This is a genomic window from Halomonas sp. YLB-10 (genome assembly GCF_003856855.1).
In the GTDB taxonomy this organism is placed as follows: domain Bacteria; phylum Pseudomonadota; class Gammaproteobacteria; order Pseudomonadales; family Halomonadaceae; genus Halomonas; species Halomonas litopenaei.
This window is the reverse complement of the sequence record NZ_RRCU01000003.1, coordinates 396795-451797: the sequence shown is the minus strand read 5'-3', so window position 1 is coordinate 451797 and position 55003 is coordinate 396795. Positions and strand designations below refer to the sequence as shown.

At 63.7% G+C, this 55003-nt stretch carries 58 protein-coding genes and 1 pseudogene (2 of these 59 only partly in view); 24 read left to right on the top strand and 35 right to left on the bottom strand.

Features of this window, described 5'->3' with window-relative positions:
- Both EBB56_RS09525 and aat read right to left on the bottom strand, forming a co-directional pair.
- On the bottom strand, nt 1-151 hold the 5' portion of the coding sequence (locus EBB56_RS09525) for an arginyltransferase (RefSeq protein WP_045992908.1). It extends 596 nt beyond the left edge of the window; only the first 151 of its 747 coding nucleotides appear in the window; it begins with the start codon at nt 149-151; its stop codon lies off the left edge, out of view.
- 98 nt (nt 152-249) lie between these two features.
- Nucleotides 250-966: a leucyl/phenylalanyl-tRNA--protein transferase gene (gene aat / locus EBB56_RS09520; protein WP_124804129.1), complete on the bottom strand. Its 717-nt coding sequence runs from the start codon at nt 964-966 to the stop codon at nt 250-252.
- 181 nt (nt 967-1147) lie between these two features.
- Here aat and EBB56_RS09515 point away from each other — a divergent pair, with 181 nt between their 5' ends.
- From EBB56_RS09515 to EBB56_RS09490, 6 genes are all read left to right on the top strand, one after another.
- Nucleotides 1148-4579: a DNA translocase FtsK gene (locus EBB56_RS09515; protein ID WP_124804247.1), complete on the top strand. Its 3432-nt coding sequence runs from the start codon at nt 1148-1150 to the stop codon at nt 4577-4579.
- A 188-nt stretch (nt 4580-4767) separates the two neighbouring features.
- Nucleotides 4768-5406, top strand: a complete 639-nt coding sequence (gene lolA, locus EBB56_RS09510; protein ID WP_045992906.1) for an outer membrane lipoprotein chaperone LolA — start codon at nt 4768-4770, stop codon at nt 5404-5406.
- A gap of 212 nt (nt 5407-5618) precedes the next feature.
- The gene (locus tag EBB56_RS09505) at nt 5619-7406 is read left to right on the top strand and encodes an acyl-CoA dehydrogenase (protein ID WP_124804127.1); all 1788 of its coding nucleotides are present in this window, start codon (nt 5619-5621) and stop codon (nt 7404-7406) included.
- Nucleotides 7407-7530: 124 nt separating this feature from the next.
- Entirely contained in the window at nt 7531-9159 is a 1629-nt protein-coding gene (locus EBB56_RS09500; protein WP_045992904.1) for an acyl-CoA synthetase, read from the top strand.
- Nucleotides 9160-9302: 143 nt separating this feature from the next.
- Nucleotides 9303-10154, top strand: a complete 852-nt coding sequence (locus tag EBB56_RS09495) for a 3-hydroxybutyryl-CoA dehydrogenase (protein ID WP_108449072.1) — start codon at nt 9303-9305, stop codon at nt 10152-10154.
- Between the two features lie 141 nt (nt 10155-10295).
- A complete protein-coding gene (locus EBB56_RS09490) occupies nt 10296-11069 on the top strand; it encodes an enoyl-CoA hydratase-related protein (RefSeq protein WP_045992902.1) in 774 nt (257 codons plus the stop codon).
- Nucleotides 11070-11303: 234 nt separating this feature from the next.
- Here EBB56_RS09490 and EBB56_RS09485 read toward each other — a convergent pair whose 3' ends face one another.
- On the bottom strand, nt 11304-12200 hold the full coding sequence (locus tag EBB56_RS09485; RefSeq protein WP_108449074.1) for a DMT family transporter: 897 nt from the start codon (nt 12198-12200) through the stop codon (nt 11304-11306).
- Nucleotides 12201-12389: 189 nt separating this feature from the next.
- Between EBB56_RS09485 and EBB56_RS09480 the strand changes: the two genes are divergently transcribed.
- Both EBB56_RS09480 and EBB56_RS09475 read left to right on the top strand, forming a co-directional pair.
- Entirely contained in the window at nt 12390-13079 is a 690-nt protein-coding gene (locus EBB56_RS09480) for an aspartate/glutamate racemase family protein (protein ID WP_124804125.1), read from the top strand.
- An 87-nt stretch (nt 13080-13166) separates the two neighbouring features.
- A complete protein-coding gene (locus EBB56_RS09475; RefSeq protein WP_124804123.1) occupies nt 13167-14051 on the top strand; it encodes an MOSC domain-containing protein in 885 nt (294 codons plus the stop codon).
- A 99-nt stretch (nt 14052-14150) separates the two neighbouring features.
- Here EBB56_RS09475 and EBB56_RS09470 read toward each other — a convergent pair whose 3' ends face one another.
- Complete coding sequence (locus EBB56_RS09470) at nt 14151-14624, bottom strand: nucleoside deaminase (protein ID WP_124804121.1); 474 nt, start codon at nt 14622-14624, stop codon at nt 14151-14153.
- Nucleotides 14625-14893: 269 nt separating this feature from the next.
- Between EBB56_RS09470 and EBB56_RS09465 the strand changes: the two genes are divergently transcribed.
- Complete coding sequence (locus EBB56_RS09465) at nt 14894-15451, top strand: DUF6624 domain-containing protein (protein ID WP_124804119.1); 558 nt, start codon at nt 14894-14896, stop codon at nt 15449-15451.
- An 83-nt stretch (nt 15452-15534) separates the two neighbouring features.
- Here the strand turns inward: EBB56_RS09465 and EBB56_RS09460 are convergent, their stop codons facing one another.
- The 4 genes from EBB56_RS09460 to EBB56_RS09445 form a co-directional block, all read right to left on the bottom strand.
- Nucleotides 15535-16206 carry a response regulator transcription factor gene (locus EBB56_RS09460; RefSeq protein WP_124804117.1) on the bottom strand — a complete coding sequence of 224 codons (672 nt, stop codon included), beginning with the start codon at nt 16204-16206 and terminating at the stop codon, nt 15535-15537.
- A 193-nt stretch (nt 16207-16399) separates the two neighbouring features.
- Nucleotides 16400-17971 carry a PAS domain S-box protein gene (locus tag EBB56_RS09455; RefSeq protein WP_260425323.1) on the bottom strand — a complete coding sequence of 524 codons (1572 nt, stop codon included), beginning with the start codon at nt 17969-17971 and terminating at the stop codon, nt 16400-16402.
- Nucleotides 17972-18046: 75 nt separating this feature from the next.
- A complete protein-coding gene (locus EBB56_RS09450; protein WP_108449077.1) occupies nt 18047-18706 on the bottom strand; it encodes a 2OG-Fe(II) oxygenase in 660 nt (219 codons plus the stop codon).
- 40 nt (nt 18707-18746) lie between these two features.
- The gene (locus EBB56_RS09445; protein ID WP_108133273.1) at nt 18747-19379 is read right to left on the bottom strand and encodes a CoA pyrophosphatase; all 633 of its coding nucleotides are present in this window, start codon (nt 19377-19379) and stop codon (nt 18747-18749) included.
- Nucleotides 19380-19480: 101 nt separating this feature from the next.
- On the opposite strand from EBB56_RS09445, the gene EBB56_RS09440 reads away from it, so the two are divergent.
- Nucleotides 19481-20038, top strand: a complete 558-nt coding sequence (locus EBB56_RS09440) for an NUDIX hydrolase (protein ID WP_045992893.1) — start codon at nt 19481-19483, stop codon at nt 20036-20038.
- Nucleotides 20039-20140: 102 nt separating this feature from the next.
- On the opposite strand, the gene EBB56_RS09435 is transcribed toward EBB56_RS09440, so the two are convergent.
- Complete coding sequence (locus EBB56_RS09435) at nt 20141-20452, bottom strand: YqfO family protein (RefSeq protein ID WP_108133275.1); 312 nt, start codon at nt 20450-20452, stop codon at nt 20141-20143.
- Between the two features lie 108 nt (nt 20453-20560).
- On the opposite strand from EBB56_RS09435, the gene EBB56_RS09430 reads away from it, so the two are divergent.
- On the top strand, nt 20561-21406 hold the full coding sequence (locus EBB56_RS09430) for a fructosamine kinase family protein (protein ID WP_124804113.1): 846 nt from the start codon (nt 20561-20563) through the stop codon (nt 21404-21406).
- A gap of 12 nt (nt 21407-21418) precedes the next feature.
- Here EBB56_RS09430 and EBB56_RS09425 read toward each other — a convergent pair whose 3' ends face one another.
- Nucleotides 21419-22333: an alpha/beta fold hydrolase gene (locus tag EBB56_RS09425; RefSeq protein ID WP_045992890.1), complete on the bottom strand. Its 915-nt coding sequence runs from the start codon at nt 22331-22333 to the stop codon at nt 21419-21421.
- A 348-nt stretch (nt 22334-22681) separates the two neighbouring features.
- On the opposite strand from EBB56_RS09425, the gene EBB56_RS09420 reads away from it, so the two are divergent.
- The 4 genes from EBB56_RS09420 to EBB56_RS09405 all read left to right on the top strand — a co-directional run bounded on the left by EBB56_RS09420 (nt 22682) and on the right by EBB56_RS09405 (nt 29875).
- The gene (locus EBB56_RS09420) at nt 22682-24145 is read left to right on the top strand and encodes a TolC family outer membrane protein (protein WP_124804111.1); all 1464 of its coding nucleotides are present in this window, start codon (nt 22682-22684) and stop codon (nt 24143-24145) included.
- 92 nt (nt 24146-24237) lie between these two features.
- The gene (locus EBB56_RS09415) at nt 24238-25632 is read left to right on the top strand and encodes an efflux RND transporter periplasmic adaptor subunit (protein WP_124804109.1); all 1395 of its coding nucleotides are present in this window, start codon (nt 24238-24240) and stop codon (nt 25630-25632) included.
- Nucleotides 25629-28823: an efflux RND transporter permease subunit gene (locus EBB56_RS09410; protein WP_124804107.1), complete on the top strand. Its 3195-nt coding sequence runs from the start codon at nt 25629-25631 to the stop codon at nt 28821-28823. Before EBB56_RS09415 ends, EBB56_RS09410 begins: the two co-directional genes overlap by 4 nt.
- Nucleotides 28824-29128: 305 nt before the next feature.
- Nucleotides 29129-29875 (top strand): hypothetical protein, encoded by a 747-nt coding sequence (locus EBB56_RS09405; protein ID WP_260425322.1) that lies wholly within the window; start codon nt 29129-29131, stop codon nt 29873-29875.
- A gap of 51 nt (nt 29876-29926) precedes the next feature.
- Here the strand turns inward: EBB56_RS09405 and EBB56_RS09400 are convergent, their stop codons facing one another.
- Entirely contained in the window at nt 29927-30541 is a 615-nt protein-coding gene (locus EBB56_RS09400) for a TetR family transcriptional regulator (protein ID WP_124804105.1), read from the bottom strand.
- 182 nt (nt 30542-30723) lie between these two features.
- Between EBB56_RS09400 and EBB56_RS09395 the strand changes: the two genes are divergently transcribed.
- Nucleotides 30724-31758 (top strand): succinylglutamate desuccinylase/aspartoacylase family protein, encoded by a 1035-nt coding sequence (locus EBB56_RS09395; RefSeq protein ID WP_045992886.1) that lies wholly within the window; start codon nt 30724-30726, stop codon nt 31756-31758.
- Between the two features lie 272 nt (nt 31759-32030).
- On the opposite strand, the gene dusA is transcribed toward EBB56_RS09395, so the two are convergent.
- Nucleotides 32031-33032 carry a tRNA dihydrouridine(20/20a) synthase DusA gene (gene dusA, locus EBB56_RS09390; protein WP_124804103.1) on the bottom strand — a complete coding sequence of 334 codons (1002 nt, stop codon included), beginning with the start codon at nt 33030-33032 and terminating at the stop codon, nt 32031-32033.
- Between the two features lie 139 nt (nt 33033-33171).
- Here dusA and EBB56_RS09385 point away from each other — a divergent pair, with 139 nt between their 5' ends.
- Nucleotides 33172-34194: a site-specific integrase gene (locus EBB56_RS09385; RefSeq protein ID WP_124804101.1), complete on the top strand. Its 1023-nt coding sequence runs from the start codon at nt 33172-33174 to the stop codon at nt 34192-34194.
- On the opposite strand, the gene EBB56_RS09380 is transcribed toward EBB56_RS09385, so the two are convergent.
- Genes EBB56_RS09380 through EBB56_RS09320 form a run of 13 tightly spaced genes read right to left on the bottom strand, consistent with a single transcriptional unit; the run spans nt 34191 to nt 40433 of the window.
- A complete protein-coding gene (locus tag EBB56_RS09380) occupies nt 34191-34409 on the bottom strand; it encodes a pyocin activator PrtN family protein (protein ID WP_124804099.1) in 219 nt (72 codons plus the stop codon). The two genes, EBB56_RS09385 and EBB56_RS09380, sit on opposite strands and share 4 nt — an antisense overlap.
- The gene (locus EBB56_RS09375) at nt 34406-34693 is read right to left on the bottom strand and encodes a hypothetical protein (RefSeq protein ID WP_124804097.1); all 288 of its coding nucleotides are present in this window, start codon (nt 34691-34693) and stop codon (nt 34406-34408) included. The genes EBB56_RS09380 and EBB56_RS09375 overlap by 4 nt, the downstream gene beginning before the upstream one ends.
- A 26-nt stretch (nt 34694-34719) precedes the next feature.
- On the bottom strand, nt 34720-35112 hold the full coding sequence (locus EBB56_RS09370) for a hypothetical protein (protein WP_124804095.1): 393 nt from the start codon (nt 35110-35112) through the stop codon (nt 34720-34722).
- Nucleotides 35109-35330 carry a hypothetical protein gene (locus EBB56_RS09365; RefSeq protein ID WP_124804093.1) on the bottom strand — a complete coding sequence of 74 codons (222 nt, stop codon included), beginning with the start codon at nt 35328-35330 and terminating at the stop codon, nt 35109-35111. The genes EBB56_RS09370 and EBB56_RS09365 overlap by 4 nt, the downstream gene beginning before the upstream one ends.
- Nucleotides 35320-35541, bottom strand: coding sequence for a TraR/DksA family transcriptional regulator (locus EBB56_RS09360; protein WP_124804091.1), 222 nt, complete (start codon nt 35539-35541; stop codon nt 35320-35322). Before EBB56_RS09360 ends, EBB56_RS09365 begins: the two co-directional genes overlap by 11 nt.
- Before the next feature lie 3 nt (nt 35542-35544).
- Nucleotides 35545-35943, bottom strand: coding sequence for a hypothetical protein (locus EBB56_RS09355; protein ID WP_124804089.1), 399 nt, complete (start codon nt 35941-35943; stop codon nt 35545-35547).
- Nucleotides 35940-36266, bottom strand: a complete 327-nt coding sequence (locus EBB56_RS09350) for a helix-turn-helix domain-containing protein (protein ID WP_124804087.1) — start codon at nt 36264-36266, stop codon at nt 35940-35942. The genes EBB56_RS09355 and EBB56_RS09350 overlap by 4 nt, the downstream gene beginning before the upstream one ends.
- Before the next feature lie 22 nt (nt 36267-36288).
- Nucleotides 36289-38970, bottom strand: a complete 2682-nt coding sequence (locus tag EBB56_RS09345; RefSeq protein WP_124804085.1) for a toprim domain-containing protein — start codon at nt 38968-38970, stop codon at nt 36289-36291.
- Nucleotides 38971-39028: 58 nt separating this feature from the next.
- A complete protein-coding gene (locus EBB56_RS09340; RefSeq protein WP_124804083.1) occupies nt 39029-39412 on the bottom strand; it encodes a hypothetical protein in 384 nt (127 codons plus the stop codon).
- Between the two features lie 38 nt (nt 39413-39450).
- The gene (locus tag EBB56_RS09335; protein WP_185696410.1) at nt 39451-39720 is read right to left on the bottom strand and encodes an ogr/Delta-like zinc finger family protein; all 270 of its coding nucleotides are present in this window, start codon (nt 39718-39720) and stop codon (nt 39451-39453) included.
- 2 nt (nt 39721-39722) lie between these two features.
- A complete protein-coding gene (locus EBB56_RS09330; protein WP_124804079.1) occupies nt 39723-39923 on the bottom strand; it encodes a hypothetical protein in 201 nt (66 codons plus the stop codon).
- Between the two features lie 39 nt (nt 39924-39962).
- On the bottom strand, nt 39963-40166 hold the full coding sequence (locus tag EBB56_RS09325; RefSeq protein ID WP_124804077.1) for a hypothetical protein: 204 nt from the start codon (nt 40164-40166) through the stop codon (nt 39963-39965).
- 39 nt (nt 40167-40205) lie between these two features.
- The gene (locus EBB56_RS09320; RefSeq protein ID WP_124804075.1) at nt 40206-40433 is read right to left on the bottom strand and encodes a DNA-binding protein; all 228 of its coding nucleotides are present in this window, start codon (nt 40431-40433) and stop codon (nt 40206-40208) included.
- 36 nt (nt 40434-40469) lie between these two features.
- On the opposite strand from EBB56_RS09320, the pseudogene EBB56_RS22335 reads away from it, so the two are divergent.
- The 6 genes and pseudogenes from EBB56_RS22335 to EBB56_RS09295 all read left to right on the top strand — a co-directional run.
- Nucleotides 40470-40664 (top strand): annotated as a pseudogene (locus EBB56_RS22335) (helix-turn-helix domain-containing protein); the annotation flags it as partial.
- A gap of 108 nt (nt 40665-40772) precedes the next feature.
- Complete coding sequence (locus tag EBB56_RS22140) at nt 40773-41216, top strand: S24 family peptidase (protein ID WP_260425321.1); 444 nt, start codon at nt 40773-40775, stop codon at nt 41214-41216.
- Nucleotides 41217-41350: 134 nt separating this feature from the next.
- Nucleotides 41351-41641, top strand: a complete 291-nt coding sequence (locus tag EBB56_RS09310; RefSeq protein WP_124804071.1) for a hypothetical protein — start codon at nt 41351-41353, stop codon at nt 41639-41641.
- Nucleotides 41642-41648: 7 nt separating this feature from the next.
- On the top strand, nt 41649-41999 hold the full coding sequence (locus EBB56_RS09305) for a S24 family peptidase (RefSeq protein WP_124804069.1): 351 nt from the start codon (nt 41649-41651) through the stop codon (nt 41997-41999).
- Between the two features lie 68 nt (nt 42000-42067).
- On the top strand, nt 42068-43201 hold the full coding sequence (locus EBB56_RS09300; protein WP_185696409.1) for a nucleoid-associated protein: 1134 nt from the start codon (nt 42068-42070) through the stop codon (nt 43199-43201).
- 6 nt (nt 43202-43207) lie between these two features.
- Complete coding sequence (locus EBB56_RS09295; RefSeq protein WP_124804065.1) at nt 43208-44440, top strand: hypothetical protein; 1233 nt, start codon at nt 43208-43210, stop codon at nt 44438-44440.
- A gap of 949 nt (nt 44441-45389) precedes the next feature.
- Here EBB56_RS09295 and EBB56_RS09290 read toward each other — a convergent pair.
- The 7 genes from EBB56_RS09290 to EBB56_RS09260 form a co-directional block, all read right to left on the bottom strand.
- A complete protein-coding gene (locus tag EBB56_RS09290; RefSeq protein WP_124804063.1) occupies nt 45390-46418 on the bottom strand; it encodes a phage late control D family protein in 1029 nt (342 codons plus the stop codon).
- On the bottom strand, nt 46415-46858 hold the full coding sequence (locus EBB56_RS09285; protein WP_124804061.1) for a phage tail protein: 444 nt from the start codon (nt 46856-46858) through the stop codon (nt 46415-46417). Before EBB56_RS09285 ends, EBB56_RS09290 begins: the two co-directional genes overlap by 4 nt.
- Nucleotides 46859-46881: 23 nt before the next feature.
- Entirely contained in the window at nt 46882-49512 is a 2631-nt protein-coding gene (locus EBB56_RS09280; protein ID WP_124804059.1) for a phage tail tape measure protein, read from the bottom strand.
- A gap of 12 nt (nt 49513-49524) precedes the next feature.
- Nucleotides 49525-49644, bottom strand: coding sequence for a GpE family phage tail protein (locus EBB56_RS09275; RefSeq protein WP_124804057.1), 120 nt, complete (start codon nt 49642-49644; stop codon nt 49525-49527).
- 26 nt (nt 49645-49670) lie between these two features.
- Nucleotides 49671-49979, bottom strand: coding sequence for a phage tail assembly protein (locus EBB56_RS09270; protein WP_124804055.1), 309 nt, complete (start codon nt 49977-49979; stop codon nt 49671-49673).
- An 89-nt stretch (nt 49980-50068) separates the two neighbouring features.
- On the bottom strand, nt 50069-50578 hold the full coding sequence (locus EBB56_RS09265; RefSeq protein ID WP_124804053.1) for a phage major tail tube protein: 510 nt from the start codon (nt 50576-50578) through the stop codon (nt 50069-50071).
- Nucleotides 50579-50618: 40 nt separating this feature from the next.
- On the bottom strand, nt 50619-51794 hold the full coding sequence (locus tag EBB56_RS09260) for a phage tail sheath protein (protein WP_124804051.1): 1176 nt from the start codon (nt 51792-51794) through the stop codon (nt 50619-50621).
- 164 nt (nt 51795-51958) lie between these two features.
- On the opposite strand from EBB56_RS09260, the gene EBB56_RS09255 reads away from it, so the two are divergent.
- Nucleotides 51959-52591: a hypothetical protein gene (locus EBB56_RS09255; protein ID WP_124804049.1), complete on the top strand. Its 633-nt coding sequence runs from the start codon at nt 51959-51961 to the stop codon at nt 52589-52591.
- Between the two features lie 16 nt (nt 52592-52607).
- Here the strand turns inward: EBB56_RS09255 and EBB56_RS09250 are convergent, their stop codons facing one another.
- The 3 genes in view from EBB56_RS09250 to EBB56_RS09240 are tightly spaced (at most 15 nt apart) and all read right to left on the bottom strand, a layout consistent with a single transcriptional unit that may run on beyond the window.
- Nucleotides 52608-53264: a hypothetical protein gene (locus tag EBB56_RS09250; RefSeq protein WP_124804047.1), complete on the bottom strand. Its 657-nt coding sequence runs from the start codon at nt 53262-53264 to the stop codon at nt 52608-52610.
- Nucleotides 53265-53273: 9 nt separating this feature from the next.
- Nucleotides 53274-54800, bottom strand: coding sequence for a phage tail protein (locus EBB56_RS09245; protein WP_124804045.1), 1527 nt, complete (start codon nt 54798-54800; stop codon nt 53274-53276).
- A 15-nt stretch (nt 54801-54815) separates the two neighbouring features.
- Nucleotides 54816-55003 carry the 3' portion of a phage tail protein I gene (locus EBB56_RS09240; protein WP_124804043.1) on the bottom strand. It continues 442 nt past the right edge of the window, so only the last 188 of its 630 coding nucleotides appear in the window; the start codon falls outside the window, past its right edge; the stop codon is at nt 54816-54818.

Below are 55003 nucleotides of genomic sequence, written 5' to 3'. Positions count from 1 at the left end.
TAAGCGCGTCATATACGCCCTGTCCCGGGGATTCCTTGGGATCCAGGAACAGGGTGGTCGCTTCCTTGCCCGGCAGATAGCTGCAGGCGTGCGGCACAGTAAGAAAGAACCGCAGGTCGCGTACGGGTTGACGCGGTGTATTGCTGCTCAAGGCTGCCGTCTCCCTGTCGGATGGCATCGAGTGATGGATCAGGCGTTGGTATGGGTCGTGTCAATGGTGGTCGTCATACATGGCCTTCTGATACCAGGTCATTCACCGATGCCGGTGAATGACCATGCCGGCGTCGTCAGGCTGTCTCTGTCCAGATCATCCAGCCACCTCTCAAGATAGCCGATGAAGGCTGATCGAGCGATACCTCGAGCGCCGAGGCTGGCTAGGTGGGGCGTGTGCATCTGGCAGTCGATCAGACGCCCGCCGCCGGCCGCCATGGCGCGGGCCAGATGCACCAGGGCGATCTTGGAGGCATCGGCCTCGCGGCTGAACATCGATTCGCCGAAAAACACCGGTCCCAGGGCGACACCGTAGAGCCCGCCGACCAGCCGGTCGTCACGCCAGATTTCCACCGAGTGAGCGACCCCCTCCCGGTGCAGGTCGCAGTAGGCGTCACGCATTTCATCGGTGATCCAGGTGCCTGACGAATGACCATCGTTGCGCGGTGCAGCACAGGCGTCAACGACGGCGTCGAACGCCTGGTCGGCGGTGGCGCGAAAGCCCCCGTTGCGTAGCCGCTTGGCGAGGCTTCGGCGCACGCGTAGCTCTTCGGGGTGCAACACCATACGCGGATCGGGGCTCCACCAGAGAATCGGCTGGTCGTCGCTGTACCAGGGGAAGATTCCGCGGCGGTAGGCCTCTATCAGCCATTCGGGAGATAGCCCGCCGCCAGCGGCCAGCAGGCCGTCCGGGTCGTCGAGGGCAATATCGACCGAAGGAAAGGTCACAGGATGTTCGTTGAGCCAGGGCAGCATAGGGCTCCCTTCGCAATACCGGGTGGAAGATGGGGCAGTGTGCCCCCAGCCCGCGCTTCGCTCAAGGTATGCTGGGCCTATTCGCTCACCGGCTGGCTCGGTATCATGACCTCCAGTCAGAAGGATGGAAGACGCCGTTATGGCGCAAGGGGAAGGCCGTTTGAGTGCCAACAAGAAGTCCATGTCGTCACGCGCGACGGCGGCAGCCGCCAAGGAGACCGCCCGCAAGGTCGGGTTGCGTCTGCATGGCTCTGCCAGGGAAGGTGTGATCATCGTACTGCTGGCTGCCTGCGTATTCCTGCTGCTGGCACTGTTCAGCTTCGAGCCGGCGGACCCCGGCTGGTCGAGCAGTGGCCCCGAGACCGCGGTGGCCAACTGGATGGGCCCCATCGGGGCCTGGCTCGCCGACGTGCTGTATTCGTTGTTTGGCATCAGCGCCCTGTGGTGGCCAGGCATGCTGGCGTTTGCCGCCTGGTACCTGATCCGTTCCCGTCGAGTGGAGTTCGAGTGGGATGCGACCGCCCTGGCCGTGCGCTGCGGCGGGCTGATTCTGCTGCTGCTGGGCTGCACCACCCTGGGGGCGCTCTACTTCCATCAGCCCGACAGCGTGTTGCCATACTCCACCGGTGGCATCCTCGGGGTCGGGCTGGTCGGCGCCCTGCGGCCACTGGTAGGCGTCGGCGGAACAGGTCTGCTCGCCGTTGTCGCTATCCTGGGCGGAATGCCGCTGTTTACCGGGTTGTCCTGGCTCAATGTCATGGACGAGGCGGGCCACCGTTGTCTGTTGCTGGGACGCTGGCTCAAGTCCCGCTTCGCGTCGTCTAAAGACGAGGACGACGCAGGGCAGAGCGCCGACCAGCACAGTGCACCTGAGCCCAGGGCCAAGGCGTCATCGCCGATCGACAGCGAAGATGGCGAGGAAGGCGATACAACGCCCCGGCCCTCCTTGTGGCAGCGCCTGCGCGGCAAGGGGACTCCGACCTACCTGGATGAGGCCGCGGGGTCGTCCATGGGCGACGACGGCAACACCGATATTCCCTGGGACGTGGCGGAATCCACTCCGTCGGCCAAGCAGCCTGGCGCTGCCTATACCGAACGCTTTGCCGAGGCCGCGCCTCGCCGCCGCCATGAAGGTAGCGTTCAGGACGGCACCACAACGCCGCGGGACACCCGTCCCACCGAACCTGAGGGTGGTCGGCGAGAGCCGACCCTGGCCCCGGAGTCCACGGCTTCCAGAGAGCGGCGAGAGCCGACCCTGGGCGGCAGTTTTGCGGCAGAGGCACCTTTGGCGGCAAGGGCAGAAGAGCCGATGTCGCTGCGTGCTGAGAGGGATGCGCCGGTGCCTTCGCCTGAACGTGCAAGCGAGCCGAGCTCTTTAGAGGCCCCCGAAGCCGGGCCTACTGCTCAGGCGCGCTCTCCACAGGCGCCCGGGGCCGCGCCCGGCTCTTCACAGGCGCGCTCTCCGCAGGCGCCCGAAACTGCGCCCGAAGCCGCGCCCGCCGCGCCTAGCTCTTCTCAGGAGTCCGAGGCTGCGCCGTCCGCGTCGGCGACTGGCGCTCCACAGGAGCCGCGTCGGGAAGAGCCCGCTCGCGGGGAGGAGCCGTCGAGCCAGGAGGGGCTCTCGAGCGGGGAGGAGCCGTCGAGCCACCAGACGCAGCCTCGTCGAGAGGAGCGTCGTGCCGAAGAAATCCCCGAGCCGGTGCTGCCTGATGATGGTGGTGCCCTGGCTGGCGGCGCCATCGCTGCAGGGGCGGGTGCCGGTCTGTTGGCGGCCACCCATGAGGCGCCGCGTAGTGTCTCGAGTCAGGCCCCCAGTTCTTCTCCCCGTCCGTCTTCTGCTGAGGACGCTGGTCAGGATGCTGGTCAGCGCGTGCAGCAGGAAGCGGAGCGCAGCGACGCCGGCACGCCGGCCGAGCCTCCCCGCGCTGAGCCAGGTCACGACGCCGCGGGCGCGAATGTTGCCGGAGGCCACGACAGCGTGGGCGAAGGACGTGTGGCTACCGCAGAGCAAGCCCGTGAGGCCGCCGACAATGACGGCCCGACGCTGTGGACGGTAGAGCACCTGCAAAGCCAGCGTCCCGGTTTCGATGACCTGCCGGAACCCGACGGCGAGCTGCCAAGCCTCAGGCTATTGACCCCGCCGGAGCCGCATCAGCCCAACTACACCGAGCAGCAACTGGCCGACATGGCGGAGTTGCTCGAGATGCGCCTGCGCGAATACGGCGTCAAGGCCGAGGTTGTCGATACCTGGCCGGGCCCGGTCATCACCCGCTTCGAGATCAAGCCGGCGGCGGGGGTGAAGGTCTCCAAGATCAGCAACCTGGCCAAGGACCTGGCGCGTTCGCTGATGGTCAAGAGCGTACGCGTGGTGGAGGTGATACCCGGGCGTCCCACCGTGGGTATCGAGATCCCCAACCCCAATCGCGCGATGATCCGCCTGCGTGAGGTGATCGACTCGGACCGCTACCAGCACGAGGCCTCCGGTCTCACCATGGCGCTGGGTCAGGACATCGGCGGCGCCGCGGTGGTGGCCAACCTGGGTAAGATGCCCCACGTGCTGGTCGCCGGTACCACCGGCTCGGGCAAGTCGGTCGGGGTCAACGCCATGCTGATCTCGATGCTGCTCAAGGCGACCCCCGACGAGCTTCGGCTGATCATGGTCGACCCCAAGATGCTGGAGCTGTCGGTCTATGACGGTATCCCGCACCTGCTGGCGCCGGTGGTCACCGACATGAAGGAGGCCGCCAACGCCCTGCGCTGGTGCGTGGCCGAAATGGAGCGTCGCTACAAGCTGATGGCCGCCATGGGAGTGCGCAACATCGCCGGCTTCAACAGTAAGCTCGATGAGGCCGAGCGGGCCGGTGCCCAGGTTGCCGATCCGTTATGGGAGCCCCAGCCCTGGGAGATGCACCAGACCCCGCCGGTGCTGGAAAAGCTGCCCTACATCGTGGTGGTGATCGACGAATTTGCCGACATGTTCATGATCGTCGGCAAGAAGGTCGAGGAGCTGATCGCCCGACTGGCGCAGAAGGCCCGCGCCGCCGGTATCCATCTGGTGTTGGCGACCCAGCGTCCCTCGGTGGACGTGGTCACCGGCCTGATCAAGGCCAACATCCCCACCCGCATGGCCTTCCAGGTGTCGTCGCGGGTCGACTCCCGCACCATCCTCGATCAGGGCGGCGCCGAGAACCTGCTGGGCCATGGTGACATGCTCTACTTGCCGGCGGGCTCGGGTCAGCCGACCCGCGTGCACGGCGCCTTCGTCGATGACGATGAGGTGCACCGGGTGGTGGAAGACTGGAAGCGGCGCGGCGAGCCCGAGTACATCGACGAGATCCTCTCCGGTGGTGTTTCCGCCGATGCCCTGACCGGGCTCGAGGCCGAAGGCACCGGCGATGACAGCGACGCCGAGCAGGACGCCCTCTATGACGAGGCCGTGGCCTTCGTCACCGAGACGCGCCGAGCCTCGATCTCGGCGGTCCAGCGGCGCTTCAAGATCGGCTACAACCGCGCCGCACGCCTGGTCGAGGCCATGGAGATGGCCGGGGTGGTATCGTCCATGGGCAGCAACGGCGGGCGAGAGGTGCTGGCACCGCCGCCCACCGCAGGCTAACCCGATCGGCGCGACACTGTCTCCATTTGGGGACAGTGTCGCGTCAGGATGTAATCACCATGCAAGAGGGTGTCACGACCGGGTTCAGCGGCAACTTGCCAGGCATACTGGACTCAAACGGACATCCTCCCGGCGCCGGAGCCGCTCCGGCGCGACAAGGATTTCGACGATTTCGACGGAGAGACGCTATGCCCGCACGCCTTACCTTGAGTTCCGGTCTTGCCACGCTGGCCCTGGCGCTGGCGATCCCCGCCACCGCCCTGGCCGACGGCGCTGAGCGCCTGACCCGCATGCTGGAGCCGTTGAACACCTATTCCGCCGACTTCGAGCAGCAGATCCTCGACGGCAGTGGCCAGCGCCTGCAGCAGACCGAAGGGCACATGTGGCTGTCGCGCCCCGGCAAGTTCCGCTGGGAGGTCAAGGCACCTTACGAGCAGATCGTGGTGTCGGACGGCGACGAGGTCACCCTCTATGACCCCGATCTCGAGCAGGCCACCATCCAGCCGCTGGATGAGCGCATCACCCACACCCCGGCTCTGCTGCTGTCCGGCAGCGCCAATGAGCTCACCGACAGCTACGAGGTCAAGAGCTCGCAGCAAGGCACCGCCGAGACCTTCACCCTGGAGCCCAAGGCTTCGGACACCCTGTTCGAAAGCCTGCGCCTGACCTTCTACAGCGAGCAGCTGGCGGCGCTGGAGATGACCGACAGCACCGGTCAGCGTACCGCCATCGCCTTCGATAACGCCGAGCAGAACGGCAACATCGATGACCAGCGCTACCGCTTCGAGGTGCCTGAGGGTACCGACGTGATTCGCCAGACCCGCTGATCACACCTGCCGCCGCCGATCACGCTCGGCGGCGGCCTCCCTTCCGCACCTTTTCCACGGCCTCCCATTTTCTGTCCGTTCCCTCCTTACCGTGCGCTATCGAGCACGCCGCTTGTCCCCGATCAACCCTGAAGTCTACTGCGACCTTGGCCCAATAGTGTGAGCCGACTAGGGAAACTACTATCCCGGGTATCGTTTTCACGAGGTGCCCCATGTATCCCTACGCCGCTCCCCTGCGAGACCTGTCCTTCGTGCTGTCGGAAATGCTCGAGCACGAGTCCTTGAACCTGGCCCCCTTTGCCGAGGTTGGCCCCGAGCTGGTCGACGCTGTGCTCGAGGAGGCCGCCAAGCTCGCCTCTGATGTCTGGGCGCCGCTCAATGCCAGTGGTGATCGCCAGGGCTGCAGCCGGCTGGAAGACGGCAGCGTGACACTGCCCGACGGCTTCGCCGAGGCCTACCAGGCCTACGCCGAGGGCGGCTGGAACGGGATCGGTGTGTCCGAGGAGCGTGGCGGTCAGGGGCTGCCCGAGGTGGTGGCCAGCAGCGTGCAGGAGATGCTGCATGGCGCCAACATGGCGCTGGGCCTGTGTCCGATGCTGACCGCGGGTGCCATCGAGGCGCTGGCTCACCATGGCAGCGACGAACTCCAGCAGCTTTACCTGGCGCGTCTGGTAGAAGGCAGCTGGACCGGCACCATGAACCTGACCGAGCCTCAGGCCGGCTCGGACCTGTCTCGGGTGCGCACCCGCGCGGTGCCGGAAGGCGATCACTACCGGCTGTTCGGCCAGAAGATCTTCATCACCTGGGGCGAACACGAGGCCGCCGAGAACATCATCCACCTGGTGCTGGCGCGCACCCCCGACGCCCCCGAGGGCAACAAGGGCATCTCGCTGTTTCTGGTGCCCAAGTTCCTGGTCAATGAGGACGGCTCGCTTGGCGAGCGCAACGACGTGGTATGTGCCTCCATCGAACACAAGATGGGCATCCACGGCAGCCCCACCTGCACCCTCAGCTTCGGCGAGAAGGACGGCGCCGTCGGCTATCTGGTGGGGGAGGCCGGGCGCGGCCTCAACCACATGTTCACGATGATGAACGAGGCTCGCCACAAGGTCGGTATCCAGGGTATCGGTGTCGCCGAGCGTGCCTGCCAGCACGCCCTGGCCTACGCCAACGATCGCTCCCAGGGACGCACACCACCGTCCCGCGGAGGCGAGCCATGCACCATCGGCGAGCACCTGGACGTGCGCCGCATGCTGCTGTCGATGCGGGCGCGCACCGACGCCCTGAGGGCGCTGGCGCTGCTGTGCGCTCAGCAACTCGACGTGGCTCGTCACCATGAGGACGAACCGCGCCGTCGCGAGGCCCAGGCGCGGGCCGAGGTGCTGATCCCGGTGGTCAAGGGCTTCTCCACCGACCAGGCGGTGGACATCGCCTCGTTGGGTGTTCAGGTCCACGGCGGCATGGGCTTCATCGAGGAGACCGGCGCCGCGCAACTGTTGCGGGACGTGCGTATCGCACCGATCTACGAGGGCACCAACGGCATCCAGGCGCTCGATCTGGCGGGGCGCAAGCTCCAGCGCGATGGCGGCGCGGCCTTGTCACTGCTGATCGACGAAGTGCAGGCCACCGCCGAAGCGCTGTCAGCCCATTCTTCTCTTGCTCCGCTGGGGGCAGAGCTTGCCGCCGGTGCCGAGGATCTGCGTGCCTGTGCGGCCCTGGTGCTGGAGGCGGGGGCAGACGCCGAACGCGGCGCCGACGCCATCCAGGCCTACGCCACACCGCTTCTGTCGCTGACCGGCCACGTACTGTGCGCCTGGCAGATGGGGCGCGCGGCGATCATCGCCCGGGCCGCGCTGGACGCCGGCAGCGACGACGACTTCTACCGGCGCAAGCTGGCCTGTGCCGACTTCGCCGTGCGCCAGTGGCTCCCCGAGGGGTGCGCCCAGCGTCGCGTCATCGAGGCTGGCTTCGACGAACTGCTTGGCGTATCGCTTGGCTGAACCGATTGGCCGTCGGTGTCCACCGGCGGCTATCTTCTGTTCAGGATCGGCCATCGTCATTTCCCTCGTAGCGAGGCGCAGGCCGCCAGTGGCTACGCATGCGACCTTCAATCAGGAGTGTCTAATGAGCAACATCTACGACCAGGGCATGCCGCGCAACGCGGCCAACCACGTGGCGATCTCGCCGTTGACCTTCATCGAACGCGCGGCCAGCGTCTATCCGGACCTGCCGGCGGTGGTCCACGGCCAGACGCGCCGCGACTGGGCCACCACCTGGCAGCGCTGCCGGCGACTGGCCTCGGCGCTGGAGCGTCGTGGGCTCGGCAAGGGGGATACGGTGTCGGTGATGCTGCCCAATGTGCCGGCGATGTTCGAGGCTCACTTTGGCGTGCCCCTGGCCGGTTGCGTACTCAACACTCTGAATATCCGTCTCGATGCCTCGGCGATTGCCTACATGCTGGAACACGCCGAGACCCGGGCGATCCTGGTGGACCCGGAGTTTGTCGAGGTGGTACGTGAGGCGATCAAGGGCCTCGATAAACCGCCTCTGATCATCGACGTGCTGGATCCCGAGTTCGAGGGCCAGGCCGAGCGCCTGGGCGAGATCGAGTACGAGGACCTGCTGGCCGAAGGTGACGCCGACTACCCCTATCGCCTGCCCGAAGACGAGTGGGACGCCATCTCGCTGAACTACACCTCCGGTACCACCGGCAAGCCCAAGGGCGTGGTCTATCACCATCGCGGCGCCTACCTCAACGCCGTCAGCAACATCCTCGAGTGGGCGATGCCGCATCACCCGGTGTACCTGTGGACGCTGCCGATGTTCCACTGCAACGGCTGGTGTTTCCCCTGGACCATCGCCGCCAACGCCGGGGTCAACGTCTGCCTGCGCAAGGTCGACCCGAAGAAGATCATGGAACTGATCGCCGACGAGAAGGTGACCCACTTCAGCGGCGCGCCGATCGTGCTCAACGGACTGGTCAATCTGGACGAGTCCCAGCGTCGTGCCATCGACCACCCGGTCAAGGCCACCACCGCCGGGGCGGCGCCGCCTGCTGCGGTGATCGCCGGGGTGGAGTCGCTCGGCATCGATGTGACCCACGTCTATGGTCTGACCGAGGTCTATGGTCCGGTGACGGTGTGCGCCTGGCGCGAGGCCTGGGACGAGCTGCCGCTGGAGGAGCGTGCCCGCATCAAGGCCCGCCAGGGCGTGCGTGGGCACATGCTGGAGGCGCTTTGCGTGGCCGACCCGGTGACCCTGGAGCCATTGCCCAAGGACGGCGAGAGCATCGGCGAGATCATGATGCGTGGCAACAATGTGATGAAGGGCTACCTGAAGAACGAGGCCGCCACCCGGGAAGCGCTGGATGGTGGCTGGTACCACACCGGCGACCTGGCAGTGTGGCACGCCGATGGCTACATCGAGATCAAGGATCGCTCCAAGGACATCATCATCTCCGGCGGCGAGAACATCTCCACCATCGAACTCGAGGATGCGCTCTACGCCCACCCGGCGGTGGAAGAGGCCGCGGTGGTGGCCCAGCCTGACGAGAAGTGGGGCGAAAGCCCCTGCGCCTTCGTCAAGCTCAAGGCCACCAGCGGTGAGGTGACCGAAGAGGACATCATCGAGCACTGTCGGGGCAAGCTTGCGCGCTTCAAGGTGCCCAAGCGCGTCGTCTTCACCGAACTGCCGAAGACCTCGACCGGCAAGATCCAGAAGTTCGTGCTGCGTCAGCAGGCCAAGGAGAGCTGATCGCCGCCTGCCATCCGCTGATGGCAGGGTAAGCCCGCCAGAGACAGAGCGGGGAGCAGATCATCAGACGCCGCCTTCGGGGTGACCGGGGGCGGCGTGGTTGTGTCATGATCGAGGGAAATATCCATCAAGGGAGAAAGCAAGTGAGCGAGACGCGGATCGGTGTGGTCGGTGGTGGAACCATGGGTCAGGGCATCGCCCAGGTGCTGGTGCAAAGCGGCTTCGAGGTGAGCCTTTATGATGTTGCCGAGGCCGCCCTGGAGCGGGCCAGCGCGGCGATCGACAAGGGCCTTGCCAGGCTGGTGGAAAAGCAGCGGCTGAGTGCCGAACAGCGGGACGAGGCCCGCGCGCGCCTGACCACGGTCAACTCGCTTCAGGCCCTGGCCGACTGCGGGGTGATCATCGAGGCGGCGCCGGAAGCGCCGGAGCTCAAGGAACGCCTGTTCCGGGAGCTCGATGAGCTCAACCCCGAGGCGGTGCTGGCCTCCAACACCTCCTCGCTGTCGCTGACCCGTCTGGCGGCGGTGTGCCAGCGGCCAGAGCGAGTCGTCGGCATGCACTTCTTCAACCCGGTGCCGGTACTCAAGCTGGTCGAGGTCATCCGCGCCGAGCAGACCAGCGACGCGACCGTGGCCCGTGTCGAAGCCCTGGCCGAGTCCATGGGCAAGACCGCCGTGGCGATCGGCGACGCCCCAGGCTTCGCGGTCAACCGCCTGCTGGTGCCGATGATCAACGAGGCCGCCTTCCTGGTGCAGGAAGGGGTGGCCAGCGCCGAAGACATCGACACCGCCATGAAGCTTGGCGCCGCCCACCCGATGGGCCCGCTGGCGCTGGCCGACCTGATCGGCCTGGACGTCTGCCTGGCGATCATGAACGTACTGGCCGATGGCTTCGGCGATCCCAAGTATCGCCCCTGTCCGCTGCTCAAGCGGATGGTCGACGCCGGCTATCTGGGACGCAAGAGTGGCCGCGGCTTTCACGACTACAGCGGTTGAGGCGGTGGCATGCGCCAAAAGGATGGCTTGTGAGCCTACCAAGCGTTCGCTAGGGTTGGGCCAAAGGTGACGAACGCGCCAGGCTCCGCCGACGCCAGGCGGGCCTCGCCGACAACTGACAACTCTGACAAGGAGCATTTCGTGAGCGAACAACTGGTCGAGATGGTCGACAACGATGGCGTGGTACGCCTCACCATCAACCGTCCCAAGGCGTTGAACGCCCTGAATCGCGAGGTCATCGAGGCGCTGGCCGAGATCCTTGATCGGCTCGAAGGTCGCGAGGGCCTGCGCGCGGTGCTGATCACCGGCGCCGGCGAGAAGTCCTTCGTGGCCGGGGCCGACATCACCGCGATGCGCGAGATGAACCCGCTCGAGGCGCGCGACTTCGCCGGTCAGGCGCTGAAGACCATCAAGCGCCTCGAGACGCTGCCGGTGCCGGTGGTGGCGCTGGTCAACGGCTTCTGCCTCGGCGGCGGCTGCGAGCTGGCGCTGGCCTGTGACTGGGCGGTGGCCAGCGACAACGCGGTGTTTGGCCAGCCCGAGGTACTGCTTGGGGTCATTCCCGGCTTCGGTGGCTCCCAGCGTCTGCCGCGTCGGGTCGGCCCGGCCATGGCGCTTGACCTTTGCACCACCGGTCGCAAGATCGACGCCCAGGAGGCCCTGCGCATCGGCCTGGTCAATCAGGTGATGTCCCAGGCCGAGCTCGAGGACTACGCCGCCACCCTGACCAAGCAGCTGTCCGGCAATGGCCCCGGCGCGGTGCGCAGCGCCAAGCAGGTGATCCACGACGGCATGGACCAGGATCTGGACAGCGCCCTGGCGCTGGAGACCAGCCTGTTTGCCCTGTGCTTCGCCTCCGACGAGCAGCGCGAAGGCATGAGCGCCTTCGTCGAGAAGCGCAAGCCCAACTTCTGAGTCCCTTTCACAAGCCTTCAGCTAGGGCTTGTCTGAAAAGTGCCTGCGCTCGGTAATACGGCGTTAAAAATCGGATCAAAATGCTCATTTACACCCCGTAAACTGCGCTTTCTCACCGATTTTTGCCTTGTCTAACCTTCGCTCGTCGACTTTTCGGACAGCGCCTAGCACTGAAGCGGCCATGGCGAATGCCATGGCCGCTTCGTCATTCAGGCGCGAGGATTCTGGGGGCGCCTAGCGGGGCAATGGTCGCGTGGCCTTGTCCCGGCCCGGCGACAGCATGCCGGTGGCCACAGCGGTGCCTGCCAGGGTGATGGCCATGCCCACCAGGGTGCGCAGCCCCAGGGTCTCGTCGAGCAGCACATAGCCCCACAGCAGGGCGCTGACCGGTACCAGAAAGGTCACGGTAGAGGCGGCGGTAGCCCCGGCGCTGGCCAGCAGGCTGAAGAACAGCAGAAAGGCGACAGTGGTGGACAGCACCGCCATGGCCAGGGCGCTGCCCCAGGCCTCGATGCTGACGGCTTGCTGCGGCCACATCAGGAGCCCAGGTACCAGCAGCATCAGCCCGGACATCGAGCAGCTGCCGGCGGCCAGCACGCGTACCGGCAGATGGCCGAGGTGGGTCTTCGAATAGTTGCCGGCGATGCCATAGCAGAAGGTGGCCCCGAGAATCGCCAGGATGTACCAGCCATCGCCGCCCAGCTGGAAGTCCAGCCGATCGGCGGACAACACGTAGACACCGACGAAGGCCAGCGCCAGACCCAGGTACTGACGGCGGCGAATCGGCGTGGCGAACCAGGCGGCGCCGATAAGCGCGGTGAAGATTGGAGTGGTGGCGTTGACCAGCGAGGTGAAGCCTGCCTCGAGCTGGGTGGTCGCCAGGGCCAGCAGCGAAAACGGCACCACGTGGTTGATGAAGCCGAGCAGCGCCAGGCGTCCGATATTGTCGCGCACCTGGCGCAGGTAGTGCAGTGAGGCCAGCAGGGGCAGCAGCAGCAGGGCGCCGACCCCCATGCGGATCATCACCACCGGGACGGCGCCGAACTCCGGCGAGGCCACCCGCATGAAGATGAAGGACAGTCCCCACAGGCTCGACAGCAGGACCAGCTTGAGGGTGTCTGAGGCCGTCATCGAGATTCCTTGTCGTGGGACGGTGGAGGTAGTGGTAGCACTTTTGCTAGCCCGCTAAGAGTATGCGAGATGCGCGAAACAGGAAAGCCGTTGAGGGTGAGGGTGCTGTGAGCCACCGATGACTCTTGTATGCTGAAGTAGACGGTACCGCAACACTGACTGGGCCAGGGAAGTCCTCGGGAGGGCGCTATGAAGACCATCGGGCTGTTGGGCGGCATGAGTTGGGAGTCCACGGTGAGCTACTACCAGGTCATCAATCGGGATGTGAACCACGCACTTGGTGGACATCATTCGGCCAAGATTGCCTTGATCAGTCTGGACTTCGCCGAGGTCGAGGCCTTTCAGCATCAGGGCCGCTGGGAGGATGCCGCCGGGCTGCTCGCCGACGCCGCCTGGCGCGTTCAGGAGGCGGGCGCGGACCTTATCGTGCTGTGTACCAATACCATGCACAAGGTGGCCCGAGACATCGAAAAGGCGGTGGATATCCCTCTGTTGCACATTGCCGACGCCACCGCCGATGCCCTGATCGCCGACGGGGTCAAGCGGGTAGGGCTGCTCGGCACCTGTTTTACCATGGAGCAGGGCTTCTACAAGGACCGGCTCGAGGCCTACGGTATCGAGGTACAGGTACCCGAGAAGGCCCAGCGCGATCAGGTCCACCGGATCATCTACGATGAACTTTGCCATGGTGAAATCGAGCAGGCGTCACGCCAGGTGATGCTGTCGATCATGGAAGAGCTCAAGGCCGGTGGTGCGGAAGCGGTGATACTGGGCTGCACCGAGATCGCCTTGCTGGTCGCTCAGGCCGACACCGAGATTCCGCTGTATGATACGACGGCCATTCACGCCCGCAGGGCCGTCGAACTGGCGCTAGGCTGATACTGGTACTGGTTATTAGCACTGGTACTGGCTCCGTGCAGTGCCCGTGCCACCAACTTGATACGATGGCCCCTGGCAAGGATGCCCATGAAGCTTTCCACTCTCGCCTGTTACCCCGTCAAGTCGCTGCGCGGCATCGCGCTGTCCAGGGCTGAACTCACCGAGCGCGGGCTCGCCTTCGATCGGCGCTGGATGCTGGTCGACGACGACGGGCGTTTCGTCACCCAGCGTGAGATCCCCGCCCTGGCGACCATCGGTGTCGAACTGTCGTCCGACACGCTGCGCCTGGTCCACGACAGGATGGCGCCGCTCGTCCTGTCATTGGACGAGCCGAAGGCGGCGGTGCGCCGGGTGCGGGTCTGGCAGAGCGAATGCCAGGCGTTGGACGAAGGCGACGGTGCGGCGAATTGGCTGGCAGAAGCGCTGGCAAAGTCCTTGCCAGAGTCCTTGCCAGCACCCCGGGGCGAAGCGGGACGTTTCCGGCGGTTGCGGCTGGTGCGCCTGCCCCACGAGCAGCGCCGTTGGGTAGAGACCGAGTTTCTGCCGCCGGCGGAGCGCGGTGTGGTGCATACCGCCTTTGCCGACGGCTACCCCCTGCTGATCGCCTCCGAGGCCTCGCTGGCGGCGCTCAACCAGCGGCTGGAAGCCAAGGGGGAGGCGCCGGTGCCGATGGAGCGCTTCCGCCCCAACCTGGTGGTGTCGGGCGGTGATCCCTTCGCCGAACGGGATTGGGCCTCGTTGGCCGGGCCCGGCTATCGCTTCGGCCTGCGCAAGCCATGCAAGCGCTGCAAGATCATCACCCTGGATCAGCGCAGCGGTGAGGCGCCCTCGGCCAAGGAACCGTTGAAGACCCTGGTGGAAATGGATACCCAGCCCGGTTGGAAGGGCGCCTTCTTTGGCCAGAATGCCGTCGTCGAGCAGGGCGTGGGGGCCATCCTGCGTGTGGGCGACGTGCTCGAGAGCCTGAGCTGACGGTTGATCACCGGCGTTGCCGGCCAACGACTCGACGCCGCTGTCCGACTTCTCGATGCTCTCACGTTCTTCCCGTCCTTCCCGTCCTCCATCACGACGTCACTTCCGGTAGAGCCGCCGGTGCAGCTCGCGAATCTCGTCGGCAAACTCCTCAACCGGCCCCTCCACCTCGGCACTCGGCACGATGGTCTGGATCGGCAGCGGGGCGATCGGGGCAGGTGCCACCTGCCACTCGCCTAGCCAGCGGCCGAGCTGTTCTGAGGAGCTGGCGTAGACGATGCGTCCGAGTCCGACCCAGCCATGCGCCGCGGCGCACATGGGGCAGTGTTCACCGGAGGTATAGACGGTCGAGTGCGCGCGCTCTTCGACGCTGAGGTGCTCGGCCGCCCAGCGGGCGATGGCGAATTCGGGGTGGCGGGTCGCGTCACCGCCGGCGACGCGGTTGCGATCCTCGAAGCGAACCTGCCCTTGCGGATCCACCAGCAGCGAGCCGAACGGCTCATCACCAGCCTCGAGGGCCTCCCTGGCCAGGTCAACGCAGCGGCGCAGGTGCTGACGATCGGTCGAATTCATTCAGTATTCCTCATAAAGATGATCCGCGGGCGGCCTCCTGCCTGGGGAAGGATGCCTCCGGGGAGGGATATCTGTGGCCTTGGCTTGACTCTAGCATGGACCAAAGTTGTCCGATGACGGACAGCCAGATACGTGATTCTTCACTGAAATATGCTTCTGGCGTCGGCATTTTCCTACGCAGCGCCCGGCGGATCGACTATTGATGCCGAAGGGTAACCCTAGGACGCTGTAGGTTGTCGGCAAGCTGGCCTGCAAATGAGGTGCGTTGCATGAACACGAGGAATACCATGTTGGCCCAGCAGATGGTGGCGCTGGCCGAGCAGGATAGAGCGTTGCTGGATGAACTCGCGGCCTCGGGGGAGATCCCCTCCGCCGACTATCATCCGCGAGTGCGTGCGCTGCATCAGGCCAACGCCGAGCGCCTGTCTGCGGTCATCGATCGTCACGGCTGGCCGGGCAAGGACACCGTCGGGGAAGACGGCAGCGAAGCAGCCTGGTACATCGCGATGCACGCGGTTTTCGACGTGGATTTCATGCAACGCTGCTGTTCTGCACTGATTCAGGCGGTTGCCGCCGGCCAGGCGCCCGGGTGGCAGCTGGCCTTTCTCGAGGATCGCATAAGGGTCCTGACCGGTCGGCCCCAGCGCTATGGCACCCAATTCGAGATCGGCGACGACGGCTGGCCCGTGCCCAGCGTCATCGAACGGCCGGATGACGTCGATCGACGTCGTCAGGCGCTCGGGCTGGAGCCGCTGTCCAGTCGTCTGGCACGGCTGAGGGGACCGGGGTTAGCGGGTCCGGATGACTGGCTACGGCGTTCGGCCTGAACCGCTTTGCATCACTTCCTGCTGCATGTCGAACTGAGCCGGCTGCCAGTTGGTGGCCTCTCACTCTGCCCTTATCACCAGACTCATGACGGTGCGCCGGCATCTCGGCCGACGTCGCTATCCTGCCTGGGCAGTGCTGCCACCAGTCCCAGCGCCACGGCCAGCCTGACCAGATGCGCCAGGCTATCGGCGCCGAGTGTCTTCATGATGCGCTGACGGTAGACCTCCACGGTCTTGGCGCTCAGCGTCAGCTTCTCGGCGATCTCTCGACTGGTAAGCCCGCGGGCCACCTCGACCAGAATGGCCTGTTCGTTGGCCCTCAGCCCTTCGTATCGCTGTCGCAGCTCTTCGAGATCGGCCTGGGCCCGCTGCCGGTGCTGGTGGTGGGCCAGCGCCTGCTGGATGACATCGATCAATTGCTGCTGATTGAAGGGCTTTTCGATGAAGTCGAAGGCTCCCGCCTTCAACGCGGCGACCGCCATGGGCACGTCACCGTGACCGGTCATCATGATCAGGGGAGGACAACGGTCTCGCTCGGCCAGCCGCTGCTGGACCTGCAGACCGCTGAGGCCGGGCATGCGCACGTCCAGCAACAGCACCTCATGGTGCCGCGACGAGGCGAGAAAGGCGTCGCCGCTGGCGTAGCCCTGACTGCCAAGTCCCACCGACTGCAATAGCCAGGCGAGCGACTCGCGCAGGTCATCGTCGTCGTCGATGATGGCGATGGTTGGCTGGTCAGCAGTGTCGACAGGCATGATGGTCACTTCGCTGGTTGGGCGAGTCTCGCGGGCAGGCCCCTATGCTAGCCGATCCCCCGGCCAAAGGGGACCGTGCCAGGCGATGCCTGGTCGCCGGGTTTTCGCACAAAGCCTGGTGCCTGATCTCCGCCTGGCTGGCGCTTGGCGCCTCAAGTCAGGGGACGCGCCGAGGTATCAGCTGTTCAAGCCCTCAGGCGGAGGGCAGGGTAATGCGAAAGCGCGCACCCTGTGGCGCGTCAGGATCTTCTGGCCGCCTCGCACCGGGACCGGGGGGAAGAGCGTCTGCGCTCGGTGGGTCGCCGTCATCGATCAGCACCAGGTTGCCGCCCATGGCCTCGATCAACGACAGGCTGATCGATAGCCCCATGCCGAGACCGTCCTTGCGGCCGCTGACGAAGGGCGTAAACAGGCCCTGGCGTTGCTCTGGTGCCACGCCGGGGCCGTCGTCGACGATGTCCACGCAGCATTCGCGGGAGCCAAGCGGGTAGGCTTCCAGGCGAATGCACGGAGGCCTGGGCGGAGTGGCGATGTCGCGACAGGCGTCGAGAGCGTTGCGGATCAGGTTGACCAGTACCTGTTCCAGGCCGATGGCGTCGGCCATGACGAGGTCGAGGCCAGGGGCCAGGCGTGACGCCAGATGCACGCCTTCGTGCCGACACTGGGGCTCGCACAGGTCGCAGGCCTGGCCAATGATCTCGGCGAGATCCTGGGGCGCGAGGTGAAGACTGCCGCGGCGAACGAAGCGACGGATATGCTTGAAGCGTTCGGATAGGCGCTGAATCTGATCGTTGATGCGGTTGAGGGGCAGCGCCAGTTGGTGGGCGGGTTGGTCGGGGTCGCGCTCGAGCTGCATCAGCGCGCCGCTGGCGTAGTTGCCCATAGCCGCCAGCGGCTGATTGCATTCGTGGGCGATATTGGTGGCCAGTTCACCCAGGCTCGCCAGGCGATTGGCGTGGGTGATCTGCTCCTGATGGCGGCGTGCCTGGGCCTCCGCCTCCAGGCGCAGACTGAGATCTCGATTGAGGATCGACAGTCGCGTCTGCCCTCCCTGTTCACGGTGCAGCTGGACCACGCTGAGCACCGGGATCTCGCCTGAGGGTGAGGCCAGGGCCAGCTCGCCACTCCAGCGCCCCTCCAGGGTGACGGCAGGCAGCACCTGTTCACGCCATCTTTGTGCCGACGTTGGCACCAACAGTTCGGCAATGGTCGTGCTTGCGCCTTCGTCGTCGAGCCTGAACAGGCTGCGTGCGGCCTGATTGCAGTAGACCACGTGTTCGTCCTGGTCGCAGAACAGCACAAAATCGGTGGTCGATTCCACCACCCTTGCCAGACGCTCGCGGCGTGCCTCGGACTCGACCCGCCGACTGACGTCGCGGGAGACGCACAGCACGTCGGTGAGTTCGCCGGTAGCGGGGTCGCGACGGGTACGGCTGGTGGTCTCGAACCAGATGTAGTGGCCGCTGCGGGTGCGAAAACGGTAGGTCTGCTCGTAGAAGCCCTCGTGGTAGTAGATACGAGGGGACTTGGACAGCAGCGCCGCCAGATCGTCCGGGTGGAAGAGGTCGTAGGCCGATACACCGATCAAGTCGTCAGGATCATAGCCCAGCAGGGTCCTGGCGGCCTGGGAGGCGTAGAGGAAAACGCCGTTGTGGTCGTGGCGCGAGATCAGATCCGTGGTGCTCTCGGCCAGCCACTGATAGTGGCGCTTCTCCTGTTCGAGCTGCTGTACCCGTTCGCTGAGCGCCTCTACCTGCTGGCGCAAGCGTGCCTCTTCGGTTCGCGGTTCGGCGCTGGAGGCTTTAGCGTCGTTGCTGTCGTGGCGCATGGTCATCAGGCCCTAGCGAGCCGGGTCTACCACGCCACCCAGCGAGGCATTGCGTCTGAACCAGCCGGCGATGCTGGCGCGGGGCAGGCGGGTCGGCAGTACTTCATGCGGCACCTGCTCGGACAGGAAGCACACCAGGGTGCCGGCCCTGGGGGCGACCCTGGTGAGCTCCCTCTGCGGGTCCTGTTCAGCGTAGATGACCATCTCGCCTCCGCCATCTTCCGGCCAGTCGGGATTGAGATAGCCTACCGTGGAGACCACGCGGTTGGCGCGGCCTCGGAAACTGTCGAGATGGCGACGGTAGAAGGCTCCGGCAGGGTAGCGGGCCAGATGCGCCTCGTACTCGAACAGGCCGAGAAACAGGCTCTCGTTGAGTCTCTGCTGGAGTTCGCCCATGGCGTCCAGATAGCGGCGCTGGGCCAGGGTTTCCCGATCGAGCCAGTGGATGGCGTCGCCACGAATGTCTTCGCGGGTATCGAAGTCGGATCCGCGGCCGATGCCGGCCCGGGCCAGGGCCTGCTGGTGCGCTCGGCCCTCGACCTCGGCGTGCAAGGCCTGGCACAGCTCGGCGTCGATCATCGCTTCACCGACATAGAAGCCGCGTTCCACCAGGGCGTCCACCAGCTCCTCCATCCGTTGCGGCGGCAGGGGGCAGGGATCGGGGTAGCTCATGAAATCGGTGCTCGTCTTGTCATCGCGGGGCCGTGCCTGGTCATCTTGGCGCTCTTCTCGGAGGCAGATGGCGTAGTCTACCCTCCGGGCGGCGAGAAAGGCTCATGTCCAGGTCGCATCCCTTGGCCAGCAGCTCCACCAGCATCATGGCGGACAGCCCCCAGATCACGTAGTCGTCGCCCTGGTCGGCGGGGATCAGGTAGCTCGGTACATAGATGTCGTTGCCGTCCACCGGGATCACGTCGGTGTGGGTACGCTGGTCATCGATAAAGTGCGACAGCGGCACCTCGAAGATCGCGTCCAGCTCGCCCAGGTCCGGGACCAGCGGCAGATCCGGCGGAATCAGTCCGACGAAAGGGGTGACCTTGAGACCATGCAGCGACAGCACATCAGAGAGCTGGCCGAGCACCTCTACCTGGCCGGGGGGCAGGCCTATCTCTTCTTCGGACTCGCGCAGGGCGGTGGCCAGCAGGTCGGCGTCATGAGGCTCCCGCTTGCCGCCCGGAAAGGCGACCTGGCCGCTGTGGGTCGACAGGTGGCTTGCGCGGCGGGTGAACAGCAGGCCGGGCTCGGGCCGATCGACCAACGGAATGAGTACCGCCGCCTCGGGCAGCTTCAGCGTCAGGCGGCGGGGGGAATGCGCTTGCAGGCGTTTGCGAAGTTTCTCTAACATGGGGGATCCGCAGGGTTTCACTCCTTGTACCCAGCCCCGTGCAGTGGCGTCAAGCCCGTCCTCCATTCCCGAGCCGGGAGCGACATGAACGATTGCAGCCCATGAATTTTTGCAGCCATTGCGGGCAGACCGTCCGTTTCGTCATCCCCGAGGGGGACGACCGTCCGCGTTACCTGTGTGACGACTGCGGCACCATCCACTACCAGAACCCGCGCATCGTGGCCGGCACGCTGCCGGTTTGCGGGTCACGGGTGCTGCTGTGTCGTCGCGCCATCGCACCGCGTGAAGGCTACTGGACGCTGCCGGCGGGATTCATGGAAAACGGCGAGACCACCCCGGACGCAGCACGGCGCGAGACCCGCGAGGAGGCCTGCGCCGAGGTAGCGCTGTCGGGGCTCTACACCATGATCGACCTGCCCCATATCAATCAGGTGTTCATGATCTTTCTCGCCGAGCTCGATGGAGGTTACGCCGCCGGTCCCGAGAGTCTTGAGGTCGCGCTGTTCGAGGAGCACGAGGTGCCCTGGGACGAACTGGCCTTTCCCACCATCGAGCGTACCCTGCGTCACTTCTTCGAGGACCGCGCAAGCGCGACCTTCCCGCTGCACATCAGCGATATCACACCGGATCAGCGCAGGCGCTTCTTCGGCAGCGCCTGACGGCACTCTTTCAAGGCTTGCCGGGGGCGGGGCCAGGTCTGCCCCCGGTGGCCCGACGCAGATTCGAAAGGCCCCTGGCCGGCTCGTCCGCTTTCGTTCGCGTTATAGATCTGCCAGCCGCCAGACGTCGTAGGCTACCTCCTCGTAGGGGTGGGCCAGCTTGAGCGCGGAGATGGCGGCGCCGATCAGCTCGTCCTCGCACACCAGCTCCACCTTGTATTCCTCAACCCGCTCAAGCTCACCCACCTGCCCGATGTGCGGGTCGGCGCCGTCCAGCGGGCGAAACTGGCCCTGACCGGCAGTCTGGAAGCAGCAGGCCTCGTAGTCACCGATGCGTCCGGCACCCGTGGCAAACACGGCTTCCTTGACCGCCTCGGCGTCGTCTCTGGGCACGAAGAAGGCAAGCTTGTACATGGGGTCTCCTTGCGTAAGCTGGGGGATGGTCGAGCCGGGTGTACCACCCGAGGGTGGCGACGCGCAACCTGCGCCCGGCGAATCTGCCAGCAGCCAGCAGGAGCCAGCATGAAACTGAATGACGCCCTCGAGACGCTGGGGCTAGCCGCCACGGCACCGCCACGTGCCCTGTCGGGCGGTGATATGGCCGAGGTGTGGCGGATCGAGACAGCGCAGGGCGCGGTGGTGGCCAAGCGCGACGATCCTGAACGCCTGGCAGGAGAGGCCGAGGGCCTTGCCGCACTCGGGGATGCCGGTAGCTCGCTGGTGATACCCGCAGTGATGGGCCAGGTCGGCTCCTGGCTGGTGATGGAAGCACTGGAGCCGGGGCCCGCCGACTGGACGGCGCTGGGTCGAGGGCTGGCGGAGCTGCACGCGCCTTGCGAGGCCGCCCACGGCTGGGCGCACGACAACGCCTGCGGGGCGACGCCCCAGCCCAATGCGCCGCTTCACGACGGACGCGCCTTCCAGCGTGAGCGCCGATTGATGCCCCTGGGCGAGGCCTGCCACGGCCGCGGCTTGCTGTCGCGCAGCGAACTTGCCCGCCTGGGGCAGGTGGCCGACCAGCTCGAGGCGTGGCTGCCTGACCAGGCGCCGAGTCTGGTGCACGGGGACCTGTGGTCCGGCAACGTCATCCACAGTTCGCGGGGCCCGGCATTGATCGACCCGGCGGTCTATCGCCACTACCCGGAGGTGGATCTGGCCATGCTGACGCTGTTCGGCGCGCCGGGTGAGGCATTTTTCGAGGCCTACTGGCAGGCGCAGGGGCGGGAGCGCGCCCCCGCCGACTGGCCCCGGCGCGAAGCCGCCTTCCAGCTCTATCCGTTGCTCAATCACCTGCTGCTGTTCGGCCGTGGCTATCACGCGGCAGTGCTGCGAACGATCACGCGGCTGGAGCAGCACTCCAACGACTAGACAGAGCGGGCTTCAGGAGGCGCCGAGCCCCAGCAGGCGTCGCCACCAGGGACGCGCAACCGCCCTGGACGGCTCGTGAGGCTGCTCGGCGAGGCTTTTCTCGAGAAAGGCCTTTATTGGCGCGACCTGGCTCGGGCGATCGAGCATCGGGGCGTGGCCGCAGCCCGGGACCGTCAGCGTCTCGAGCTGTGGCTGAGCCTCGCCCATGCGGGTGACGATATCCTCGGACAGCAAAGGTGAGTCTTCGCCACGCACGACCATCAAGGGGCAGCGGATGGCCTTCCAGTCGGCCCAGGTGTCCCTGGGCGTGTCGTGGACGAATTGCTCGCCGATGCGCGGGTCGTAGTGGTAGGTCCAGCTACCGTCCGGCAGGCGGCGGGCGCTCTCCAGGGTGAGCTGGCGCCAGGCGTCCTCGTCATCGATGCCGAAGCCGGCGTAGTGGCGGCGAAGCTCCGCCTCCAGTTGGCTCAAGCGGGAAAAACGGTGGGGGACGGTGAAGTAGGTGGCCAGTTCGGCCAGGCCTTGTGGCACCAGTTCCGGACCGACATCGTTGAGCACCAGTCGCTCGATGCGGCCTGCACTGGATGGATCGGCGGCCAGCAGCATGCCGAGCAGCCCTCCCATGGAGGTGCCCACCCAGGCTGCCCGGTCGAGTTCGAAGTGGTCCATGACGGCCAACGCGACTGTCATGTAATGGGAGTACAAGTAGTCATTGGCAGGATACAGCGACCAGCTCGACAGTCCTCGCCCCGGTGTGTCGGGTGCCAGGACTCGCCATTCGGGGCCAAGTTCCCGGGCCAGGGCAGCGAAGTCACCGCCGTGGCGTGCCAGTCCGTGCCAGGCGATGACGGTTCTGGGGGCCTCGGGATGAAACACGCGTACCGCGATCTCGAGCTCTCGGAAGGTGACCAGTCTCAGAGTGTCCATGGTGGCTCCTGGTGATGGTCCTGCAGGGGAGGGCGATCTTGGCTATGTTGCAGTGCAGCATTGTGGTTTAGCCAGCAATATAGTGCGGAATTGCGAATTTTTCACCATCCTTGCATGAAGGGCGGTAGAATACGACGCCAAACATGCGACAATGTATGTATATCGAATACCCCTAGATTCGAACGCCACCCGGTGCTTTCCAGGAAGTCGAGGCGCCCAGGAAATGGCAAGGACAGTGTGTCAGGGAGGTCGTGCTCGCGTCGCGCGGCGTCCCTGGTGTGATGTCTCTGTGGCCTGGTCAAAGGGACTTGTGGACAACGCCGAGCAACAGATCCGAGGATGCTATCAATGACGCCTTCCCGACCAGTCCCCGTCACTCTGACCTCGCGGGTTCCTTCTCGCCGCCGCCTTCTGTGTGCCGCTGTCGCCGCCCTGATGATAGGCCAGGTCCAGGCCGCCGATCTGTTGACCATTACCCGCGACGCGCTGGACAACAACTCCGAGTTGGCCTCCGAGCGGTCCACCACCAGTAGTGCGGAAGAAGGCATCAACGTCGAACAGGCGGATCTCAATCCTCAGGTGACCGCCTCTGGCGAGGCGGCCTACAACCATATCTTCGAGACCCAGTCGCAGTCCGGCTTCAGCGGTACCGGCAGCGATGACGACTACCTCAGCTACGGCCTCAACCTGCAGGCGACCCAGAAGCTCTACGACGCCCTGAACAGCCGCGAAGTGAACGTGGCCGAGGCCCAGCTGGAGCAGCAGACCTACACCCTGGCGGCTACCGAGCAGCAGGTGTTGATCGACACCTCGTCGGCCTACTTCGATATTCTGCGTGCCTACGAGATCCTCGAAGCTCGCAGGGCCCAGGAGCGCGCCATCGGGCGTCAGCTCGAGCAGGCCCAGGAGCAGTTCGACGTCGGTTTGATCGCGATCACCGAGGTCGAGGAAGCGCGGGCGACCTTCGACCAGTCACGGGCCGACCGGATCGTCGCCGAGAGTGACCTCCAGGTGGCCTTCGAGGCGCTGGAGCGCTTGACCGGCAAGCGCTACGACAGCATCGAGATGCTCCAGGACGATCTGCCTATTGCGCTGCCCGAGCCGTCCAGTCGTGATGCCTGGATCGAGCTTGCCATCGAGCGCAATCCGGAACTGCTGGCGCAGCAGGCTGGCGTCGATGTGGCGCGTGAGCGGATCGATGTGGCCAGGGCCGCCGATCTGCCGGTGGTGGAGGCCTTCGCCAACTACGCCTACAGCGACGACGAGCGTGACAACTTCGAGGACTACAACTCCAACAGCCAGGTGGGCGTGAGCGCGAGCATGCCGCTGTACACCGGCGGTCGGACCAGCGCTTCGGTGCGCCAGACCACCTACGACCTGGAGTCCAGCCAGTACGACTTCGAGTCCCAGCGCCGCGAGACGGTGCTGCAGGTGCGCTCGCTGTACACCCAGGTCAGCAATGACGTCTCCACGGTGGCGGCGCGCAAGCAGTCCATCGTCTCCAACCAGAGTGCCCTGGATGCCACCCGCGCGGGCTACGAGGTGGGTACCCGCAACATCGTCGACGTGCTCAACGCCGAGCAGAACCTGTACAACGCCATCGCTGACTACGCCGATGCCCGTTTCAACTACGTGATCAACCTGCTCAGTCTGCACCGTCAGGCGGGGGTGCTCGACGCCCAGGATATCGCCGAGCTCAACGCCTTCCTGGTCGAGGAAGGGCAGGTGAACTTCACCCTGCCGGAGCAGGGCGAGGCCGACGAATACGACGCGGTTCTCGATATCGGCGCACCGCCGCGCCAGGACGGCTGACGCACGCCTAGGCGTCCAGGCTGACCGCTTCCTCCCTCGAGGCGGTCAGCGCCCGGCATCTGACGATCCAATTACCCCGAAGGAATCAAGGGATGAAAACCACCATCTATCGCGGCCGCCTCTGGGCCGCCCTGGCGGCAGCATTGCTGCTGGTCGGCTGTGGTCAGGAAGAAGACCCGTCCGCCGGCCAGGCCGGTGGTCAGCCACCCGCCAAGGCCATCGAGGTGGCCGAGCTGGCCTACCAGGACATTCCACTGGACAAGTCCTACCCCTCCAAGCTGATGAGCGAGCAGGAAGTCACCCTGGTCGCACGTGTCACCGGTGTGCTCGAGGAGCGCAAGTTCGAACCCGGCGATCAGGTCGAGCAGGGTGAGAGCCTCTACACCATCGAGCCGGACCTGTACGAGGCCACCGTGGCCCAGCGCGAGGCCGACCTGGCCAGCGCCCAGGCCGAGCTGTCGCGGGCCGAGCGTGACGCCAATCGTTTCCAGCAGCTGGCAGCCCAGAACTCGGTGAGCCGTCAGCAGGTCGACCAGGCCCTGGCCGACGCGCGCGTCGCGCGGGCCAGCGTGGCCCAGGCCGAGGCGGCGCTGAAGAGCGCCCAGCTCGATCTGGACTACGCCGAGGTCACGGCGCCGGTGTCTGGCGTGATCGGTCTCAGTGAGGTCAATGTCGGCAACCTTGTGTCACCCAATACCGAACTTGCCACCATCACTCCGCTGGACCCGCTGGAGGTCCGTTTCCAGATGCCTCAGAACGACGCCTTCGAGCTGCGTCGTCAGTTGAAGGACATGAGCATCGAGGACATCGCCGCCTCGCTCGAAGCGTTCTCTTCGCGTGGGGATGAGCCTGCCGTGCTCAGCGGCCACCTGGACTTCCTTGGCTCCCGTGTCGATCCCGAGACCAGCACCGTCCAGGCGGAGGCCACCTTTGCCAACCCGGACGGCGCGGTTCTGCCGGGTCAGTACGTGCGCGTGAAGATCGAGGGGCTGGCGCGCTTCGGCGTGCTGGCGGTGCCGGAGCTGGCGTTGACCCAGGGCCTGATGGGCCCGCAGGTCTACGTGCTTGATGAAGACAACGTCGCCAGGGCGCGTCCGGTGCAGCTCGGCGAGCTGGCGGGCGCCTGGCAGATCATCCTCGACGGCGTCGAACCCGGCGAGCGTGTGGTGGTCGGTGATCCGGGCAGCCTGAAGCCGGGTACCCCGATCGATCCCCAGCCGTTCGACGGCGACGCCGAGGCACTGATGCAAGAAGCCCAGTACGAGCAGCAGGGGCAGGGCGCCGGCCAGGCCGCGCCCGAGCAAGCTGAGCAGGAAGCGGCGTCACCGGGCGAGCCAGCGGCCGATCAGAGCGGGCAGGGCACTGCCGAGGGCGCTGGTCAGGGCGAGGATGCCGCGAGTGCCACCCAGGCCGCCCAGCAGGCGCCGATGAATGCGCCGCAGGGCGATCAGGAGGCCGAGGAGGCTCGAGGAGAGGGTAACGAATGAATTTCGCCAACTTCTTCATCAAGCGGCCGATCTTCGCCTCGGTCCTGGCGATCATCCTGACCATCATCGGGGCGATGAGCATGCGGGTACTGCCGATCGAGCAGTATCCCAGCGTGGTGCCGCCCACGGTGTCGGTCAGCGCCACCTTCCCGGGGGCCGATGCCGAGACCGTGGCGCAGACGGTGGCCGCGCCGCTGGCGGAGGCGATCAACGGCGTCGAGAACATGCTCTATATGAACTCGACCAGCTCCGACAACGGCTCCATGAGCCTGAGCGTGGCCTTCGACATCGGGACCGACGGTGATATCAACACCATCAACGTCAACAACCGGGTCCAGGGCGCGCTGTCTCAGCTGCCCGAGGCGGTGCAGGAGCAGGGCGTCCAGGTCGAGCTGCGCTCCAGCTCTATCCTGATGCTGGTGTCGTTGATCTCGCCCCAGGACGACTACGACAACATCTACATGCAGAACTACGCCACCCTGAACATTCTCGACGAGCTGCGCCAGATTCCCGGCGTCGGTGAGGCCGAGGTGCTGGGCGGTGGCGAGTTCGCCATGCGCATCTGGATGGACCCCAACAAGCTGGCCGAGTACGACCTGACCCCCACCGAGGTGGCGGCGGCGATTCGTGCCCAGAACACCGAGGTACCGGCGGGTAGCCTGGCGTCCACGCCGATCGACAGCCCGCGAGCCTTCACCTACACCATCACCGCCGGCGGACGTCTGTCCAGCGCCGACGACTTCCGCGACATCCTGCTGCGCACCAACGAGGACGGCTCTGCGCTGCGCCTGGATGACGTCGCACGGATCGAGCTGGGCGCCTCCTTCTATGGCGTCGAGGCGCGCCTCAACGGCGCCATCATGACGCCGATCATGATCCAGCAGCAGCCGGGCGCCAATGCCCTGCAGACGGCAGACATGGTCAAGGAGAAGATGAACGAGCTGGAGGTGCGCTTCCCGCCGGGCCTCGAGTACGTGGTGCCCTACGACACCACCCTGTTCATCGACGCCTCGGTGGAAACCGTCTTCCACACCTTTATCGAAGCCTTCCTGATCGTCGGCGTCATCCTGTTCATCTTCCTGCAGAACTGGCGCTTTACCGTGATCGCCATGTCGGTGGTGCCGGTATCGGTACTGGCCACCTTCGCTGGCTTCTACGTGTTCGGCTTCTCGATCAACCTTTTGACGCTGTTCGCCCTGGTGCTGTCCATCGGCATCGTGGTGGATGACGCCATCCTGGTGGTGGAGAACGTCGAAAGGGTGCTGTCGGAAGACGAGGAGATCACGGTTCGCCAGGCCACCATTCAGGCCATGAAGGAGGTCGGTGGGCCGGTCATAGCTACCTCGCTGATCATGGCGGCGGTGTTCGTGCCGGTGGCCTTCCTCGGCGGCTTCACAGGGCAGATCTATCAGCAGTTCGCCCTGACCATCGCCATCTCGGTGGCGTTCTCGGCGCTGATGGCATTGACCTTCACCCCGGCGCTGTCGGCGATCTTCATCAAGCACGACCTGCACAAGAAGGAATCCTCCTTCATGCGGGCGGTGCGCACCCCGCTGCGCCTGTTCGACCGCTTCTTCGACGGCGTCACCAGGGTGTTCATGGTGGCGGTCAAGGCGCTGGTCAAGGCCTGGGTGCTGACCCTGCTGCTGGTGGGGCTGGTCGGGGCCGGTTCCTTCTGGCTCTACGAGAACACGCCTTCGACGCTGGTGCCGGAAACCGACCAGGGCATCGCCCTGGCAGCCGTCAGCCTGCCGGACTCGGCATCGCTCAGCCGCACCAAGGCCTATATGGCCGAGGTCAGCAAGCGCATCGAGGAAGTGCCCGGTGTGCGCTATTCCTCGGCCATCGCCGGTTACGACATGCTGACCAGCTCGGTCAACACCGCGCGCGGCATCATCTTCATCAACATGGACAACTGGGACGAGCGCGAGACCACGGTGGATGATCTGATCGGCCGGATCTTCCAGATCGGTGCCGAGGTCGACGGCGGCAACGTCATGGCCTTCAACATGCCGCCGATCATCGGCCTGTCCACCACCGGCGGCTTCACCGGTTACCTGCAGTCGTTCTCCGGTGCCACCCCCGAGGAGATCTACCAGGCCTCGCTCAAGGTGATGCAGGCGGCCAATCAGGATCCGGCGCTCAACCAGGTGTTCTCGACCTTCAGCGTCAACGTGCCGTCCTTCCGGGCCGAGATCGACCAGCAGAAGGCGCTGAGCTACGGCGTGTCGCTGACCGACCTTAATGCCACTCTGTCGAACACCTTCGGCAATGGCTTCGTCAACTTCTTCAGCTACCAGAACCGCAACTTCCAGGTCTACCTGCAGAACGAGGCGGAGTACCGCGACACCCCGGACGATATCAACAACGTCTATGTGCGCGGCGGCAATGGTGAGCGGATTCCGCTGTCGGAGTTCGTGACCCTCGAGCGCAAGGCCGCACCTGCGGTAGTCACCCGTTTCGGTGTCTACTCGGCGGCCCAGTTCCAGGGTGGCCCGGCGGAAGGCTACTCCTCGACCCAGGCGCTCCAGGCCATGGAGCGGATCGTCCAGGATACGCTTGGCAGCGACTGGGGCATGGGCTGGACCGGTACCGCCTACCAGGAGAGCGAAGCGGGTAACGCCGGCACCATCGCCATCATCTTCGGCATGGTCATGGTGTTCCTGATCCTGGCGGCGCAGTACGAGAGCTGGTCATTGCCGCTGGCGGTACTGACCGCCACGCCGTTCGCCTTCCTCGGGGGTATCGCCGGTATCGCCATGCGTGGCCTGGATACCAGCGTCTATGTCCAGATCGGGGTATTGGTGGTCATCGGCCTGGCGGCCAAGAACGCCATCCTGATCGTCGAGTTCGCCGAGCTCCAGCGCAAGGAGATGGGCAAGAGCATCCGCGAGGCGGCGATCACCGCGGCGGAGCTGCGTTTCCGGCCCATCGTGATGACCTCCATGGCGTTCATCTTTGGTACTCTTCCGCTGGCCATGGCCACCGGCGCCAGTGACACCAGCAGCCACCACATCGGTACCACGGTGGCCATGGGCATGGCCTCGGTGGCGATACTGGGTAGCTGTTTCGTGCCGTCGTTCTACGCCATGATCGCGTCGCTCTCCCTGCGCTTGTTCGGAGAGCGTGGTTCCGACGACGATGAGGACGAGAACGCCTCAGAAGCCAAGGGCACTGCCACCGATCATTGAACGGGGTGGGCGGGTCAACATGACCGCCCCTCATCGGTAGAATGGTTGATGCAGGTCAAAGCGCCGCCTTTTCAGGCGGCGCTTTTTTTTATGCTGCAGAGGCGGTGAGTCGCTGGTGACAGGGAGCTTTTTATTTCGTATTACACGCTTGTGGCGGGCCTGGGCGAGGTGTGCAGTGCAGCATATTGTGCGTTGCAACATGTTGTCACCAAAGGAAAAATTGGGATGTGCGGGTCGAGGTTTTTGGCCTATGGCGCTATGCTGCGGGTAGCAAGTACGCAAGTGGCAACGCCACGGGAGGTGGTATGGACATAACGCTGATCAGGGATATTGCCCTGAGTTTTCCGCTGATTCTGTTCACGGTGCTGCTTCCACTCGTCGCGCTCTACTGGATCCTGGTGGCATTGAAGCTGGTGCCGCTGCAACTGTTCGAACGTGACAGCCTGCGTGACGATCACATGGCCAGCACGATGGTATCGCTGGGGTTTGCCGGGGTGCCGGTGACGGTGGCCTTGACCGCGCTGATCCTGTTCGCTGCTGTCTTCACGCTGGTGGCGGAACTGCTGATACTGCAGTGGTTCAATCTGGCGATCGTGATCGTACCGCTGGGCATCGTGGTGCTGTGGGGGGCCTTTGCGCTGTCGTCTCCGCTGGCGTCCCGCTTCTGTCGGGTGCTGTTGAAGCGCTATCGCGATCGGCCCTCGTTCAACCGCCGTTGCCTGCTTGGCGAGCGGGTCCAGGTGGTCGGCTTCATCGATGGCCAGGGGTGCTGCCGTGCGGTGCTCTGCTCGGACGGGACCCGAGAGATCTGCCTGAGGGGCAAGCCGGGGGCGATGCCGCGGGAAGGGGAAGTACGGGTGCTGGTCAAGTACCTGGAGGAGCACGACAGCTTCCGCTCGGTGGCCGAGCAGGAGTTTCTCGATGCGCGTACCCGCCTGGTAAGGCTCAAGCTGATCGAGCGTCATGAGCCGGTACCTCCCCACGAGGCGCCGACGCACGGGCAACACTACCACGGGCAAGGCCATCGTCACTCCCACGGCCATCAGCATTGAAGCGTGTCGAGCCCTTCTCGAGTCGATCGCGTAGCAGTTCGCGACGACGGGTCAGTCGCGACCGATCAGGCTGATCAGGTCATCGACCAGGGCAGGGCCTCGTTCACTGAGAGTGAAAGTCTGGGGCGCCCGTAGCCACTCCCAGAACAGCCCGCTCAGGGCATAGTGAAACAGGTCGGTGGCACGCTCCGGGCTAAGCCCGGGGCGTAGCTGCTGCTTGAGATCAGCCTGCTTGAACTGGCGCAGCAAGGCCTGGCAGGTTTCTCGGGCGATCTCGGCCTTGGCCTCCAGCGGGTCGAAATCGTCGGTACGCTCGCAGTGGTGCAGCAGGATACCGTGAACCCGGCGGTGGCGCGGAGTATCGGCCTGACGCAACCCGACATGACAGCTCAAGCGAATGGCCTCCAGCGGGTGGTGATCGACCGAGGAGTCGTCGAGCTCATTGAGCAGGTCCTCGAACGGCAGATGGACACGCTCCAGCATGGCCCGGAACAGATCGCCCTTGTTGCGAAAATGCCAGTACAGGGCGCCCCGGGTAACGCCGGCCCGTCGCGAGATGACCTCGAGCGAGGCGCGCGAGACACCACGCTCGAGGAACACTTCCTCGGCGGCATCGAGCAATGCGGCTCGGGTGGCGGCGGCTTCTTGCTTGGTACGGCGGGCCATGGGGGCGGGGCGCTCCGGCGGTGGGTCAGTCCGCGTATTCTACCGGACTGGCCCCGCGAGATCAGCGGCATCGATACGCGCACTGAGGTAAATTGGACTCGTTTTGGCGACGTCACAAAGGTATAAGGACGACAGGTGCTGTCGTGTTTTCGACGGCGCGGCATGGCGACTAAGGAACTTTCATGGCAAGAGCCCCCTTCGAACTGGCCGGCATTACCGTCAAGCCGGGCACGCGTGCCCAGATCGACGTGCCGGTGGCCAAACTTTACACCCATGCACCGCTGGATATCCCGGTGGAGGTCGTTCACGGACGCCAGCCCGGCCCCACCTTGCTGGTGTGCAGCGCCATCCACGGCGACGAGATAAACGGCGTCGAGATCGTCAGGCGTCTGTTGCGTTCGCGCCAGATCAACCGTCTGCGCGGCACCCTGATCGCGGTGCCGATCGTCAATATCTTCGGCTTCGTTCAGCACTCTCGCTATCTGCCGGATCGGCGCGATCTCAATCGCTGCTTCCCCGGCAGTGAATCGGGCTCTCTCGGGGGGCGTATCGCGGCACTGTTTCGCGAGCAGATCGTCGATCACGCGACCCACATCATCGACCTTCACACCGGCGCCATCCACCGCACCAACCTGCCGCAGATCCGCGCCCAGCTGGGTGACGCCGGCGAGGAGACCCGGCGCATGGCCGACGCCTTCGGCGCCCCGGTGATTCTCAACGCCGAGCTTCGCGAAGGCAGCCTTCGCCACTACGCCCAGACGCGCGGTACGCCAGTGCTCACTTACGAGGCCGGCGAGGCGCTGCGCTTCGACGAGTGGGCGATCACCGCGGGTGTCCGAGGGGTGCTGCGGGTGATGCGCCGGCTCGACATGCTCACCGGCGAGCAACGCCGGCGCAAGCCGCCGGCGGCAGAGGTCGCCAATGGGTCGAGCTGGGCGCGTGCGCCCATCGACGGCATCCTGAGGCCCAAGGTGCGCCTGGGTGCCCGGGTCGCCAAGGGGCAGGTGCTGGGCAAGGTCGCCGATCCCTTCGGCGAGACCGAAGGCGAGATCCTGTCCATGGCCGACGGCATCGTCATCGGCATGAGCCGGCTGCCCCTGGCCAACGAAGGCGAGGCGCTGTTCCATATCGCCCGCTTCGACGCCATCGAAGAAGCCGAAAGCGCCATCGAGACCTTCCATTCGAGCCTGGAGCCGCCGCCCGATTCACTCTACTAGTCCTCAAGGCGTGAAGCGGTTCACCCAGAAGCCAAGGTTGCACATGCAGGTGAGCACTCGCTGACCTTAAGGTATGAGGGTGGCGATAGGGGTGGCGGCAGAGGTAGCAGTAGCGGTAGGGCTAGCGAGACAGATGTCCGGAGGGCTTGATGAAGATCGAGTCCCCAACCCCGGACCCAATAAGGAATAGAGAACGGCCGAGCAGATCGCTCGGCCGTTGTCTTTTTTGCAGGGCAATTTTTCCCGTGCAGCGGAGTGTCGTGCAGCCGTTGTCAGGCGCTGACGGGCTCCGGCACCAGGCCCAGGGCATCGTCGAACACCGCCAGGCCCGCGCCGTCGCGATGAGCGTTCTCCGACAGATGTCGACGGAAGCGGCGCCCGCCGGGGCAGCCCTGGAACAGGCCAAGCAGATGGCGGGTGATATGGTTGAGCTTGGCACCTTCTTCCAGGCGGCGCTGGATGTAAGGGCGTAGCGCCATGGCAGCGCCGTGGCGACTGTCAGCAGGCCCCGGCTCGCCGTAGATCGCCTGGTCCACCTGGGCCAGCAGCCAGGGATTCTGGTAGGCCTCGCGACCCACCATCACGCTGTCGACGTGATTAAGCTGCGTCTGGCACTCCTCGAGGCTCTTGATGCCGCCGTTGATGCCGATATGCAGGTCGGGGCGACTGGTCTTCAAGCGATGCACCCGCGGATAATTCAGCGGCGGCACGTCGCGGTTTTCCTTGGGGGACAGCCCCTGCAGCCAGGCCTTGCGCGCGTGCACGATAAACACCTCGCAGCCGGCGTCGGCCACCTGGGTGATAAAGCGCTCGAGATCGGCGTCCTCGTCCTGATCGTCGATCCCGATACGGCACTTCACCGTCACCGGAATCGACACCGCCTCGCGCATCGTCGCCACCGCCAGCGCCACCTTGTCCGGATGCCCCATCAGGCAGGCCCCGATCAGGTTGTTCTGGACCCTGTCGCTGGGGCAACCTACGTTGAGATTGACCTCGTCATAGCCCCACCCCTCGGCGATCGCTGCGCACTCGGCGAGTTCCCCCGGATCGCTGCCACCTAACTGCAGCGCCAGCGGATGCTCCACCTCGTCGTAGCCGAGGAAGCGCTCGCGCGGACGCCCGTGAAGGATCGCACCAGTGGTCACCATCTCGGTGTACAAGAGCGTCCGGCGCGTCAGGGTGCGCGCGAAAACGCGGTAGTCGCGTGTCGTCCAGTCCATCATCGGTGCCACAGAAAATCGGCGGGCCTCTGAAATCGGGGGCTTTGTCGTCATATCAGGCACTTACCTTTCTCGACATACTGTATAAATATACTGTTTAATACCGGCTGCTCCCTGTCAAAACTGGTGTGGGTGTACCATCAGTGCACCAGATTTCGGGCGATATCCTTTTGCAGCGGAAAAGTGGTACAGCATGGCGACATATCAGAAGAGAGGGACTCGTTGGCGAGCCATTGTACGTAAGAAAGGGCACCCGGCCCAGAGCCGGACGTTCAGCACGAAAGCGCGTGCCCAGGCCTGGGCGCGGCAGATCGAGAACGATATCGAGGCGGGGCTGGTTGGCCAGGGCCCGATCCCGACCCTCGGGGACCTCGTCGATGGTCACCTGGTACACCTGGAGCAGACCTCGGATCGAGGGCGCAAGAATCAGACCTCGGCCCGGAACCTGAAAGCGGGCCTCGGTACCGAGCTTCTGGCCTCGGAGCTTTCCTTCCAGAAGCTGCAGGAGTTTTGCCAGACGCGGATCGCCATGGATGGCGTGAAGCCGGCCACGACCAAGCACGACATCATGTTTCTTTCCGGCGCGGTGACTACCGCGACAGTGAGCGCTCAGTTACCCACAGGGTTCAAGGACAAGATGGCGAGCTGGCGGGTGGGGCTGCAACGTGCAGGCTTGATTGGTTCGCCGCAGAGTCGAGACAGGCGGCCGACGGCGGATGAACTCGAGGCTCTGCTGGTCCACACGAAGCATAACCGGGCACTACGGCGGATCCGCTATCACGACCTGATCCGCTTCGCGATCGAGTCCGCCATGCGTCTCGACGAGATCTGTAGTTTGAGGTGGGAGGATGTCGACCTCGAGGCGGGCACGGTGATCATCCGGCTGCGCAAGCACCCCACCCAGAAGCGTGACCAGGAGGTGCCGTTGATGGGGGAGAGCCAGAGCATTATAGAGGCGCAGGCCCGGATCGATGATCGCGTGTTTCCCTACGGTTCCGAGTCGGTGTCCAACGGCTTCAGGCGGATCTGCCGCCACCTCGACATCGAAGACCTGCACTTTCACGACTTGAGGCACGAAGGAATCAGCCGGCTTTTCGAGCGAGGCTACCAGATCCAGGAGGTGGCCATGGTGTCTGGCCATCGTGACTGGGGCAGCCTTCGCCGGTACGTGAACCTGAAAGCCGGCGATCTCGCCAGGCGTGATCGAGAGCGCTAGGCTGCGCCCTCTCGCTGCTGGTCGATGTACTTGGCGGCATCGGTGATATGCACCATCGGTTGGCGGCCTGTGCGGGTCAGCGGTACCGGGAAGGTGCCGGCGGCGATTCGGTTGCGTGCCGTCTGGAGCTCGACGCCCATGATGTCCTTGGCAAAGACTTCCAGGGGAATCAGCACCCTCTCGTACTGGGCCATCAGCAGAAATTCAGTCTTCATGGACCTTCGTTCCCTGTTCTCTGGTTGGTGACGCGGTTCCTGGTTCGCCAGTGGTTGAACCGGGTGCGAATCTGATGGAAGGTGCGCTCCGCCTCGGGACTGTGATCCAGCTCGGCGCGGCTCTGGATGCCGCAGGCGGCGCACAGCCAGTCCCGGGCATCCTGCTCGTTGTGGGTGCCGTCGGGCAGGGTGCCTTCCGTCATGCCGAATTTGTGACGGCGTCGCCGATCCAAATAGAGCCTGAAGGCGCTGTCCTGGCAGAGCATGGCTGCCTGGCGGGCCATCGGCCCGCCTTTCGGTATCGGTTGCGTCATGTCACCCCCTGGCTAGAGTGAGCAAGCTTCTGCTCAATATGCCGACCATCATCCTTATCATGTGAAGAATTCTGCCTATCCTCGTTCTGGTGATGCGCCATCGAGTACTCGGCAGCGATGTCCTCGATCAGTTCGAGCGCCTTCTCATCCAGCTGGCGATCAAGCACCCGGCTCATGCGGTCCCGAATCTCGTAGGCGGTTTGCCACGCTATCTGTGCGTCTCGCTTGGCTCGGCTGTGATTGACGACTTCGACGGCTGCGTGGATCCGCTCTCCGGCACCGCTATCGCTCAGGAAGGCGCGGGCAAGTTCAACGTTCGGGACGTTGAGGCTTAGAGCCCCGAGTGCCCTGATGATCGTGTAGTCGCGAGGATCGATGGTACTGCTCATGCCAGCGGCTCCTTCTCCAGTTCCTTGATCGCCTTGCGGGCGACGGCGGCGGCCATCTTCCGGCGGCTGGCCTGGCCTTCCTTTCCCTGGATCGCTCTTAGCAGCTCGGTTGCCGTGTGGGCAGCATATGCCGGGTCGTTCTCGATACCGCCTTCCATGGAGATCTTCGCGTCTGTGACGCTGGTGTTGATCAGCGCCTGGATGTTGTTAGGAGACATGGCGGTTCCTCCTTTCGCGGATGGATTGGCACTCGATGCAGGTGGTGGCCCAGGGCGCGGCCTGGCGGCGGGCGGCGTGGATCTCGTCGCCGCATTCCTCGCATTCGTCGCTTCCGGCCCAGTCGATCCCGATCCAGCGGGGGCGGTTGGTCAGGGCGCCCTCGAGGTGGCGCTCCTGGATCTCGTTGGCGATGTCGGCGTTGTCGGCCATGGCTCAGCCCTCCCCGCCGTTTTCGATGAGCCAGAAGCGCTGCATCAGGCGGTCCCCGTCGTCCAGGTACTCGTGCAGCTCGCGGCCGGTGTAGGTGGCCCACTCGATGACGACCAGGGCGGCTTCCTGAAGGTCTCGGTCGATCACTCGCAGCCGGGTGAGTTCGAGGGGCCACTCGGGGCCGTTGTAGACGGCGAGCAGGATCCGGCGGCAGTGGTGGCTCTGACCGCTGTCGCCCTGGGCGACGGCGACGAGCCGCAGCAGTGCCGTGGGGCCGAGCTTTTCGACCCTGGCCAAGCGCTGCTCGGCGTCGGCCTCGGCGGCGTGCATGGCTTCTAGAGCCTGGCGGTTTCGCTCGCTCAGGCGTTCGGTGAGCTTGGGCATGCGGGTTTCGCGATTCATGATGCGCTCCTTGCGTGGTGCGGTTGTTGTGCTGCCCGGTGGGCGTGATGCGCGGGCAGGTGATCGATGGCGATGCCGAGCCTGTCGGCCACGTGGTCGAGTCCGGCATCGGTGAGTTCGGTGCGGCCGTAGTGGGTCCAGCCGCAGATGGGGTGCCAGTAGGTGCCGGTGGCCACCAACACCAGGCGAGTGTTGCCGCGGTAGCGTCCGGCGGGCAGGTTGTCGGCTCCCAGCACGCCGGCCTCGCGTAGGCGGCGGGCCAGGGTATTGCGGCCGATGTTCAGCAGGCCGGCGGCCTGGTCGAGTGAGTAGGTGCGCTGCATATGGGCCTCCTTTCTCTACCTGCTATGCCTGGAACACCCAGCACTTCACGCTCGCGCCGTTGAGGCGGATGCGGGAGCGCACGGTGCGGTTGGCGTCGACGAACTTGCGGGTCTTGCTGGCCTTGAGGTAACGCTTGAGCTCGCGCAATTCGGGCACCCGGAGCTTGTATTCGCCGCAGGCCCGCTCGAAGTCCTTGAGGTTGATGGCGATCAGATCGCCCTCGCCGCCGTAGTGATCGAGCACCGGCTCGGCCCTGAGTCCCTCGAGGTAGTCGACGGCCTCCCAGAACTCGGCCACGAGCGGGTGATCGGCGTTGATCGCTTGCTGGCGTTCCCGGGCCATCTGCCAGACATGGCCGGCGGCCACATCGATCGTCTGGGTGTTGAACAGGCCCAGGCCTTCCGGTCCCAGGCACTCGACCAGGGCGGCGAGTTGGCCGTGGCACTTGGCGATGCGCAGCACCTTGACGTCCGGGTCCTCGGCGAGGCGCTCGGCGTAGGTTCTGGCGCGCTCGTTGATCCGCGTGAGCAGCTCGGCTTCGCGTTGTGCCACGTCCAGGGCGAACTGACTGACGTGCTCGAGCTCGGCCTTCTCCAGGGCCTCGGCGAGCTCCTTGGTCTGGCGGTTCTGCCCCTCGCGGGTGAAATGCAGGTGGCAGATGCGGGTCTGGATCGCCTCGCCGGCCTGCACGGCGGCGTTCTGGCTGATCACGATCGAGCCGCGAAAGGGGGGCTCGTAGGTGTCGTTGCCGCTATTCTTCACGCCCCGGGCGCGGATCGAGCGGCCGTTGAAGGCGGTCTTGAGCTCGTCCCAGTCGAACTGCTTCTGCTTGGCGCCGCCCTCTTGTTCGCGGTCCGACTCGATCAGCACCACCGGCAGATTGGAGACCTGGGCGAAGTTCCGGCTGCGTGCCGGCATGGTGGCCTTGGACGGGTCGAAGCCCTCGTAGTCCCGGCGACCGACCAGCTTCCACAGGAACTCGATCAGCGTGGACTTGCCGGCGCCGGCCTCGCCGACGATCTCGAGGAAGGGAAACGAGCCCATCTCGGCGCGTATCTGCTCAGCGAGCAGGCTGCCCAGCCAGTAGGCCAGGGCCACCACGCCCTTGCTGCCGAAGGCGCCGAGCAGCTGGTTGGTCCAGCCGGTCTGGTAGGCCTCGCGGTCTGGATTGAGGTGCAGGGTCACCGACTGGCTCAGGGTCTTGAGCTGCTTGCGCGGGCCGAGCTCGAAATAATCCTCGCTGTTGATGCGCACCAGCTTGCCGCCGGCCACGGCCAGGTCGCCGAACACATAGGCGCCGTGCTCCTTGCTGTAGCCGATGTAGTCGATGGTCTCGACGGTCTTGATGTTGCCGATCTGGTCCTGGAGCAGGGTGTCGAGCTGCTGGCTCGTGCCGGTCCACACCGCGCCCGGTGCCACGCCGAGCAGGCGCTTCTTGTACTCGGAGGCACTGGCCAGCTGGCCGCCGCTGAAGGTGTTCTTCACCGGGGCGCGGCCGTCGGGAAACTCGACGCGGTAGTAGTACCAGCTCTCGTCGGTGATGGCGTTGGCCTGGTAGTAGAGCGCCGTGGGGAAGCAGGTGCAGATGCGCTTGACGTTGCCGGCCTGCTCGAGGGCCGCGTCGCGGATCGCTGGGTTGAGACTCTGCTGGTCGCCGCCGTCCTCGCCCTCGGCGCGCACCGCGCGATCGAAGGCATCGACGTCGAGCTTCCACCACCACACCTGGCGCTTGTACTCGAACCAGAACTCTCGGCGCTCGGTGCGCTTGTAGATGATCAGCGCCTTGGCCATGGCCGAGGGAGCCAGCAGCAGGGCACCGTGGTAGCGGTAAGTCTCGCGGTGCTGCTCGGTGAGTTCGTCGCGCTGGTGGCAGTCGTTCCAGTCGTGGCGGCCGCCGCCGGGGATCTGTGCGGCGCGGCACTCCCAGCCTGCCGCCTGGGCCCGCTGGACGTGCTTGAGGGTGGCGTTCTGACCAGCACGGTTGCCGTCCAGCGCCCACACCAGGGTGGGGCGCGCGGTACCGGCGGCATGGGCGGCATCGGCCAGGGCCTTGAGTGCAGAATCCGGGTAGTTGGCGCAGCTCATCGCCGAGACCGCGGCGATCCCATGGTGGTAGAGGGCGATGGCGTCAAAGATGCCCTCGACGATCCACACCTCGCCGGCCTCGACCAGGTCGGCGGCCGTCAGGGTCGGCGGCTGCCACCAGTCGCCCTTGTACCGGCCGACGAAGTTGGCCTTCTGCTTGCCGAAGCGTTCGGGATTGTCGAGCAGCCGCTCCCAGTAGGCACCGCCGGGCAGGGTGAAGCGCACCGTGGCGCTACCGCCCACCTTGGGCTTCCAGTAGCTCTCCTGGCTGTACCAGCCTTGGATGCGCTCGAGCTCGAAGCCGCGGCCGTCGCGCAGGTAGCCATCCGCCACCGGGGTGGCGCTGGCCGGCGTCTCGTGGGGCGATTGATCGGGGCGGGGCGCGTAGCGCTCAGACCAGGAGGCGAAGAACTCGGGAAACAGCTCCTTGACGTGGAGCTGGCTGCCGCAGTTGTTCTCACGCCCGCACTTCAGCATCCACGGCGCCTCGGTGGCGATATAGGCCTCCCGCTTTCCGCAGTCGGGGCATTGCACCTTCTGCAGGTACGGGCCGCGCTCTTCGGCACGGTAGTCGCGCTTCAAACGCGCGAGGATGTCCTGGCGCAGCGATGGATTCACGCTGTGCCTCCTTTATGTCGTGGTGGAGAACGTGGTGAAGGGGCGGCGGGAACCTGGTTCAGTACTCGAGCACCACGGGGCGGCGCCGGTCGCGATCGACGACCACGGCGCGCTCCTCCTCGCGGGCTTGGGCGAGGATGCGCATCAGGTCGGTGACGGTGAACATCACCGGGCGGCCACCTTCGGTGCGCACCACCACCACGTGGGAGGTGCTGGCATCGATGTCGACGCGGGCCAGCTGGTTGGTGGCCTCGAGGTCGGCATAGGCCTGGATGGCCGTAAGCTCGGCGGCCTCCTCGGTCATTTCATGGTCGACGACCAAGTGTTCGATGCAGTTACCCAGGGCGGTGACGCGGTTCTCCCAGCGGTCGCGGAACAGCCGCGCGGCGGCGAGGTTATAGGCGTCCAGGTGCGGGCGGTGCAGAGCGGTAACTGAAGTCATGAGCGGTCTCCTGTAGATCGTGGGTCGACGAGCGTGCGTCAGGCGTTGGCGACGGCCGGCTGGGCCAGGGCGAGTTCCCGCAGCCGGGGCACCAGGGGCAGGCGCACCGTGGGGTTCGGAATGTCGCTCGGCGCGATGGTGTGGGTGATCTCGATCGACAGCTTGCCGCGCCAACCACAGTCCTCGTTGCGGCACTCAATGACCGCTTCGCGATACACCGGCGTGAGGCCCTGGCTCTTGCGGATGCGAGCCGTATTGCCGCAGTGGGGGCACGGAATGCGGTGCTTGTTCTGGTGTTGGATGCTCATGGTTATCGTCTCCCTGCGAGGTAGAGGGCGCGCCCGCGCCCGGTCAGTCCCTGGGTTCCCTTGCGCAAGCGGCGGCGCACGAGCCATTCGGCGGCTTCTTCCAGGGTTGCCAGGTGTTGCTGGACTCGAACCTGTTCCAGCACGGCTTCGAGCTCGTCATCCATCGGAAGGCGCAGTTCGTCATGGAGTGAGGCGTCAGCCATAAATCCAGTGCTCCTTGAGGTCCTTAAAAAGGCCTGCCTTCACGACGCCCGCGGTTGCAAAGTGCGGGTATCGAGGTCGGCAACGCCCAGCGTCTCCAGCGCTTCTTTCAACACCAGCTGACGGAGCAGGGCGGCCTTGTCGAGGCCGGTGTAGTCCACCAGGGCGTCGATAAGCCGGGCTTCGTACTGGTCGAGGTTGATAGCTCCATAGCGGGAGCGAACGCGTTTTGGGTCCTGGTACATGGCGGATGTCCTTATGCAGCAGGTCAGGAATGGAATGGGTTACTCACTGGGCGCCGAGGGCGGGAAGTCTTCGACGTCGTCGATGACGCCGTCCTTGATACCGAGGAGAACGGCGGCACGGTGGGCCTCTCCGCGCAGGCCCCTCTTGCGACCGGCTAGCAAGTCGCTGACCAGATTGGGGTTGAGGTCATGTGAGCGGCTGAACTCGGCGATGCTGATGCCGCGTCGTTCCAGCTCCTTACGGGCCTGATCGCGGGTAATGGCCATTGTGTTAACCTGTGTGGGTTCGTGTTTGTTAATGGAATGATGGTATTCGAATGGACAACTGTCAAGGGTGCCTGTGTGCAATCGAGCAACTTAGGTGAGCGGATACGCGAAGAGAGAGCCCGCTTAGGCCTGTCACAAGAGGCTTTTGGGGAGGTTGGGGGCGTCAAAAAATTTGCTCAATCGAACTATGAGAGGGGTAAAAGGCACCCAGATACGGCTTATCTCGAGAAAATCGCCAAGGTCGGCGTCGATATTCAGTATCTCGTTACAGGTATTCGTTCGACCGATAGTAGTTCGTTCGATGGTCGTGAGGCCGTTCGCGTCAATGACGGCGCTCCTGTGGAGGCAGCCACGGCACCGGCTCCCGGGCTGGCAGAGGTCAAGCTCTATGATGTCGAGGGCGCCGCTGGCGACGGCCGCTCACTCGAAGAGGAACGTGTCGAGGGAGCGCTGTACTTCCCCGAGGCTCAGCTATCGGCGTTGGGGCTCTGTGCCGCCCAGGTGGCGGGGGTCAAGGTGCGCGGTGATTCGATGGAGGGCACGCTCTCGGATGGCGACTGGGTGCTGGTGGACCGCGCCAACCAGGACGTGCGCCAGGAAGGGGTGTTTCTGCTGCTGGTCAGCGGCGAGCGTCGCATCAAGCGGGTTCAGCGTCTGGCCGGCGGGGCCCTCTACCTGATCAGCGACAACACCCACTACCAGCCGGAAATGATCCGCCCCGAGCAACTCCGCGACGTGGAGATCCTGGGGCGCTGCGAGATCCGCATCGGCAGGATCGCGTAGGCGTCAAATCACATTGGCGCCGAGTAGCTTCGGCGCATGCGCGCAAAAACGGGCCCCGTGAAGAGGGCGAATACGCAGGGAGAACAAGGATGAAGCGTGTACTACAAGCCACAGTGCTAGCGGGTTGCCTTCCCATGGCAGCCTTCGCCGACGAGATCCCTCGCTTCGATGTCGAGACACAGTGCGAGATGGTCGCCAGCATCGGCGGCGAGTTCAGCAACGTCACCTACAACGGCTGCATCCAGATGGAGCAGAGTGCCTACAACCGCCTCAAGAGCGAATGGGCGTCGATCCCCGGCGGGGTCAGGCGTCAGTGCGAAGAAGTCGCAACCGTGACTGGCTCCGGCAGCTACAGCACTCTGGGCGGCTGCATCGAAATGGAGACCCAGGCCGCAGACAACCGCCAGTCGTTCAGCTTCGATTGAGGTTGCCATGCGAGTGCAATACCTGGGCCCGGCCTTGCCGGAGTTCCTGCCGCAATCCATCGAGCTCGATGCCAACTTGCTCTCGCCTATGCGCTACCTCGTTGAAGTGCACGATGAAGCGGGCGTGGAGGGAGATGTCATCGAGGGTGACCTGCTGGTCGTTGACGAGTCTCGCCCGATACAGCATGACGACCTGGTCATCGTTCAGTCGGAGGATGCGCTTCGCGTGTTCCGGTGTCATCGCATGGGTGGACGACTGCTGCTGATTCCGACCGTGCGACCCAGTGAGTCGGTGTTTGCATCTGCAGCAGAATGTCGCGGAGTGGTGGTTCACAGAGCAAGATTGGCCATTTCGTAAATGTAGATAGTCCAATTTTACTTATAAAAAACGTATATTCATTTTTGGATTTGGTGTGGGGAAAGGAAATGGAAATAAATAAAGTCATTGTCCACGAACTTATCAAAGAAAAGCAGCAGGATATACAGCCTACGAATTACAGAAACGCTGTGTTGGACCGAGAAAATGAAGCAGTAGTGAAGCTGCTTGAAGGCGTGATTGATATTTACGGGACTCGTCACAATAGTGCTCACTATGGAACCTTCGTTGCAGGTGATGGTCGGGGAGCGTTTCCGGATGATTTTGAAGGTTACAGAGGTCTTGATGGTCCCACAGATGACCAGTTTATAGCCCTGACCAGATCAGCTATGGGACGCCTCTACGACAAAGCATCTAGTAGTCAGTTTGCGACCGGTGGATACATAGTTTTTTCTGACTTTGTTAGTCAGCAGGAAAGATTCTTCTTGATGGCAATGATAAAGAAGACTCCTGGGTTGACTTTGACAGAAGACCTTGAGCCGGAAGAGCTTGAGCAACTTGATCTTAGTAAGCTTCATCAGGCGGCCAAGATTAATTTCTCCAAGATGTCTGAATTTGATAATGCCAGCGCTGAAGAACGCCGTGAGCTGAATTACCTTAGCTTTATTAGTTCCGGCTCTGCAAAGTCGGCGTCGGGCTATTTCGTTACTGCTCTTGGATGTGCTCCGGGAACTGCTCCAGCTCGAGCTACTGACAACTTGCTGAGGGAGTCAAAAAAGTTCTTTCGAGAGAACGAGGGGTTAAGAGGAAGTCGAGAGGATTTCGTCAGTGAGCTTGTTGGTTATCTAACTGAAAAAGAGGAAAGTGGTGAGTCGGTCAAGCTATCAGAAGTCGGCCATATTGTGACCCGAAATATACCTAATGCCTTGGCAGATCAGGCTGAAGCTCTATTGGAGAGCTACATGGAACGCTTGAACAGCGAAGCTGTAGCTGTTCCGGCAGAATTTCCTGTAAGTAAAAGGATGTTGAATAGGTATACTCGAATCACAAGCGCTGGTGATAGTTGGAAATTTTCTTTTGAAAAATCTGCCTTGGGTGAAGACGAAGCAGCAGATGTTTATTATAATAGGGTAGATGGCACAGTTACACTTACTAGAATTCCCGAGAGCATGGATGAGGCAATACGAGAGGCGCTCGACGAGTTCGGTCAAGATGAGGCCAATGACAATGATACTGACGAGTAGTGAATAGTGTCTATTTTATCTTTGGTGAAACTTTATCGTATCGTTGAGCGTCCCACTCTCAGCAAAGGGAGTTTCAGCGGCTCGGTGGAACTGTCTGAGGTTCGGGAGCTGATCTTAGAAATCTCTAAGAGTGGGATGGGGCGTTTTAATGAACTGGTTTTCAATGATGAAGATTATGATGGTGATCCTAGTAAGCTTCCAAATTCATCTGGACAGCTTCAGTTTGAAGTGAAGCCCCACAGGAGCTCGGAAAAAACGTTTCACCAGAATATAGCTGATCTTCTGAAAAACGATCCTAAGATTGGGAAAGGCCAGTTTCCGGCAGACTTTTACCTTGTAGAAGAAGATTATTTTGCTGGTTCTTCTGATGCAAACCCTAGCGTAGATAGTCTGAAAAAAATTTGCTGCTTGATTGATAGCTTATCCAAGCTTGCTCACTACCATGATGCAAAAGCTAAGAGCAGATTTTTTCGACTCGTTTTTATTAAGCCTGAAGAAGTTGGGGTCTCTCAGGCGTTAGTTCTTGAAACAATGGTTGACGAAGAGATTCTTGAACTGGCACAGGATATAGAGGTTTCGCGCCTGATAGATTTGTGCGACTCTGACCAATCCAAGGATGCTCACTATCGAGAGAAGGTTGGGGTTTTTGGAAATACTGTATCGGAGTTTGTAAAAGGGAAGCCTGAAAGCGAGAAGCCGTTTCATTATCTTGTGAGAAACTGGGGTGACTTTCTCGAAACGTTTGATAAGAATCTTGCTGTATATATAAGTGGATTCGCCTTTCATAAGGCAAAGAGAGAGGTTGCAGAGGCGGAGGTAGATATTTCCAGCAAACTTTCTGGAATTCTTGGAGATATTGCCGGAAAGCTTCTTAGTATACCTGTTTCTTTCGCCGCTGTCGCTTTGATTCCTAAAGCTGGAGATATTCTGCGAAGTTCTATAATAGTTCTTGGTCTTATGATTACGTCTTGGATTGTTTCTGAGCTATTGAAAAATCAAAGTAGACGTCTTCGCAGAGTAGTGCATTCTAAAAATATTATTTTGAATTCCATCGAGGGTAAGAGGGAAACTTATCCGGAAGACTTGAAAAAAGATGTTGATAAGATAACTCATGACCTTGATGATGATGAGAAAAGGATACAACGTCTTATTCGTATTTACCTTAAAGTTTGCTGGCTTCCTGCTGTTGCAGCTTTAATTGTACATGTGTATTTTGCCCTGTCAGGATTTTCTAGCTAGAAGTAACGATTAATTTAGGCTGCAAGTGGCCGCTGTACGCGAAAAGTAGCACTCTCGACGGGGTCAACCACCGTCGTTTTCGTTCTGGGGCTCAGGGGCGCCCTGGTCATGCACTTGGGCCTGTGCGGGATGGTGCGACGGGCGAGATGTTCTGCTCTAGGGTGTGGCTCATCTCGCACATCACGTGCCACGGTTCTCGTTCAGCGACGTGGTGGTGGAGTGGCATAGGGTGATAGTGTGACGCCGAGCATACTGCGCTCCGCCGCGGGTGGTCCGCCTGATGTATGCGTCACGGGGATGCCCCGGCCAGAGTTGGCCGGGGCTCTCACTTAGGCTGCTTCGAGACAGTGTGGGCATTCGACTTCACCCGTTCCATCACACTCGTCGCATGAGGCTCGACCGTTGTCGTCGCATTCATCGCAGAAAGGGTTTTCGCCATCGCACTCGCTGCACTCGACGTCGCCTTTTCCGCTGCAGTCTCTACAGTCCACGACCTCTGAGCCACCACAAGTCAGACAGGCATCTTCTTCTATTTCGCCAATTCCGTTACAGGGCTTGCAATCGATGGAGCCATCTCCTGCGCATCGAGAGCAGTGTTCAGGGTCGACCAATCCCTCGCCATCACAGGTCGTGCAGCTTCTGGCCTTTTCGGCTTCCACGTCAGGAGTAAGCCCCAAATCGCCACAAGTAGGGCATTTCACTTCAGAATGGCCCCCATTACATTCTGGGCAGGGCGTTACACCCTCACCGTTGCAGTGCAAACAAGTCTTCATCAGCTTCTACTCCCAAGGTGCAATTGGTTCGCGAGAACGCCCATAGCCTGATCGGCCCAGCCAAGGACATGGCTGATCTTTGTAGCTCGGGGCAACTTGCAAAAAGTTCAAGGGGAGCAGTGCTTCTCGAGCTTGGAGGCCCGCTGTGAAGCAGTCCACGCTACCAGCCGAAAGGGTTACGCTTTCGTTGGAGCGCCACTCACCTCGCAGCGAATCCGCGTCCCGAAGCCGCTATCGCCGAGCGTGTGCTCAACCACCGTGACCAACCAGGGCGTCGCGTCGATCTCCGGCTTGAACCCGTGCACCGCCAGCGGTGACTCGGGCAGCACGTCCGCTCTCCCGTGGGCCAGCGTCAGCTCGAACTCGGCCAGCCCGCGCTGTAGGCGCCGCCATTCGGCCCGGGCGGCGGTCAGCGCATCGGCCCGGCTTGCGTAGGTCGGACGCAGCTGCTTGGCATTGTCATCGCTTCCCGCCATGACGATCTGGCGTTCGGCGCCCTGGGTGTCGTTCCAATAGGCCTTCACGCCGCTGTAGCTGTCGCGATCGGTGATGCTGTAGCGGTGCTGGTCGCCGTCGCTCCGGGTCAGGCTGATCGCCGGCATTGTCAGTCCGCTGGCGGTGAGTGCCTCACCGGCGAGGGTGAACAGCATGCGCCCGGCCTTCACCGCGGCGATGGCGTCAAAGCGCTCACCGAGGCGCGTCAGGAAGTTGAGGTCCGATTCCTCGGTCTGGTCGATGTGCTCAAGGCGAATGCCGCCCAGGGTCTGGCCGATCACCGGATCCAGGTCATGGCGCTTGGCGATGGTCTCGACGATCTCCTCCAGCGTCAGGTCATGCCAGCTGAAGGTTCGCTTGCCGGGCAGTTCGCCACGCATGTCGGCCGAGCGTGCGCGCAGGGTGAGCTGATCGGGTGAGCCACTGTGCTGAACCTCGTCCACCGTGAACAGGCCCTTGTCGATCAGTCCCTCGTCCTTCCATCCGAAGGCCAGGCTCAGCGCGGTGCCACGCCGGGGCAGCGCCAGGGCGCCGTCGTGGTCGGCCAGGGTGATGTCCAGCTGGTCCGCCTCGAGGCCGCGTTGCTCGCGCAGGCGCAGATCGATCAGGCGGCCGTTCAGGCGCGGGGTGATGTCTTCGCCGGCGAGGGTGAGGCGATAGCTCGGGCGCCGGTAGCGGTAGGGCGTGGCGTTGTCGCGGGACGAGCTCATACGAAGGACCCCGCGAATCGGGCGATGACGTAGGTGGTGAGGTTGCCGATCATGTCGGTGCGCTGGTCGTCGACGTGCTCGAGGGTGATGGTGAACTCGATCTTCTGGGCCGCGCCATCGCGGAAGAAGGTGCTCGAGGTCTCGTTGACGCCGGTGATCACCCACAGGCCATACTGCCGGCCGGTCCCCTCGACCAGCGGCCAGGCCTTGCCCTCGTCGGCCATGTCGCGGATCTCGTCTAGGTCGAGCCTGCCGCCGGTGAACTCAGGCAGCAGGGTGCCGGATAGGGTGATGGTGTCGGCCCCGGGTCCCACGAACTGGTAGGCCGGGCGATCGCCGACCCGCGACTGGCTGGCGTGGCGCCACTGAGTCGCGCGTTGCAGTTGCTGGTAGGGCACGGAGCGAGTCTGGAAGACGAACATGCCAAGGGCCATCAGCATCGGGTGTGCTCCTGGTGGTGGAATCAGTCGATATCGCGCAGCGACGAGCGACGGCGCGCGGCTTTCTCGCGGTCGCGTTGCTCGAGGATCCGGTGGACTTCCTGGGCCAGTGTCGTGGCGTCCTGTCCTGGGGCGCCGTGCACGTGGATGGTGATGCTGTCGCCGGCGGCCTGGGCGCTGGATGCCGGGGCGGACAGTGCCGGGCGACGGTCGATGGGGATATCCGCCGCGGCTGGCATTGCCAGGCTGCCGATGGCCAGGCCGGCTCCGGCCCGGGCGACCCGCTGGGCGATGTCGCGCACCCGCTTGGCGGGCTCATCGCGTTGCCGATCGAGGCCCACGTTCAAGCCGTCGACGGTGTGCACGCCCAGCTCGGCGAACACTCGAGAGGGTGAGTTGATCCCGAGCTTGTCCTTGAACCAGCCGACCACCGCATCGGCGGTATTGCCGATGGCGTCCTTGAGCGTCTGCCAGCTGGCATCGATGCCGTTGACCAGGCCCTCGAGGAGGTTGGAGCCGAACCCAGCGAACACCCGCGAGGGCGAGTTGATGCCCAGGGCGTCCTTGAACCAGTTCTTGATGCTCTCGCCCATCCCCATGATGGCGTCGCCGAGGGAACTCAGGCCGCCGGTGATGCCGCCTACCAGGCCGTCGATGATGGCGCCGCCCAGGGTGCTGAACTTGGTCGGTACCTCGACGCCCATCGCCTCGAGGCCGGCGGTGACGCCGCGGTAGATCAGGCCGATCGGTGACCAGTTGGCGAGCAGCCGCATGATCTCGCCGATGCCGCCGGAGAATGCCGCCTTGACGTCGTCCCAGCGCTGGCCGAACCAGGCGCTGATCTTGTCCCAGTTCCGGTAGATCAGGTAGGCACCGGCGGCGAGGGCGGCCGCCGCGGCGACGATGCCCATGATGGTGAGCGATGCCGGGTTGAGGGAAAGCAGGGTGAGGGCGTAGCGCACGGCCGCAATGGGTCCGAGGATGGAACCGAGCACCACCATCAGCGTCCCGCCCACGGCCACCAGCGCCGCGACGGCAGCGGCGGCCTTGGCGAGGGTGCTGGCCAGCTCGGGATTTTCCTCGATCCAGCCGGTCACGGCGTTGCTCACCGCGATGATCTCGTCCTGCGCGTCGCTCAGTACCCCCATGAAGGTGCCCGACAAGGCGCGCTGGATGCGCTTGAGGGCATCGCCGGCGTTGTTGTCCAGGGTCTCGCCCATCTCGCGGGTCGCGCCGACGACTCGGCCCAGCCGGTCCTCGGTGCCGGAAAGTGCCTGCAGGAACTTCGGGATCTGATCGACGGAGAGATCCTCGATCGGTGTGCCGAACAGCGCGATGGCGGTATTGGCCCGCCTGGCGGGATCCTCGATGTCGAGCAGGCTGCGAGCCGTGGTCAGCAGAGCCTGGTGGGCTCGGTCGCCGCCGCTGGCGATGGCGTTGGCCATCTGCTCGGCGTTCAGCCCGATTGCCTCGTAGGCCTCGAGGGTAGAGTCGCTCATGTCCGAGCCGCGGATGGTGAACTCCTTGAGGGCGTCGCCGGTCTTGTCGAGGGCGAACTTGCCCTGGTCGGCAGCAGCCACCAGAAGGTTCATGGCCTGCTGACCGTCGAGCCCCAGGGCCCGGAAGTTGGTCGAGTACTCGTGGAGGATCTCCGGCAGCTCGTCACGCATGCCGACCGAGATTTCCTGGAAGCCTCGCGTGATCAGGTCGAAGGCGGCGGTGGCGTCCTTGGCCAGGCCGTTCTGGACCATGATGCCGGCCGTCTGCGCGGCCTCGGTCACGTCGATACCGAAGGCGTCTGAGAGCGTCAGGGCGCGCTCGGTGATCGCCTGTAGCTGGGCGCTGGATTGGGTCTCCAATGACCCGAAGGCCGCGCCCAGGGCGCCCACGGCATTGGTCACCTCCTCGAGCCCACCGCCGCGACCGGTGCGGTACACGCCGGTGATCACCTCGCGATAACGCTCGGCGGCCTCGATGCCCTCACCGAATTGTGCGGCCAGACGCGCGCCGCCTCGCTGGTTGCTGAGTGCCTGAGCGCTCATGGCGGTCAGCGCAACGCCGCCGGTGGCCGCGCCGGCGGCCCCGGCCCCGGCGATGCGCCCGCCGCGGGCCGTGGCCCGCTGGTAGCGCTTGGCGGCATCGGCCGCCTGGCGTTGGCGGCGAGCCGTCTCGCTGAGCTCGCGCTGCTGAGCGGCGAGCTGATCGTTCGCCTCGCGGATCCGGCGGGTCAGTTCGCGCTGCTGATCGCTGTAGCTGCCGGTGACGCCTTCTACCCGGTGCATGGAGGTGCGCAGCTGCTGCAGCTGCCGTTGTTCGGCCTCGTAGCGCTCCTTCAGCTTGCGGGCCTGGCGGATGGCGGCGTCCCGCTTGCGAGACAGCGCCTGGGTGCTGCCCTCGGCATGTTCCATCTGGCGCGAGAGCTCGCGGATCTCGCGTTGCTGTTCCTCGAGCGCGGTGCTGGTCTGCTGTGATTGCTGCTTGAGCTGGCGAAAGCCCCTGAGGTCCTTCTGGGCACGCTCCAGGGTGCGCAGCTCATCCCGGCTGGCCTTGAGTGCCTGGGCGGTCTGGCCGCTGCCTTCGGTGATTTTCTTGAGCGGGCCGGTGGCCTTGTCGATCGCTCCCAGCAGCACTTCGAGTTTGAGCGGTTTGGCCACCGGCGGCTCCTGTCAGTCGTCGTCGCCTTGGGTGCGGCGACGGGCGCGGTCGCGCCATTGCATCAGTTCGGTTAGGGAGAAGCCGGCGCAGTCCGCCGGCGTCCAGTGGAAGGTGACGGCGAGATCCGCCATCGCCTCCTCGACGTGCTCAGGCAGACTTACGCGGTCTCGCCCTTGGCCCGCTTCGTCAGCAAAAAACCGGCGATGACTCCGCCGATCTGCACTAGGTCAGCGGGGTCCAGGTTCCGCATCTCGGGCTCGGTCAGCGCCGGGCTGGACAGCCGCGGGGTGATCTTCACCAGGGCGTCGACCTGGAGCTGCAGCACGTCGGACAGGGCCACGCCACGCAGCTCGCCTGAGGTCGGCTTGCGCACGATGATCTCGTCGATGGTGGTATCGCCGCGCGCGATCGGCGTGTCGAGGGTGATGGTCTCGCTGATGGCCTGGGCGGTCTGTGCCTTGGTCATGGTGTCTTCCTATGCAATGGGAGAGTGATGGGCGGCGCGCCCGCTGCAGCCGGCGCGCTCATGTGGGTTTGGGGGTTACAGACATGCCCTTACAGGCCAAGCGCCTTGCGGCGCTCGGCATAGCGGTCCTCTCCGTTGACCTTGAATACCAGGCCCGGCACGTCGATCTCGATGACGGTGGCGCCGTCGATCTCGAGCTTGTAGTAGCTGCAGGTGGTGGTGATCTGGTGGGCGGTGTTGTCGCCGGTCTTGGCGTCGCCCATGGCGATCTGCTGGTGGCGGCCGCGCACCACCACGGTGACGGAGGAGGTCTGGCCCACGTCGTCGCGCTCGTAGAAGCCCTCGAAGCGCAACAGATCGGCGTCGAGGCGGTTGGTGCCGAAGTTGTCGAAGATCGCCGGCACCAGGCCGCCGATGGTCCATTCGAAGGTGAGCTTCTCCATGCCCAGGTCGATATCGACCGGGGCATCCATGCCGCCGCCGCGCCATTCCTCCATCTTGCGCGCCAGGGCTGGCAGGGTCAGGGTGTCGACCAGGCCCTGCCAGTTGTCGCCGTTGCCGAACAGGTTCAGGTCTTTGAGTTTCTTGGGCAGTGCCATCGTTGGCGCCTCCTATGGGTTCCCGGTGCAGAACCGGTGGTTAGCCGTTGATCCGTGCGGCGAAGTCGACTAGGTACTGGTCGGTGATCCGCTGCTGGAACATGAGGTTTTCGAGAGGCGGCACGGGGGTGTAGTCGTAGTCGATGTACAACTTGCCGGCCTTGAGGGTGGTTTCGCTGTTGGCCTGCTCGTTGAACCAGGCATTGCCGTCGATGATGTAGCCCAGCGCCTTCCACTCGCGGAACTTGGCGTTGATGCCCTCGATGATGTCCTTCACCAGCGAGGCGTGCATGGGCTTGTCGACGGCCCACAGGTGAGCCTCGGCCATGGTGTCGGCCACTACCTGGGCGGTGCGGGTGTAGTTTTCGAACGGGAAGAGGCCATCGGTGTCGCAGGTGCGCGAGCCCCAGAACCGGAAGCCGCCCTGGTTGATCAGGGTGGTGACGTCGGCGGCGTTGAGCACCCCGGCATCGGTTGCCGGGTTCTGCAGGTCCCAGTAGACCTCCTTCGATAGCCCGCTGACGCCGTTCACCGGTACGTTCGACAGCGTCTTGTGCCAGCCTACGGTCTCGTCCAGCTGGGCGCGCAGGCCGAGGGCCCGGGCCACGGCGGAGAGCTCGACGGTCTCGCCGGCGGTGGTGTCGAAGCCGGTGAACTCGGGCCAGATGACCATGCACTCCCGGGCGCCGAAGTTCTCGCGGTACATCACTACCTCGTCGACGGTGGCGCAGCCGAAGGCGCTGACGTAGGCGAACGCTCGCAGTTGCTGAGCCACGCCGATCAGCTCGGCGGCTACGTCGGCGTCGTCGAGCTCCGGCACGCCGAGGATGCGCGGCTTGATGCCGAACGACTGCTGGGCCGAAAGCAGCGCCTTCATGCCCGTCTTCTTGCCGGTGGTCGCGTCGACCCCGCCGATGACGTTGGCCTTGGTCTCGGCCTCGTCGACGCCCTCAGCGACGCGCACCACCACGATCAGCGGTTGGGCCTGGTCGGCTATGGCATCCAGGGAGCGAGCCAGGGTACCGGTGGTGCCGGCCTTGCCGAGCGCCTCGTAGACATCGGTGACCAGCACCGGGGTGTCCAGGGGGAAGAAGGCGGCGTCGGCATCGTCGGCGGTGGCGACGAGGCCGATCACCGCCGTGCTGACGGTACGGATCGGGCGCGTGCCTTCGTTGATCTCGATGACGCGCACACCATGGTGATAGTCGATTGCCATGTGGGCTCCTGCGCAGGGCTTGGTACGGTTCAGCGGAAACGTGAAATCACGCTGGTATCATGCGGCGCAGGGAGTGCAGGGGTAAGCGGCGGCGGGTGTAAGTGGCGGGATTCACACCGCACAATCTAGAATCGAACAAGGTAAACGAGACTTTGGAGTACTGCATGCCCGATTTTTCTAGTCATTATGGCCTTCTTAATCAGGAGGCGACTAAGTGCCGTTTGGCTCTCGAATCTTTTTTTCATCACCAGGAGAAGTACATAGTAGATGGTGAAAAGGAGGGTAGCCTGGATGGATTTATAGCGGTCGATCGTTATATAGCATGGGCTGCTCATTTGTACGAGATATTGAAGCTGTGCGTCTCGATAGAGAGGAGGCTGGGCGTGAATTTTCCAGAAGATGAGTTGGCTAAAAGAATTGCTAGTGAAAGCAAAGAGAAACCTGGAAAAAATCATCGACAAATAGCCACGAAGCAGATTCTTAATCACATCGAGGAATGCGGTATGAATGCCGTTCGAGATGAAAGCCCGTATTTGGATAGCCAGATTGTTTTTTCTTCTGGTTTCTCGACGTCACTGAAGAAAATACGTGATAAATACTATGCTCATCCGACGAAAGACAGGCTTGGGGAAGATTTTTTTTCCGACTTTGTTCTTAACCATCACTCTACCGCTTTTTGCACCTTTCGTGTTTATGCATTGTATTGGTCTGACCTCAAAAGTTTCGAACCGGGTGCACAGCAAGCATTGATAAAACACCAAAATGTTCTGGCCGACTATAGCCGGCCAAAACGCTGATGGCTTAGCTAAGACGTTACCAGCTTATGCTTTCGAGTTTACCTCGGTCTTCATCAAGTAACGCACCCCCAATTTCGTCCTCGAGGCGCTGGCGTCGCCCAGTGGCGGCGCCGTGCGCCGCGACGAAAGCGTCGGCCTTGGCGAGAATACGCGTCACCAGCTCGCCCTTTCCGATCGGCCGTTCATCGAGCATGGCGTCGAGGTACGGCGTCGCCGGCTCGATGCCGCCGTTTTCTTGCCACTCGCTCCAGGTGCGAGCCTCGCGCTCCTGTTTGTCGAAAGACAACGTTTCGGCGTCGGGGTACTCCACCAGGATCGTCGCCATGGCCTGGGTATAGCCGGCGTTGACTCTCGCTATAGCCTTCATGGCGGCATCGGCTATCGGCTCGGGTGGCGCCTCGCCCAAAGCATCTGTTGGCGGCTCGACGCCCAGCTCGGTGATCTCGTGACGACTGCCATCGGCCAGCCAGTAGACGTGGCCCCGCCAGTCCGGCACGACTTGCCAAGCGCCGTCGATAACCTTCGCCGCCTCATTCTCACCAGTAGCCGGCGGGAACTCGGTCATGGCATTGCCGGGCACCTTGGGCTGGCCACTCATGGGGTCCAACGGACAATCCCGGCCATCAGGATCGATGACGGTCTGGTCGGCTGGGTTAATGTCCCAAATTCGCATCACTAGTCCTCAAATCTTGGTCAGGTAGATAACCGCGTTGTTTCGTGGCCGAGTTTCACTGCCGCCTTCATGATGAATATTAGTGCTAGAGATCGATCCACTTGGGTCTGCCACATTGTTATCGACGGTGGTCATCATGTTTCCGCCGGTTGAGTCAAAACCCGTCTGGTTCAATGCTCTCTCAATGCGGTGACTGTGAGACCTAAATTTATCTCCCTGAGCGCTTGTTAATGCGCGACCGTAGTCAACTCCCCTACCATGATCCCAGCCCCTCTTAAATTCCCCTCTATCATCTGGGAGGTTAAACGTTGTCGACCCATCGCCTACCCCGTGAATCGTCCCAAAGACGCTGAATATTCGCCGATAATCGGCTCGACTGATTGCAGCGCCATCGTTCTCGACATAGCCTTCCGGCAGCGTTTCCGAACGCCATTCAATAACAGTCCCCGGACGTACACCGTGCCACTCCATCCAGATGTGAGGTCGGTTAGCCGAGAGGATGGGATCAACATTCTGCACCGTTCCAGACTGATCCCTGTCGTAGAACTCATAAAAAACACCATCAGAACCTAGGGCAATTTCACCAGTTCTATAAACACGTTCAGAATCATATTCTGAAAACTGATTAGATGATCTAGCATCAGCGATCATGGAAGCTACCATTTCTGTGCTAGCAAATGAGGTCCATTTAGACCATGTATCACCACCATCTGAGGTGCCTCGAGTAGAAATCTCGAAATCGCCAAAGTTTATCTGAAATGTCTGACTGGAATTAGAATGTCCTCTGTTAGCTACTAGCAGCGCACCGTATCTATCTTTATAGTTATCCCCAGAAACACCAGGGCACCCATAAAGACCATTAACTTTTGCATCATTTGCGTTGTTAAAGGTTTTTATTGAATAAGGTGTACCCCCTATGCCGAACTGAGAAAAAGCCTCTAAAACTCGCAGCGGAGTCATGGCCCGAGTGTTATCGCTTCCAGCCTTAGCCTGGGCGCTAGTGGCTCGCTGAATCATTCCTTGAGCGGACTCAGTGGCGGCCGGGTGATTACGACTTTGTTCATGCTTGTCGATCTCACCATCGACGTACTCCCGCGTAGCCAGCACTACCGAGGGATCGACCTTCAGCGTCACCGCCGCGGTGTCCGAGACCTGCATCACGAAGCGGATGGTCTGGGTGCGGCCGCTGCCTTCGCTGAGCACCGGCTTGTAGGTCTCGGGATAGTTGCCGTAGGCGATCAGGTTGCCGTCGTCATCCAGTAGGCCGAGCTCGCGGACCGTCCAGCCGCCTACGTCGGGGGGCAATATCTGCTCGACGACGATCCAGTTGGGGTTCTCGTCGTCCACCTCGATGCGGTTGATCGGCGCCCGGCGCAGCTCGTTGACCAGGGCGGTGCGGTCGCTGTCGGGCGTGGGTAGGCTGCCACCGCCGTCACCGACGGCGAGCTCGCTGATGTTGACCTGGGTACCCAGGGCGATGGCGTTGGCGATCTTCGCCTCGCCGAGGGCCGTGGGCAGGGTGTAGAAGCTGGGCATTGGCTCTCCTGGCTGTCAGGGGGACGGGTAGACGGTGGTGGTGTCGAGTACGTCGAGGCCGGCACCGATGTAGATCGGCCCGGCGCTCTGGGCCTCGGGAGCGGCATAGGGGTAGACGGTGGTGACCTCGCCGTCGTATACCGCGCTGCCGAGGTAGAGGTGGCCACGGCTCTCGCCGAGCAGGTCGAGGCCCGTGATATGGC

Coding starts and splice junctions, on each gene's coding strand:
- EBB56_RS09335 (WP_185696410.1), bottom strand. CDS start 39,720: ATGAGCATCCAACACCAGAACAAGCACCGCATTCCGTGCCCCCACTGC.
- EBB56_RS09370 (WP_124804095.1), bottom strand. CDS start 35,112: ATGAGCAGTACCATCGATCCTCGCGACTACACGATCATCAGGGCACTC.
- EBB56_RS09465 (WP_124804119.1), top strand. CDS start 14,894: ATGAACACGAGGAATACCATGTTGGCCCAGCAGATGGTGGCGCTGGCC.
- EBB56_RS09440 (WP_045992893.1), top strand. CDS start 19,481: ATGAATTTTTGCAGCCATTGCGGGCAGACCGTCCGTTTCGTCATCCCC.
- lolA (WP_045992906.1), top strand. CDS start 4,768: ATGCCCGCACGCCTTACCTTGAGTTCCGGTCTTGCCACGCTGGCCCTG.
- aat (WP_124804129.1), bottom strand. CDS start 966: ATGCTGCCCTGGCTCAACGAACATCCTGTGACCTTTCCTTCGGTCGAT.
- EBB56_RS09360 (WP_124804091.1), bottom strand. CDS start 35,541: ATGGCCGACAACGCCGACATCGCCAACGAGATCCAGGAGCGCCACCTC.
- EBB56_RS09255 (WP_124804049.1), top strand. CDS start 51,959: ATGCCCGATTTTTCTAGTCATTATGGCCTTCTTAATCAGGAGGCGACT.
- EBB56_RS09400 (WP_124804105.1), bottom strand. CDS start 30,541: ATGGCCCGCCGTACCAAGCAAGAAGCCGCCGCCACCCGAGCCGCATTG.
- EBB56_RS09265 (WP_124804053.1), bottom strand. CDS start 50,578: ATGGCACTGCCCAAGAAACTCAAAGACCTGAACCTGTTCGGCAACGGC.
- EBB56_RS09410 (WP_124804107.1), top strand. CDS start 25,629: ATGAATTTCGCCAACTTCTTCATCAAGCGGCCGATCTTCGCCTCGGTC.
- EBB56_RS09425 (WP_045992890.1), bottom strand. CDS start 22,333: ATGGACACTCTGAGACTGGTCACCTTCCGAGAGCTCGAGATCGCGGTA.
- EBB56_RS09300 (WP_185696409.1), top strand. CDS start 42,068: ATGGAAATAAATAAAGTCATTGTCCACGAACTTATCAAAGAAAAGCAG.
- EBB56_RS09450 (WP_108449077.1), bottom strand. CDS start 18,706: ATGAGCTACCCCGATCCCTGCCCCCTGCCGCCGCAACGGATGGAGGAG.
- EBB56_RS09480 (WP_124804125.1), top strand. CDS start 12,390: ATGAAGACCATCGGGCTGTTGGGCGGCATGAGTTGGGAGTCCACGGTG.
- dusA (WP_124804103.1), bottom strand. CDS start 33,032: ATGACGACAAAGCCCCCGATTTCAGAGGCCCGCCGATTTTCTGTGGCA.
- EBB56_RS09350 (WP_124804087.1), bottom strand. CDS start 36,266: ATGCAGCGCACCTACTCACTCGACCAGGCCGCCGGCCTGCTGAACATC.
- EBB56_RS09460 (WP_124804117.1), bottom strand. CDS start 16,206: ATGCCTGTCGACACTGCTGACCAGCCAACCATCGCCATCATCGACGAC.
- EBB56_RS09250 (WP_124804047.1), bottom strand. CDS start 53,264: ATGCGAATTTGGGACATTAACCCAGCCGACCAGACCGTCATCGATCCT.
- EBB56_RS09385 (WP_124804101.1), top strand. CDS start 33,172: ATGGCGACATATCAGAAGAGAGGGACTCGTTGGCGAGCCATTGTACGT.
- EBB56_RS09435 (WP_108133275.1), bottom strand. CDS start 20,452: ATGTACAAGCTTGCCTTCTTCGTGCCCAGAGACGACGCCGAGGCGGTC.
- EBB56_RS09285 (WP_124804061.1), bottom strand. CDS start 46,858: ATGCTGATGGCCCTTGGCATGTTCGTCTTCCAGACTCGCTCCGTGCCC.
- EBB56_RS09415 (WP_124804109.1), top strand. CDS start 24,238: ATGAAAACCACCATCTATCGCGGCCGCCTCTGGGCCGCCCTGGCGGCA.
- EBB56_RS09305 (WP_124804069.1), top strand. CDS start 41,649: ATGCGAGTGCAATACCTGGGCCCGGCCTTGCCGGAGTTCCTGCCGCAA.
- EBB56_RS09325 (WP_124804077.1), bottom strand. CDS start 40,166: ATGTACCAGGACCCAAAACGCGTTCGCTCCCGCTATGGAGCTATCAAC.
- EBB56_RS09260 (WP_124804051.1), bottom strand. CDS start 51,794: ATGGCAATCGACTATCACCATGGTGTGCGCGTCATCGAGATCAACGAA.
- EBB56_RS09310 (WP_124804071.1), top strand. CDS start 41,351: ATGGCAGCCTTCGCCGACGAGATCCCTCGCTTCGATGTCGAGACACAG.
- EBB56_RS09485 (WP_108449074.1), bottom strand. CDS start 12,200: ATGACGGCCTCAGACACCCTCAAGCTGGTCCTGCTGTCGAGCCTGTGG.
- EBB56_RS09395 (WP_045992886.1), top strand. CDS start 30,724: ATGGCAAGAGCCCCCTTCGAACTGGCCGGCATTACCGTCAAGCCGGGC.
- EBB56_RS09340 (WP_124804083.1), bottom strand. CDS start 39,412: ATGACTTCAGTTACCGCTCTGCACCGCCCGCACCTGGACGCCTATAAC.
- EBB56_RS09470 (WP_124804121.1), bottom strand. CDS start 14,624: ATGAATTCGACCGATCGTCAGCACCTGCGCCGCTGCGTTGACCTGGCC.
- EBB56_RS09275 (WP_124804057.1), bottom strand. CDS start 49,644: ATGGCGGATCTCGCCGTCACCTTCCACTGGACGCCGGCGGACTGCGCC.
- EBB56_RS09330 (WP_124804079.1), bottom strand. CDS start 39,923: ATGGCTGACGCCTCACTCCATGACGAACTGCGCCTTCCGATGGATGAC.
- EBB56_RS09420 (WP_124804111.1), top strand. CDS start 22,682: ATGACGCCTTCCCGACCAGTCCCCGTCACTCTGACCTCGCGGGTTCCT.
- EBB56_RS09515 (WP_124804247.1), top strand. CDS start 1,148: ATGTCGTCACGCGCGACGGCGGCAGCCGCCAAGGAGACCGCCCGCAAG.
- EBB56_RS09405 (WP_260425322.1), top strand. CDS start 29,129: ATGGACATAACGCTGATCAGGGATATTGCCCTGAGTTTTCCGCTGATT.
- EBB56_RS09505 (WP_124804127.1), top strand. CDS start 5,619: ATGTATCCCTACGCCGCTCCCCTGCGAGACCTGTCCTTCGTGCTGTCG.
- EBB56_RS09270 (WP_124804055.1), bottom strand. CDS start 49,979: ATGACCAAGGCACAGACCGCCCAGGCCATCAGCGAGACCATCACCCTC.
- EBB56_RS09245 (WP_124804045.1), bottom strand. CDS start 54,800: ATGCCCAGCTTCTACACCCTGCCCACGGCCCTCGGCGAGGCGAAGATC.
- EBB56_RS09430 (WP_124804113.1), top strand. CDS start 20,561: ATGAAACTGAATGACGCCCTCGAGACGCTGGGGCTAGCCGCCACGGCA.
- EBB56_RS09475 (WP_124804123.1), top strand. CDS start 13,167: ATGAAGCTTTCCACTCTCGCCTGTTACCCCGTCAAGTCGCTGCGCGGC.
- EBB56_RS09355 (WP_124804089.1), bottom strand. CDS start 35,943: ATGAATCGCGAAACCCGCATGCCCAAGCTCACCGAACGCCTGAGCGAG.
- EBB56_RS09500 (WP_045992904.1), top strand. CDS start 7,531: ATGAGCAACATCTACGACCAGGGCATGCCGCGCAACGCGGCCAACCAC.
- EBB56_RS09290 (WP_124804063.1), bottom strand. CDS start 46,418: ATGAGCTCGTCCCGCGACAACGCCACGCCCTACCGCTACCGGCGCCCG.
- EBB56_RS09320 (WP_124804075.1), bottom strand. CDS start 40,433: ATGGCCATTACCCGCGATCAGGCCCGTAAGGAGCTGGAACGACGCGGC.
- EBB56_RS09365 (WP_124804093.1), bottom strand. CDS start 35,330: ATGTCTCCTAACAACATCCAGGCGCTGATCAACACCAGCGTCACAGAC.
- EBB56_RS09380 (WP_124804099.1), bottom strand. CDS start 34,409: ATGAAGACTGAATTTCTGCTGATGGCCCAGTACGAGAGGGTGCTGATT.
- EBB56_RS09375 (WP_124804097.1), bottom strand. CDS start 34,693: ATGGCCCGCCAGGCAGCCATGCTCTGCCAGGACAGCGCCTTCAGGCTC.
- EBB56_RS09445 (WP_108133273.1), bottom strand. CDS start 19,379: ATGTTAGAGAAACTTCGCAAACGCCTGCAAGCGCATTCCCCCCGCCGC.